39 protein-coding genes, 3 rRNA genes, 3 pseudogenes and 1 other annotated feature (1 of these 46 running past the window's edge) are annotated in these 49708 nt (G+C 60.3%); of the genes and pseudogenes, 39 read left to right on the top strand and 6 right to left on the bottom strand.

Translation table 11 applies throughout. The features are described 5' to 3' along the window. From OMP40_RS17710 to rrf, 3 genes are all read left to right on the top strand, one after another. Positions 1 to 1215: ribosomal RNA gene (locus tag OMP40_RS17710) — 16S ribosomal RNA — on the top strand; the annotation flags it as partial. Between the two features lie 289 nt (positions 1216 to 1504). Further along, positions 1505 to 4443, top strand: a 23S ribosomal RNA gene (locus OMP40_RS17705). 182 nt (positions 4444 to 4625) lie between these two features. Further along, positions 4626 to 4742: ribosomal RNA gene (rrf, locus tag OMP40_RS17700) — 5S ribosomal RNA — on the top strand. 429 nt (positions 4743 to 5171) lie between these two features. Here rrf and OMP40_RS17695 read toward each other — a convergent pair. Together OMP40_RS17695 and OMP40_RS17690 are read right to left on the bottom strand one after the other, a co-directional pair. After that, the gene (locus tag OMP40_RS17695) at positions 5172 to 5645 is read right to left on the bottom strand and encodes a VOC family protein (RefSeq protein WP_277533409.1); all 474 of its coding nucleotides are present in this window, start codon (positions 5643 to 5645) and stop codon (positions 5172 to 5174) included. Positions 5646 to 5715: 70 nt separating this feature from the next. Next, entirely contained in the window at positions 5716 to 6033 is a 318-nt protein-coding gene (locus OMP40_RS17690; RefSeq protein ID WP_277533406.1) for an ArsR/SmtB family transcription factor, read from the bottom strand. A gap of 122 nt (positions 6034 to 6155) precedes the next feature. Between OMP40_RS17690 and OMP40_RS17685 the strand changes: the two genes are divergently transcribed. The 3 genes from OMP40_RS17685 to OMP40_RS17675 are packed head-to-tail and all read left to right on the top strand — an operon-like array spanning position 6156 to position 8776. Further along, the gene (locus OMP40_RS17685) at positions 6156 to 7433 is read left to right on the top strand and encodes an MFS transporter (protein ID WP_277533405.1); all 1278 of its coding nucleotides are present in this window, start codon (positions 6156 to 6158) and stop codon (positions 7431 to 7433) included. Further along, positions 7381 to 7569 (top strand): hypothetical protein, encoded by a 189-nt coding sequence (locus OMP40_RS17680; RefSeq protein ID WP_277533404.1) that lies wholly within the window; start codon positions 7381 to 7383, stop codon positions 7567 to 7569. Before OMP40_RS17685 ends, OMP40_RS17680 begins: the two co-directional genes overlap by 53 nt. A gap of 40 nt (positions 7570 to 7609) precedes the next feature. Next, on the top strand, positions 7610 to 8776 hold the full coding sequence (locus tag OMP40_RS17675; RefSeq protein ID WP_277533403.1) for a GNAT family N-acetyltransferase: 1167 nt from the start codon (positions 7610 to 7612) through the stop codon (positions 8774 to 8776). A 58-nt stretch (positions 8777 to 8834) separates the two neighbouring features. Here OMP40_RS17675 and OMP40_RS17670 read toward each other — a convergent pair whose 3' ends face one another. Continuing rightward, complete coding sequence (locus tag OMP40_RS17670) at positions 8835 to 8969, bottom strand: hypothetical protein (protein WP_277533402.1); 135 nt, start codon at positions 8967 to 8969, stop codon at positions 8835 to 8837. 258 nt (positions 8970 to 9227) lie between these two features. Here OMP40_RS17670 and OMP40_RS17665 point away from each other — a divergent pair. The 12 genes and pseudogenes from OMP40_RS17665 (at position 9228) to pssA (ending at position 23544) form a co-directional block, all read left to right on the top strand. Then, positions 9228 to 9687: pseudogene (locus OMP40_RS17665) on the top strand (CtsR family transcriptional regulator). Positions 9688 to 9740: 53 nt separating this feature from the next. After that, entirely contained in the window at positions 9741 to 10262 is a 522-nt protein-coding gene (locus OMP40_RS17660) for a UvrB/UvrC motif-containing protein (protein ID WP_277533401.1), read from the top strand. 13 nt (positions 10263 to 10275) lie between these two features. After that, on the top strand, positions 10276 to 11340 hold the full coding sequence (locus OMP40_RS17655; RefSeq protein WP_277533400.1) for a protein arginine kinase: 1065 nt from the start codon (positions 10276 to 10278) through the stop codon (positions 11338 to 11340). Between the two features lie 39 nt (positions 11341 to 11379). After that, complete coding sequence (clpC, locus tag OMP40_RS17650) at positions 11380 to 13848, top strand: ATP-dependent protease ATP-binding subunit ClpC (protein WP_277533399.1); 2469 nt, start codon at positions 11380 to 11382, stop codon at positions 13846 to 13848. Between the two features lie 1044 nt (positions 13849 to 14892). Beyond that, complete coding sequence (locus tag OMP40_RS17645; protein ID WP_420871992.1) at positions 14893 to 15534, top strand: response regulator; 642 nt, start codon at positions 14893 to 14895, stop codon at positions 15532 to 15534. Between the two features lie 8 nt (positions 15535 to 15542). Further along, complete coding sequence (locus tag OMP40_RS17640) at positions 15543 to 16664, top strand: sensor histidine kinase (protein ID WP_277533394.1); 1122 nt, start codon at positions 15543 to 15545, stop codon at positions 16662 to 16664. Positions 16665 to 16786: 122 nt separating this feature from the next. Then, entirely contained in the window at positions 16787 to 17722 is a 936-nt protein-coding gene (locus OMP40_RS17635) for an ABC transporter ATP-binding protein (protein WP_277533390.1), read from the top strand. A gap of 13 nt (positions 17723 to 17735) precedes the next feature. Beyond that, positions 17736 to 18851, top strand: a complete 1116-nt coding sequence (locus tag OMP40_RS17630; protein ID WP_277533389.1) for an ABC transporter permease — start codon at positions 17736 to 17738, stop codon at positions 18849 to 18851. Between the two features lie 2 nt (positions 18852 to 18853). Further along, positions 18854 to 19999, top strand: a complete 1146-nt coding sequence (locus OMP40_RS17625; RefSeq protein WP_277533388.1) for an ABC transporter permease — start codon at positions 18854 to 18856, stop codon at positions 19997 to 19999. A 177-nt stretch (positions 20000 to 20176) separates the two neighbouring features. Continuing rightward, the gene (gene radA, locus OMP40_RS17620) at positions 20177 to 21547 is read left to right on the top strand and encodes a DNA repair protein RadA (RefSeq protein ID WP_277533386.1); all 1371 of its coding nucleotides are present in this window, start codon (positions 20177 to 20179) and stop codon (positions 21545 to 21547) included. A 16-nt stretch (positions 21548 to 21563) separates the two neighbouring features. Continuing rightward, a complete protein-coding gene (disA, locus tag OMP40_RS17615; RefSeq protein WP_420871990.1) occupies positions 21564 to 22658 on the top strand; it encodes a DNA integrity scanning diadenylate cyclase DisA in 1095 nt (364 codons plus the stop codon). Positions 22659 to 22803: 145 nt separating this feature from the next. Then, positions 22804 to 23544 carry a CDP-diacylglycerol--serine O-phosphatidyltransferase gene (gene pssA / locus OMP40_RS17610; protein ID WP_277533384.1) on the top strand — a complete coding sequence of 247 codons (741 nt, stop codon included), beginning with the start codon at positions 22804 to 22806 and terminating at the stop codon, positions 23542 to 23544. Between the two features lie 269 nt (positions 23545 to 23813). On the opposite strand, the gene OMP40_RS17605 is transcribed toward pssA, so the two are convergent. Both OMP40_RS17605 and OMP40_RS17600 read right to left on the bottom strand, forming a co-directional pair. Continuing rightward, on the bottom strand, positions 23814 to 25217 hold the full coding sequence (locus OMP40_RS17605; RefSeq protein ID WP_420871864.1) for a transposase: 1404 nt from the start codon (positions 25215 to 25217) through the stop codon (positions 23814 to 23816). A gap of 498 nt (positions 25218 to 25715) precedes the next feature. Beyond that, positions 25716 to 26112: pseudogene (locus OMP40_RS17600) on the bottom strand (nucleoside triphosphate pyrophosphohydrolase family protein). Positions 26113 to 26367: 255 nt separating this feature from the next. On the opposite strand from OMP40_RS17600, the gene OMP40_RS17595 reads away from it, so the two are divergent. From OMP40_RS17595 to gltX, 4 genes are all read left to right on the top strand, one after another. Beyond that, positions 26368 to 27471, top strand: coding sequence for a PIN/TRAM domain-containing protein (locus OMP40_RS17595; protein WP_420871991.1), 1104 nt, complete (start codon positions 26368 to 26370; stop codon positions 27469 to 27471). A 191-nt stretch (positions 27472 to 27662) separates the two neighbouring features. Next, positions 27663 to 28394 carry a 2-C-methyl-D-erythritol 4-phosphate cytidylyltransferase gene (gene ispD / locus OMP40_RS17590; RefSeq protein WP_277533379.1) on the top strand — a complete coding sequence of 244 codons (732 nt, stop codon included), beginning with the start codon at positions 27663 to 27665 and terminating at the stop codon, positions 28392 to 28394. Beyond that, positions 28391 to 28870 carry a 2-C-methyl-D-erythritol 2,4-cyclodiphosphate synthase gene (gene ispF / locus OMP40_RS17585; protein WP_277533377.1) on the top strand — a complete coding sequence of 160 codons (480 nt, stop codon included), beginning with the start codon at positions 28391 to 28393 and terminating at the stop codon, positions 28868 to 28870. The genes ispD and ispF overlap by 4 nt, the downstream gene beginning before the upstream one ends. A 25-nt stretch (positions 28871 to 28895) precedes the next feature. Continuing rightward, entirely contained in the window at positions 28896 to 30380 is a 1485-nt protein-coding gene (gene gltX / locus OMP40_RS17580; RefSeq protein ID WP_277533376.1) for a glutamate--tRNA ligase, read from the top strand. A gap of 218 nt (positions 30381 to 30598) precedes the next feature. On the opposite strand, the gene OMP40_RS17575 is transcribed toward gltX, so the two are convergent. Next, positions 30599 to 31159 carry a hypothetical protein gene (locus tag OMP40_RS17575; protein ID WP_277533375.1) on the bottom strand — a complete coding sequence of 187 codons (561 nt, stop codon included), beginning with the start codon at positions 31157 to 31159 and terminating at the stop codon, positions 30599 to 30601. 520 nt (positions 31160 to 31679) lie between these two features. On the opposite strand from OMP40_RS17575, the pseudogene cysE reads away from it, so the two are divergent. The 17 genes and pseudogenes from cysE to OMP40_RS17490 form a co-directional block, all read left to right on the top strand. Beyond that, positions 31680 to 32496 (top strand): annotated as a pseudogene (cysE, locus tag OMP40_RS17570) (serine O-acetyltransferase). Positions 32497 to 32502: 6 nt separating this feature from the next. Continuing rightward, positions 32503 to 33906 carry a cysteine--tRNA ligase gene (gene cysS, locus OMP40_RS17565; protein WP_277533373.1) on the top strand — a complete coding sequence of 468 codons (1404 nt, stop codon included), beginning with the start codon at positions 32503 to 32505 and terminating at the stop codon, positions 33904 to 33906. Further along, positions 33903 to 34385, top strand: coding sequence for a Mini-ribonuclease 3 (locus OMP40_RS17560; protein ID WP_277533371.1), 483 nt, complete (start codon positions 33903 to 33905; stop codon positions 34383 to 34385). Before cysS ends, OMP40_RS17560 begins: the two co-directional genes overlap by 4 nt. Before the next feature lie 398 nt (positions 34386 to 34783). Then, positions 34784 to 35548 carry a 23S rRNA (guanosine(2251)-2'-O)-methyltransferase RlmB gene (gene rlmB / locus OMP40_RS17555; protein ID WP_277533417.1) on the top strand — a complete coding sequence of 255 codons (765 nt, stop codon included), beginning with the start codon at positions 34784 to 34786 and terminating at the stop codon, positions 35546 to 35548. After that, positions 35535 to 36083, top strand: coding sequence for an NYN domain-containing protein (locus OMP40_RS17550; protein ID WP_277533370.1), 549 nt, complete (start codon positions 35535 to 35537; stop codon positions 36081 to 36083). Before rlmB ends, OMP40_RS17550 begins: the two co-directional genes overlap by 14 nt. A 227-nt stretch (positions 36084 to 36310) precedes the next feature. Next, positions 36311 to 36961, top strand: a complete 651-nt coding sequence (sigH, locus tag OMP40_RS17545) for an RNA polymerase sporulation sigma factor SigH (RefSeq protein WP_217597501.1) — start codon at positions 36311 to 36313, stop codon at positions 36959 to 36961. A gap of 383 nt (positions 36962 to 37344) precedes the next feature. Then, the gene (rpmG, locus tag OMP40_RS17540; RefSeq protein WP_271754013.1) at positions 37345 to 37494 is read left to right on the top strand and encodes a 50S ribosomal protein L33; all 150 of its coding nucleotides are present in this window, start codon (positions 37345 to 37347) and stop codon (positions 37492 to 37494) included. Between the two features lie 20 nt (positions 37495 to 37514). Then, positions 37515 to 37724 carry a preprotein translocase subunit SecE gene (secE, locus tag OMP40_RS17535; RefSeq protein WP_217597500.1) on the top strand — a complete coding sequence of 70 codons (210 nt, stop codon included), beginning with the start codon at positions 37515 to 37517 and terminating at the stop codon, positions 37722 to 37724. A 26-nt stretch (positions 37725 to 37750) separates the two neighbouring features. Next, positions 37751 to 38284, top strand: a complete 534-nt coding sequence (gene nusG, locus OMP40_RS17530) for a transcription termination/antitermination protein NusG (protein ID WP_217597499.1) — start codon at positions 37751 to 37753, stop codon at positions 38282 to 38284. Between the two features lie 124 nt (positions 38285 to 38408). Next, a complete protein-coding gene (gene rplK, locus OMP40_RS17525) occupies positions 38409 to 38819 on the top strand; it encodes a 50S ribosomal protein L11 (protein WP_277533414.1) in 411 nt (136 codons plus the stop codon). Positions 38820 to 38927: 108 nt separating this feature from the next. Continuing rightward, positions 38928 to 39623 carry a 50S ribosomal protein L1 gene (gene rplA / locus OMP40_RS17520; RefSeq protein ID WP_277533364.1) on the top strand — a complete coding sequence of 232 codons (696 nt, stop codon included), beginning with the start codon at positions 38928 to 38930 and terminating at the stop codon, positions 39621 to 39623. A gap of 49 nt (positions 39624 to 39672) precedes the next feature. After that, positions 39673 to 39835, top strand: a sequence feature (ribosomal protein L10 leader region). A gap of 63 nt (positions 39836 to 39898) precedes the next feature. Beyond that, positions 39899 to 40402, top strand: coding sequence for a 50S ribosomal protein L10 (gene rplJ, locus OMP40_RS17515; protein ID WP_277533362.1), 504 nt, complete (start codon positions 39899 to 39901; stop codon positions 40400 to 40402). A 74-nt stretch (positions 40403 to 40476) separates the two neighbouring features. Beyond that, positions 40477 to 40836, top strand: a complete 360-nt coding sequence (gene rplL, locus OMP40_RS17510; RefSeq protein WP_090117931.1) for a 50S ribosomal protein L7/L12 — start codon at positions 40477 to 40479, stop codon at positions 40834 to 40836. Positions 40837 to 40918: 82 nt separating this feature from the next. Continuing rightward, positions 40919 to 41524: a class I SAM-dependent methyltransferase gene (locus OMP40_RS17505; protein ID WP_277533360.1), complete on the top strand. Its 606-nt coding sequence runs from the start codon at positions 40919 to 40921 to the stop codon at positions 41522 to 41524. 444 nt (positions 41525 to 41968) lie between these two features. Continuing rightward, positions 41969 to 45511: a DNA-directed RNA polymerase subunit beta gene (gene rpoB / locus OMP40_RS17500; RefSeq protein ID WP_277533358.1), complete on the top strand. Its 3543-nt coding sequence runs from the start codon at positions 41969 to 41971 to the stop codon at positions 45509 to 45511. Positions 45512 to 45648: 137 nt separating this feature from the next. Further along, on the top strand, positions 45649 to 49266 hold the full coding sequence (rpoC, locus tag OMP40_RS17495) for a DNA-directed RNA polymerase subunit beta' (RefSeq protein WP_277533356.1): 3618 nt from the start codon (positions 45649 to 45651) through the stop codon (positions 49264 to 49266). 246 nt (positions 49267 to 49512) lie between these two features. Then, on the top strand, positions 49513 to 49708 hold the 5' portion of the coding sequence (locus tag OMP40_RS17490) for a hypothetical protein (RefSeq protein WP_277533354.1). The gene runs 380 nt beyond the window's last position; only the first 196 of its 576 coding nucleotides appear in the window; it begins with the start codon at positions 49513 to 49515; its stop codon lies beyond the right edge, outside the window.

Here is a 49708-nt window from a genome sequence, read left to right as displayed (position 1 = left end):
GCCCAGACTCCTACGGGAGGCAGCCGTCGGGATTCTTACGCAATGGGCGCAAGCCTGATGGAGCAACGCCGCGTGGTGAGGAAGGCTTTCGGGTCGTAAGACTTCTCTTGCCAGGGGAGAATAAGGGCCCGTTAACTGCTGGTTCGATGACGGTACCTGAGAAGAAAGCCCCGGCTAACTTACGTGCCAGGCAGCCGCGGTAATACGTAGGGGGCAAGCGTTGTCCGGAATTGTTGGGCGTAAAGCGCGCGCGAGGCGGTCTTTTAAGTCTGGTGTCTAAGTGCGGGGCTCAACCCCGTGATGCACTGGAAACTGGGAGACTTGGGTGCAGAAGAGGAGAGCGGAATTCCACGTGTAGCGGTGAAATGTCGTAGAGATGTGGAGGAACACCAGTGGCGAAGGCGGCTCTCTGGACTGTAACTGACGCTGAGGCGCGAAAGCGTGGGGAGCGAACAGGATTCGATACCCTGGTAGTCCACGCCGTAAACGATGAGTGCTAGGTGTTGGGGGGGTCCACCCCTCGGTGCCGAAGTTAACACATTAAGCACTCCGCCTGGGGAGTACGGTCGCAAGACTGAAACTGAAAGGAATTGACGGGGACCCGCACAAGCAGTGGAGTATGTGGTTTAATTCGAAGCAACGCGAAGAACCTTACCAGGTCTTGACATCCCTCTGACCGGTCTAGGATAGGCCTTTCCTTCGGGACAGAGGAGACAGGTGGTGCATGGTTGTCGTCAGCTCGTGTCGTGAGATGTTGGGTTAAGTCCCGCAACGAGCGCAACCCTTGGATTTAGTTGCCAGCACTACGGGTGGGCACTCTAGATCGACTGCCGGTGACAAACCGGAGGAAGGCGGGGATGACGTCAAATCATCATGCCCCTTATGACCTGGGCTACACACGTACTACAATGGCCGGTACAACGGGCAGCGAAGTCGCGAGACGGAGCCAATCCTACCAAAGCCGGTCTCAGTTCGGATTGCAGGCTGCAACTCGCCTGCATGAAGTCGGAATTGCTAGTAATCGCGGATCAGCATGCCGCGGTGAATACGTTCCCGGGTCTTGTACACACCGCCCGTCACACCACGAGAGTTTACAACACCCGAAGCCGGTGGGGTAACCCGCAAGGGAGCCAGCCGTCGAAGGTGGGGTAGATGATTGGGGTGAAGTCGTAACAAGGTAGCCGTATCGGAAGGTGCGGCTGGATCACCTCCTTTCTAAGGAGCCCTTCGGGGCAATACGAAAGTCCGTGGCTTTAACGCTCGAGTTCAGTTTTGAAGGAGAAATCCTTCAGCAAGCTGATCTTACGATCACTTGCTTGCACCTTGAAAACCGGATAGCGAAACGAAAATGCGCAAATTAGAAATTCTCTACAATGCCTTGTGTAGACTTTGCTGAGAGCGAAGAGATGTCGAATGGAACAGCCTTTCGAGGATCGGCCGGACTGCGCAAGCAGGTTGGCGGGTTGATCGGAGAACGCAGTGACATCGACAACTCGGAGCGTTAGGTTAAGCTATTAAGGGCGCACGGAGGATGCCTAGGCGCCAGGAGCCTAAGAAGGACGCGGCGAACAGCGAAATTGCCTCGGGGAGCCGTAAGCAGGCTTTGATCCGGGGATGTCCGAATGGGGAAACCCGGCTGGGGTCATGCCCAGTCATCCATGAGTGAATACATAGCTCATGAGAAGGCACACCCAGGGAACTGAAACATCTAAGTACCTGGAGGAGAAGAAAACAAGAGTGATTCCGTCAGTAGCGGCGAGCGAAAGCGGATTAGCCCAAACCTGAGAGCTTGCTCTCAGGGGTTGTGGGACGTCTCACATGGAGTTACAAAGGAGCAGGTTAGGCGAAGAGATCTGGAAAGGTCCGGCATAGAGGGTAAAAGCCCCGTAGCCGAAAGTCTGCTCCCTCCGAGACGGATCCCGAGTACCGCGGGACACGAGAAACCCCGTGGGAATCCGGCAGGACCATCTGCCAAGGCTAAATACTCCCTGGCGACCGATAGTGAAGCAGTACCGTGAGGGAAAGGTGAAAAGCACCGCGGGAGCGGAGTGAAAAAGAACCTGAAACCGTGCGCTTACAAGAAGTCAGAGCCCGATCTAGGGGTGATGGCGTGCCTTTTGTAGAATGAACCGGCGAGTTACGTTTACGTGCGAGGTTAAGTCGGAGAGACGGAGCCGCAGCGAAAGCGAGTCTGAATAGGGCGCTTGAGTACGTAGTCGTAGACCCGAAACCGGGTGATCTACCCCTGTGCAGGGTGAAGGTGAGGTAACACTTACTGGAGGCCCGAACTCGTGAGCGTTGAAAAGCTCTGGGATGACGTGGGGGTAGGGGAGAAATTCCAATCGAACTCGGAGATAGCTGGTTCTCCCCCGAAATAGCTTTAGGGCTAGCCTCGAGATTTAGCATCATGGAGGTAGAGCACTGATTGGGTGCGGGGCCCGCCAAGGGTTACCAAGTCCAGTCAAACTCCGAATGCCATGGATGTATGCTCGGGAGTCAGACGGCGAGTGCTAAGATCCGTCGTCAAGAGGGAAAGAGCCCAGATCATCAGCTAAGGTCCCCAAGTGTGTGTTAAGTGGGAAAGGATGTGGAGTTGCGAAGACAACCAGGATGTTGGCTTAGAAGCAGCCACCATTTAAAGAGTGCGTAATAGCTCACTGGTCGAGTGACTCTGCGCCGAAAATGTAACGGGGCTAAACACACCACCGAAGCTATGGCTCGCGTTTCTTTTAGAAACGCTTGGGTAGGGGAGCGTTGAATGCGGGTAGAAGTCGGACCGAGAGGACCGGTGGACTGCATTCAAGTGAGAATGCCGGTATGAGTAACGAAAAGACAGGTGAGAATCCTGTCCGCCGAAAGCCTAAGGGTTCCTGAGGAAGGTTCGTCCGCTCAGGGTAAGTCGGGACCTAAGGCGAGGCCGAAAGGCGTAGTCGAAGGACAACAGGTTGAAATTCCTGTACCACCGTAATCCGTTACGAGCGATGGGGGGACGCAGGAGGGCAAGAACGCGAGCTGATGGAATAGCTCGTCCAAGCAGTGAGGGGTGCATGTAGGCAAATCCGCATGCTTTAACCTTGAGCTGTGATGGGGAGGGAAAATTACAGTACCGAAGGTTCCGTGCTCACGCTGCCGAGAAAAGCCTCTAGCCAGGAGAAGGTGCCCGTACCGCAAACCGACACAGGTAGGCGAGAAGAGAATTCTAAGGCGCGCGGAAGAACTCTCGTTAAGGAACTCGGCAAAATGACCCCGTAACTTCGGGAGAAGGGGTGCCTCGGTAGGGTGAATAGCCCGAGGGGGCCGCAGTGAATAGGCCCAAGCGACTGTTTAGCAAAAACACAGGTCTGTGCGAAGCCGTAAGGCGAAGTATACGGGCTGACGCCTGCCCGGTGCTGGAAGGTTAAGGGGAGCGGTTAGGGGCAACCCGAAGCTGTGAACCGAAGCCCCAGTAAACGGCGGCCGTAACTATAACGGTCCTAAGGTAGCGAAATTCCTTGTCAGGTAAATTCTGACCCGCACGAATGGCGTAACGACTTGGGCGCTGTCTCAACGAGAGATCCGGTGAAATTTTAGTACCTGTGAAGATGCAGGTTACCCGCGACGTGACGGAAAGACCCCATGGAGCTTTACTGTAGCTTGATATTGAACTTGGGTACGGTCTGTACAGGATAGGTGGGAGCCTGAGAAGTTGGAGCGCAAGCTTCAATGGAGGCGCCGTTGGGATACCACCCTGATCGTATCTAGGTTCTAACCTGTCACCGTGAATCCGGTGAAGGGACCGTGTCAGGCGGACAGTTTGACTGGGGCGGTCGCCTCCTAAAGCGTAACGGAGGCGCCCCAAGGTTCCCTCAGAATGGTTGGAAATCATTCGAAGAGTGCAAAGGCATAAGGGAGCTTGACTGCGAGACCTACAAGTCGAGCAGGGACGAAAGTCGGGCTTAGTGATCCGGTGGTACCGAATGGAAGGGCCATCGCTCAACGGATAAAAGCTACCCTGGGGATAACAGGCTTATCTCCCCCCAAGAGTCCACATCGACGGGGAGGTTTGGCACCTCGATGTCGGCTCATCGCATCCTGGGGCTGAAGTAGGTCCCAAGGGTTGGGCTGTTCGCCCATTAAAGCGGTACGCGAGCTGGGTTCAGAACGTCGTGAGACAGTTCGGTCCCTATCTGTCGCGGGCGTAGGAAATTTGAGAGGGGCTGTCCTTAGTACGAGAGGACCGGGATGGACGCACCGCTGGTGTACCAGTTGTTCCGCCAGGAGCATCGCTGGGTAGCCAAGTGCGGGAGGGATAAGCGCTGAAAGCATCTAAGCGCGAAGCCCGCCTCAAGATGAGATTTCCCAGTATGTAAGACCCCCTGGAAGAACACCAGGTTGATAGGCTCGGGGTGTAAGCATGGTAACATGTGTAGCTGACGAGTACTAATCGGTCGAGGGCTTATCCTACCGTTCCTTCCGAGGAACAAACGGCAAGCCGCACAGGTAAGAGCATTTCTAAGCGCAAATTCGTTTCGCATCCGGTTTTCAGGGCGCAAGCTCTGTGAAGCTGCCAAGCTGTTTGGCTTATGCCAAACAGGAGGTTACGCCTGAACAGGCTACACCGTTTGCGCGCTTCGCTGCACAACAGGTCTGGTGATTATGGCGGAGGGGTCCCACGCGTACCCATCTCGAACACGACCGTTAAGCCCTCCAGCGCCAATGGTACTTGGACCGCAGGGTCCTGGGAGAGTCGGACGTCGCCAGGCCAATGGACAGCAAAAGAAAACCACCTTCTTCGGAGGGTGGTTTTCTTTTGCGTTTTGCGAACAGTATGGGCGGGACGCGCGGCTTCGGATGGGTTAGCGGACTCAGTGACCGTTATTTTGCGGATATCCATCGTTTTGCGTAAGTTGCGGACCGGAAAGTCGTTATTGGCGCCGAAGTCGCTTGAAATTGCCCGCGACCGTGCGAATAGCGGCAACTGGATCCGCAGACTCGCCTAAATGGGCGGAATGAATGGAAATAACGTATGCTGGGTCCGCACATGGTTGCATGGTCGCGAACGGAAATGCGGAATAGACGAAGCCAGGAAGCCTAGAAGCCCGCAACAAGCCGGGAAACTCAGAAGCCCATAAGCCAAGAAACCCAGAAGTCCCGAGAATATGGGCCCCTCTTCTTCAGCCAACATTCGCAAGCTATTCGCGTCGTCTCGACGTAAAGCATTGAAACGTGACGCCGAACTTGTCTTTCACGACGCCGTAGGCGGGGCTAAAGTGAAAGGCGCCGAGCGGCGTGATCACTGTGCCATCTTCCCGAAGCGCATTGTACATGCGCGTTGCCTGGTCGGCATCCGGCGTCGTAATGCAGATCGTGAGCAGGTCGCCTTCCAGCGGGTTTTTACCCGGCTCGCAATCGGCGACCATGAGCTGGGCATCTCCGATTTTTAATTCGCTGTGGGCGATGCGATTTTTCATTGTTTCCGGCATGGCGTCCGATGCGCCGGGACCGGCGCCGAAGGTCTGACTGAACGTCACTTCTGCGCCAAGCGCATTTTCGTAAAATTGGATGGCCTCTCTGGCGCGTCCGTCCAACTGGATGAAGGGTACAAAACGAATGCTCAATGCGATCAGCTCCTTGGCTACGATTAAGCCGCCGTCCTGGCGTCTCAAGACCAGCTTATCCCTTAATGGTGACAAGTCTTGTCATCAACGCAAAAGAGCGCAAAAAAAAACCGACAGCTCATAGCTCGTCGGTTTCTTCATAGGAAGAGAGGATCGCATTTAACAGTCCCGGAAAACGCGTCTCCAGATCTTCCTCGCGTATGGACAATAATCGCTGCGTACCGTGCGTTCGCGTACGTATGACGCCTGCTTCGCGAAGCGTGCGACTGTGGTGCGAGACGGTGGACTTGGCGATCGGCAGTTCGATATCGCCGCAAGAGCGTTCGCCGTTCTGTCTCAGCTTGTGAACCATCATAAGCCGAACAGGGTCGCTAAGCGCATATAATACGGAAGAGAGCTGGATATCCGCCGTATCTGGATGGAAGAGCGGCTTCATGAGCGGAGCCCTCCTTTGGATGAGATTCGTAATTGCATTTTATCATAGACGATGTTATATTTCTATTGTTCGATTATCATAGAACTTTAAAACAATGAAATAAATGAATGGAGATGAACCGAATGAACGCAATAAATGCGGCTGGAGACGCGGCCGCGCGTAAGGAGCTTCCCTCCTTTAAATCGGAAAAGGTCGCGACGCTCATTCTTGGGCTGGCCATGGTGCTCGTTATCATGAATACGATGATGTTTAATCTGGCGCTGCCGGACGTCACGCATGACTTCGCGCTTACGCCGTCGAGCGCATCGTGGATCGTAACCGGTTATTCCATCGTATTCGCGATCGCCTCGATTACGTACAGCAGGCTGTCGGACTACGTGCCGATCAGGCGGCTGGTCGTGATTAGTTTGCTGCTCTTCGGCATAGCCGCGATCGTCGGTCTGTTCGCGAACAGCTTCCTGATGCTGCTGATCGTACGGATCGTGCAGGCCACCGGCGCAGGCGCCATTCCCTCGCTTTCGCTCGTGCTTATCAGCCGATACGTTCCGGTGGAACGCAGAGGCGCAGCCATGGCGATTATTATGTCCGCGGCGTCGCTTGGCCTTGGGCTGGGCCCGGTCGTTGGCGGAGCCGTCGTGCAGTACCTCGGCTGGCATTTCTTATTCGCCGTCAGCGCCTTGACGTTGATCCTTGTCCCCGTGCTGGCGATCTTGCTGCCCCGCGAGAGCAAGGGCGCCGGATCGCTGGACCTCCCCGGCGCGCTGCTGGCCGCCGTCAGTACGACGGGCGTCTTGTTATTTTTGACGAATCACCAATGGTACATGCTCGCCGGCGGCGCGCTGGCGCTCATTCTATTCGCCGTGCGCATTCGCACAGCCCGTTACCCGTTCGTGCTGCCCGCTTTGTTCGCGAACCGCAAGTACCTGCTGCTTAGCGCCGTAGGCGTCGCTGCATACCTGTCCAGCTTCGCGACGCTGTTCCTGCTTCCGCAGATTCTTGTGCACCTCCACGGGCTCAGCGCGATCGAGTCCGGCCTCGTGATCTTCCCGGGCTCGCTGCTCGCGCTTCTGATGTCCCGCAAGGTCGGCGGCATCATCGATCGCAGCGGCAACGCGGCGATTGTCCGTTACATGCCGAAGCTGATCCTGCTCTCCGTCGTCTTGTTCGCCTTATTGTCGGGGACGTCGTACGTATCGATCCTATTGATCTACATGCTGTTGAGCCTCGGCTTCACCTTCATGACCAGCAGCATCTCCAACGAGATGTCTCGGCTTGCTGCCCGTATCGCAGATCGGCTCGGGCATGGGGCTGTTCCAGCTCCTCCAGTTCGTGAGCGGCGCGTTCGGCGTGGCGCTGTCCGCGAGCGCGATCGACTGGCAGAAGAGCCTGCCGCTGCATGAAGCGTACAGCAACATCTACTGGGGATTGTCCGTCGTCGTGCTGCTCTCCATCGGCTGCGCCTATCTCTATCTCAGGAGCGCGGGCGCGAAGCCCGTACTCACTCATGCCCAGGCCGTGCAAGCGGATCGCTCTTAAGCTATAGTGGTAGGTAGCATAAGGGAGGCGGGCTATTCACATGGACATTCGTCATCTGACGCTCGACGATTTCGACGAGCGGATCGCATTATCCGAATTCGCGTTTCAATTCAAGCTGCCGCAGGAGCGCAGGGAGACGGAGCTTCAATATTTCAGGCCCGAGGAGCATCTAGGCGCCTTCGACGAACAAGGCAAGCTGCTGTCCGCGCTGATGCTGCTCCCGTTCCGCGTCTGGGTGAACGGCGTCAGCGTGAAAATGGGCGGCATCGCGAGCGTGGCGACTTGGCCGGAGGCGCGCCGTCATGGCTGCGTGTCGCGTCTTCTGAGCGTTTCGCTGAAAAAAATGCGCGAGCAGGGGCAGACGGTCAGCATGCTGCACCCCTTCTCCTTCGCCTTTTACCGCAAATTCGGCTGGGAGATGACCAGCGAGCTGAAAAAATACGAGCTTGAGCCGCGCCATTTCCCGTCGAAAAGGCATACGCCGGGCAGCGTCGAGCGGATCGCGCCGAATACGGCTGCGGTCGCCGAGCTGTATGCCAAGGCCGCATCGCGCTATACCGGGATGCTGGATAGAGACGAGGAGTGGTGGACGCGCAAGCGCTGGACGATGCCGGGTCTGCTTGCCCTATATCGCAACGAAGCGGGCGAACCCGAAGGCTATGTGCATTATCAGGTGGAAAACCGGGTCATGACGGTGCTTGAATGGGTATCCGTTACGGAAAAGGCGCGCAGCGGGCTGTGGGAATTTGTCGGGAACCACGATTCGATGATCGAAAGGCTCAAAATGACCGTGCCTATGGACGATCCGCTTCCGTTTCTGGTCGCCGATCCTCGCTTCAAGCAGGAGACGCACCCGTACTTTATGACGCGAATCGTCGATGCCGAAGCGTTCCTATCCCAATACCGGTTCGCGTCCGGCCCGGAAGAGACGCTGTCGCTGCGCCTGCAGGACGCGCATGCCCCTTGGAACGACGGCGCGTTCCTGCTGTCGATCGGGACGGACGGCAAGGCGGCTTTATCCCGTGCGGAAGCCGATCCCGCCGCTACAGTCACGATGGACATACAGTCGCTCGCCGCGCTGTTGTTGGGCGGACGCCGACCCGGGATGTTGGCCGAGGCGGGAAGGCTTGACGGCAAGCCGGATCTTGTCGCCTTGCTCGAACGCCGCGTGCCGGCATACGAGACGTTTTTGACGGACTTTTTCTAAGCGATCGACAAGGGCGCATTGCCATCTGCCGACAGGCATCTTGGCGCTGCGCCTTTCTTTACGATTTCGTTTTTTTGGCGGCTTCGTATCGGTCGACCGCTTCCTGGACGAGATCCTTGCCCGGCAGCTTTGCGTTAATGCGCAACAGGATAATGATGACGACGACGAGAAGGACGGTATTGAGCCATGCCATGCAGATCACCGCTTTCCGTACAATATGATCATGTAAATAATAACCAAATCACCGGAGAAGGGAAAGCGAAAGCCGGCGATTTTTAAACCGGCCCGAAACGGTGCATACTGAGAGGAGAGAGACGGATCGCCTCGGCTCCGGTCGCCGGGGCAAACGGGGTTGCATTTTATTATAAAGCGCGTATAATATGGTTATAGTCAAAGAAAGTCAAAGTCAAAAGTCAAAGCCGTTCTCCGGAAAGGGGGTTAGGCTCTTGTCATGCGCAACATATCCGATCTGATCGAGCACTATCTGAAGCAGATCTTGCAGAGCAGCGCAGGCTCGATCGAGATCCAGCGTGGAGATCTCGCGGAGAAGTTCTCATGCGTGCCTTCTCAGATCAACTACGTCATCAGCACGCGGTTTACGCTCGAAAAAGGGTACAGTGTAGAGAGTAAACGGGGAGGCGGGGGGTTACATCCGCATTCAGCGCGTGGATCTCCCGTCCCTTGAAGCCGTGCAGCGTCTGCTGCGCCAGAGCGCGGGCAGCCGGATCGACGAGAACAAGGCCAACGGTTTGATCTACCAGCTTGAAGAGGCCGGGATCGTCACCGCCCGGGAGGCGCACCTGATGCGTACCGCGTTATCGGAGGAGGCGCTTCCGCTCAAGCAGCCGCTGCAGGACGAGCTGAGGTCCAACCTGATGCGCGTCATGCTGCTGGCGCTGCTCGCGCGTTAGGATCGGGACGACCGACGTTCGCCAACCTTTATAGCCGTAGGGAGGAGATCGAGTTGTTATGTCAGGAGTGCGGCCAGCGGCCGGCTACGCTTCATTTTTCGAAGTACGTCAACGGAGAAAAGACGGAGCTGCACATATGCGAGGCATGCGCCAGGGAGAAGGGCGAGCTGATCCCGGGGACATCGTCCGGCTTTTCCATCCACAACCTGCTCTCCGGCCTCATGGACTTCGATCCCGCCGGACTGACGGGCGCCAAAGCCCAGGTTCAGCAGCAGCAGCGCTGCGAGGGCTGCGGGATGACCTACGGCCAGTTCAGCAAGCTGGGCCGGTTCGGCTGCGCCCGCTGCTACAAGCAGTTCGCGGAACGGCTCGATCCCTTGCTAAAGCGGGTGCACGGCAATACGGTCCACGTGGGCAAAGTGCCGAAGCGGGCCGGCGGGCTGGTCAGGCTGCGTCGCGAGATCGACGGTCTGAAGCGCGAGATGCAGAGCCGGATCGAAGGCGAGGATTTCGAATCCGCCGCAGATCTGCGCGACCGCATCCGCGAGCTCGAGCGCGAAGTCCAGAACGGTTAGGGGGGCACGGCACATGGGTAATCGGAAATATACCGCGGAGGCGCTGAGCCCCTGGATGAAGGAGGATGCGCCGGATCGCGACGTCGTGCTCAGCAGCCGGGTCCGCATCGCCCGGAATTTGCGGCATCTGCCGTTTCCGATGATGGCCAGCGCCGTCCAGGCGGCGGAAGCGATGGACCGGCTGCTGCTCGTGAACGAGAGCGGCAGGCTGAACGGCCTCGGCGAAGTCAGCAGCGTCAGATTGTCCGAGCTGAGCGAGCTGGAGAAGCAGGTGCTGGTGGAAAAGCATCTGATCAGCCCCGCGCTGGCGAACCAAGCCCAGCATGCCGCGCTGATGCTCGGCCCCGGCGAAGACGTCAGCCTGATGGTGAACGAAGAGGACCATTTGCGCATTCAATGTCTGCATGCGGGATTTCAATTGAAGGAGACCTGGGATACCGCGAGCAAGATCGACGATATTTTCGAGGAAGCCGTCGATTATGCCTTCGACGAGAAGTACGGCTTCCTGACCAGCTGTCCGACCAATGTCGGCACGGGCATTCGCGCATCGGTCATGATGCATCTGCCCGCGCTCGTCATGACGGGTCAGATCAACCGGATCCTGTCGGCGGTCACGCAGGTCGGCCTGGCGGTCAGGGGCATGTACGGCGAGGGCAGCGAAGCGACGGGCAATCTGTTCCAGGTGTCCAACCAGATCACGCTCGGTCAGTCCGAGACCGAGATCATCGACCATTTGCACGCGGTCGCCCGCCAGATTATCGAACACGAGAAGGCGGCGAGAGCGAAGCTGATGAACGAGTCGAGACTGAAGGTCGAGGATCGGATCAAAAGATCGTTCGGCGTTCTGAGCTATGCCGCCGTCATCGATGCGAAGGAGGCTTCGCAGCGTCTGTCGGATCTGCGGCTCGGCGTCCATCTGGGCCTGCTGCCCGGGGTGGACGAGGGCACGCTGAACGAGCTGCTTGTCTCGATCCAGCCCGGATTCCTGCAGCAGGCGTACGGCGAGGCGCTCAGTCCGGAGCAGCGGGACATGACCCGCGCCCAAATGATCTCGTCCAGACTGGCAACTCATGCCTAAATCAACTATTCTTATATTATACGGAGGAGGTGCTGTCTCATGATGTTCGGACGATTCACCGAACGCGCACAGAAGGTTCTTGCACTGGCACAGGAAGAAGCGGTGCGCTTGGGACACAACAATATCGGTACGGAGCACATTCTGCTCGGACTTATCCGGGAAGGCGAATCCATCGCCGCCAAGGCGTTGATCGCGCTGGGTCTCGGTCTCGAGAAAATCCAGGACGAGGTCGAATCCCTCATCGGACGCGGCCAGGAGCAGCCGACCAACATCGCCTACACCCCGCGCGCGAAAAAGGTCATCGAGCTGTCGATGGACGAAGCGCGCAAGCTCGGCCATACGTACGTCGGCACGGAGCACATCCTGCTCGGTCTGATCCGCGAAGGCGAAGGCGTGGCCGCGCGCGTGCTGAACAACCTCGGCATCAGCCTGAACAAGGCGCGCCAGCAGGTGCTGCAGCTGCTCGGCAGCAGCGAGAGCGTGTCGCAGAATCACGGGCCTTCCAACAACGTCAGCACGCCTACGCTTGACGGCCTGGCCCGCGACCTGACGGCCAGCGCCCGCGACAACAATATCGACCCGGTCATCGGCCGCGCCAAGGAGATCGAACGCGTCATCCAGGTGCTCTCCCGCCGGACGAAGAACAACCCGGTCCTCATCGGCGAGCCCGGCGTCGGCAAGACGGCGATCGCCGAAGGTCTGGCGCAGCGCATCGTGAACAACGAGATTCCCGAGACGCTCCGCGACAAGCGCGTCATGACGCTCGACATGGGCTCCGTCGTCGCCGGCACGAAGTACCGCGGCGAATTCGAAGACCGCCTGAAGAAGATCATGGACGAGATTCGCCAGGCGGGCAACGTCATCCTGTTCATCGACGAGCTGCACACGCTGATCGGCGCAGGCGGCGCCGAAGGCGCGATCGACGCATCGAACATCCTGAAGCCGGCTCTCGCGAGAGGCGAGCTGCAGTGCATCGGCGCGACGACGCTCGACGAGTATCGCAAGTACATCGAGAAGGATGCCGCGCTTGAGCGCCGCTTCCAGCCGATTACCGTCGACCAGCCGTCGCCGGAAGAAGCGATCCAGATCCTGAACGGTCTGCGCGACCGCTACGAGGCGCATCACCGGGTCAAGATTACGGACGAGGCGATCGAAGCCGCGGTCAAGCTGTCCGACCGCTACATCACCGACCGCTTCCTGCCGGACAAGGCGATCGACCTGATCGACGAAGCCAGCTCCAAGGTGAGACTGCGCTCGTACACGGTACCGCCGAATCTCAAGCAGCTTGAGGCGCGTCTCGAGGATATCCGCAAGGAGAAGGACGCCGCCGTGCAAAGCCAGGAGTTCGAGAAGGCCGCCGCGCTGCGCGACACCGAGCAGAAGATTCGCGAGGAGCTCGACTCCACCAAGAACCAGTGGAAAGAAAAGCAAGGCCGCACGGACTCCGAGGTGACGCCGGACGATATCGCCCAGGTCGTCGCGAGCTGGACCGGCATTCCGGTCGTCAAGCTGGCCGAGGAAGAGACCGAGCGTCTGCTGAAGCTCGAGAGCATCCTGCACGACCGCGTCATCGGCCAGGAAGAAGCCGTCAAGGCCGTCGCCCGCGCCGTCCGCCGCTCCCGCGCCGGCCTCAAGGATCCGAAGCGTCCGATCGGCTCGTTCATCTTCCTCGGCCCGACTGGCGTCGGCAAGACCGAGCTGGCCCGCGCGCTGGCCGAAGCGATGTTCGGCGACGAGAACGCGGTCATCCGCATCGACATGTCGGAGTACATGGAGAAGCACTCCACGTCCCGTCTCGTCGGCGCGCCTCCCGGATATGTCGGCTACGACGAGGGTGGCCAGCTGACCGAGAAGGTTCGCCGCAAGCCGTACTCGGTCGTCCTGCTCGACGAGATCGAGAAGGCGCATCCCGAAGTGTTCAACGTGCTGCTGCAGGTGCTCGAGGATGGCCGTCTGACCGACTCGAAGGGCCGCACGGTCGACTTCCGCAACACGCTGATCATCATGACGTCGAACGTCGGCGCCGATCAGATCAAGCGCAACTCCACGCTCGGCTTCACCGCCGTGCAGGATGCGGGCAAAGATTATAACAACATGAAGGATAAGGTGCTCGGCGAGCTGAAGAAGTCGTTCCGCCCCGAGTTCCTGAACCGGATCGACGAGATGATCGTGTTCCACCCGCTCGCGGAGGAGCACATCGCGCAGATCGTCACGCTCATGGCGGACGATCTCAAGAAGCGTCTCGTCGAGCACAACGTCAAGTTCGAGCTCACCGAGTCCGCCAAGAACTTCCTTGCCAAGGAAGGTTTCGACCCCGCTTACGGCGCGCGTCCGCTGCGCCGGGCGATCCAGAAGCACATCGAGGACCGCCTGTCCGAGGAGCTGCTGCTCGGCAAGATCCAAAAGGGCGACACGCTCGAGATCGACGAGAAGGACGGCGCGCTGGTCGTGAACAATACCAAGCCGTCGTCTCTCGAAGAGAGCGAAGCGGTCAAAAACAACGGTTAATCCGGCTGCGGCAATAACTGCGCCCGCGGAACACTCGAGAGAGTCGTTCCGCGGGCGTTTTGCGCGTTGGCGGGTGCTTGTGAGGCAGACGGCAATAGGCGGCAATAGGAGGCAATAGGCGGCAATAGGCGGCAATAGGAGGCAATAGGAGGCAATAGGAGGCAATAGGAGGCAATAGGAGGCAAATGGCGGAAGAGGGGGGCGGGCCAGGGCAGGACGGCGCTCGGCAGCGGCGGCAGCTTCGGCGCTAGGCGCGCCGCGACCGGCGCTAGGCGCGAGGGGCGCCGCGACCGTGCTGCCCGCCCGCCATGCACAATTCTTGTGCATGGATGAGGCGCGAGGGGCGCCGCTACCGCGCAGCCCGCCCGCCATGCACAATTCTTGTGCATGGATGAAGCGCGAGGGGCGCCGCGCCCGTGCGGCCCGCCCGCCATGCACAATTCATGTGCATGGATGAAGCGCGAGGGGCGCCGCGACCGTGCTGCCCGCCCGCCATGCACAATTCATGTGCATGGATGAAGCGCGAGGGGCGCCGCGACCGCGCAGCCCGCCCGCCATGCACAATTCTTGTGCATGGATGAAGCGCGAGGGGCGCCGCGCCTGCGCAGCCCGCCCGCCATGCACAATTCTTGTGCATGGATGAGGCGCGAGGGGCGCCGCGACCGCGAAGCCCGCCCGCCATGCACAATTCATGTGCATGTATGAAGCGCGAGGGGCGCCGCGCCCGTGCAGCCCGCCCGCCATGCACAATTCTTGTGCATGTATGAGGCGCGAGGGGCGCCGCGCCCGTGCAGCCCGCCCGCCATGCACAATTCTTGTGCATGGATGAAGCGCGAGGGGCGCCGCACCCGTGCTACCCGCCCGCCATGCACAATTCTTGTGCATGGATGAAGCGCGTAGCGCACCGAGCCAAGCGAAGTTCGGCTTAGGCGATTGCGCCTCGCCCCCCGCAGCGCTTATGATCGACATAGACATAAAGCGAGGTGGAAGGCTTTGCCGATCAAAGTGCTGATCGCCGACGACAATTCATTTATCCGCGAAGGCATGAAAATCATCCTGACCAGCTTCGAGGAATTCGAGGTGGTGGGAACGGTCGAGGACGGCGCCCAGGCCGCCGCCTTCTGCGAGGCGTACGCGCCGGACGTGGCGCTGCTGGACGTTCGCATGCCGAACATGAACGGCGTGGAGGCGGCCCGGCTCATCGCGGCGAACACGAAGACCAAGCCGCTGATTCTGACGACCTTCGACGACGAGGAATACATTCTCGAAGCGATCAAGGCGGGAGCCAGAGGCTACCTGCTGAAAAATAACGACCCGGAGCGGATCCGCGACGCCATCAAAAGCGTGCACAACAAGCACGACGTGCTCCAGGACGTCGTGCTTGACAAGATCAAGGCGCAGCTCGCGCAAGGCGCCGCTCCAAGTCAGCAGGCGCCGGCCGCTGCGCCGTCCGTCAAGCCGGGCGAAGCGATCGACCGCAGCCTGTTCACCGAGCGCGAGCTCGACATCATGGCGCAGATCGCCCGCGGGCTGTCGAACAAGGAGATCTCGCGCAAGCTGTTCATCTCCGAGGGCACGACCGCCAACTACATTACTTCGATCTTGAACAAGACCGGCCTCGAGCACCGCACGCAGATCGCGATCTACTACCTCACGGGCGAAGCCCGCGTGCCGGAAGAGGAGTAAACAAGCCGATGGAGCTTTGGCTGCTCGGGAGCAAATCCGTTCTGTTGCTGTTTATTGGATACATGCTGTACGGGACGCCGCACGACGAATCGTTCCGTCCCGCCTATATGCTCGTCCTCCTGACGTACACCTGCCTCAGCTTCGGCATCCCGCCCTTGCGGCGCATCCGGCATGCGTCGCTCGCGCTGTCGGCGCTCTCCGCGGCGCTCGGGGTCTACGGCGCGCTGGAGCTGCATCCGCTGTTCCTGCTGCTCGCCGTCCCGAACCTGTACGAGGCGGCGTCCGGTCTCGGCGCCGCCAACTGGCAGTCCGCCGTCGCCATGGCCGCGGCCGCCTTGCTGCTGCCGGCCGGGGACAGGCCGCTCTATGCGCTGGCGGCGGCGCTGTGCTTCATGCTGTACGTCTCGACCTGCAGGCTGCACGCGCGGCTTGCCCTCCGAGAGGAGGAGCGGGACAAGCTGCAGGACGACGCGCGCAGGCTGACCCGCGCGCTCGCGGACAACGAGGAGTACGCCCGCCAATCCGAGTATACGATCAAGCTGGAGGAGCGGGGGCGGCTGTCGCAGCAAATCCACGACGAGATCGGCCACTCGATGGCCGGCGCGCTCATTCAGATGGAGGCGGCCAGACGGCTGCTCGACACGAACCGGGCGAAGGCGGAGGAGCTGCTGGGCAACGCGATCGTCATCTCCAAGGAAGGGCTGGAGCGCATCCGTCTGACGTTGAAGCAATCCAAGCCGCCCGCGGAGCAGCTCGGCATCGGGCGGCTGCAGCTGTTCGTGGACGAGCTGTCGGCGAAGCACGACATTCGCGCGACGCTGAACTACGCCGGCGATCTCGATACGATTACCCAGCTCCAGTGGCGCATCATTCAGGCCAACGTCACCGAGGCCGTCACCAATTCGCTCAAGTACGGCGGCGCCGAATCGATCGCGGTCGAAGTGCTCGTCCTGAACAAATTCGTCAAGGCGGTCGTGCGCGACGACGGGCGCGGAGCCGACAAGGTCGTCAAGGGACTCGGCATCGTCGGCATGGAGGAGCGGGCGGCTTCGGAGGGCGGCACGATCATCGTCGACGGCTCCCGCGGCTTCAGCGTGACGACGCTGCTGCCCGTGCGCGCGGGCTCATGAGATATTCATGAGCGGTTTCCATGAGATTTCTCATGCCAAAGGATGAACTTATGCACTGACATAAGGGCGTCCTTTTTTTTTATGATGAGATCAACAAATGAACGACAGGGAGCGAAAGCGCGATGAACATTATCGAGATCGGCGGACTGACCAAGAAGTTCGGGGACTTCGCTGCGGTGGACAATATGTCTCTCACCTTAAAGGAAGGAGAGATCTTCGGCTTCCTCGGCGCGAACGGGGCCGGCAAGAGCACGACGATCAGCATGATCGCCTCGCTGCTCCGCCCGACGAAGGGAGAGATCAAGTTTCTCGGCAAAAATATCGCCAAGCATGCGCACTTCGCGAAGATGAACATCGGCATCGTGCCGCAGGATCTGGCCATCTACGAGGATATGACCGCCTTTGAAAACGTGAAATTTTTCGCCGGGCTTTACGGCTTCCGCGGCAGCGAGCTGAAGGCGCGGGTGGAGGAGGCGCTCAGCTTCGTGGGACTCGGCGACAAGCAGAAGGAGCTTCCCAAAAACTTCTCCGGCGGCATGAAGCGCCGGCTTAACATCGCCTGCGCCATCGCGCACCGGCCGAAGCTGATCATCATGGACGAACCGACGGTCGGCATCGATCCGCACTCGCGCAACTACATTTTGCAATCGGTCAAGGAACTGAACCGCATGGGCTGCACGATTCTCTACACCAGCCACTACATGGAAGAGGTCGAGGAGATCTGCACGCGCATCGCGATCGTCGACCACGGCAAGATCATCGCGGACGGCACCAAGGAGCAGCTCAAGGCGATCATCACCGACTCGAAGGAGATCTGGATCGACGTGAAGAGCGTCGAGGGCCTGAATCAGGAGCGGCTCAAGGAGATCCGGGGCGTCCTTAGCGTCCGGATCGAGGAGCAGCGGCTCAAGATCCAGTCTCGCGCCGAGATCGCCAACCTGAACGACATCGTTCAGCAGCTCATCCGCGACGGCATGGAGATTCGCGCGGTCGAGGAGCAGGCGCCGAACCTCGAGACGGTGTTCCTGACGCTGACGGGCCGCAATCTGAGAGACTAAGGGGGACGAGTGCGTGAATACGCTGCATATCGCAAAAAAAGAAATCGTGTCGGCGCTTCGCAACAAGTCCACCTTTCTCTTCATGCTCGCCTTTCCGATCGCGCTCATGCTCATCCTGGGGCTGGCGCTGTCCAACGCGTTCTCCGGCAGCATCGAGATCGCCGACGTCAAGATGGCATACAAGATCGATCAGGCGAGCCCCGAGCTTGCTGCCGGCTGGGAGAGCTTCGCGAAGGCCGCCGAGGAGAGCGGGATCGAAATAATAGCGCTGCCTCCGGGACAGGACGGCAAGCAGGCCGTCATCGAAGCGCAATACGCGGCTTTCGCCGACGTCTCCGACAAGGGCATCGCCTACTACGACAACAGCCGGAGCACGATCGAGAGCAACATTTTGCAGGGCATGCTGACATCTTTCGCGGACCGCTATAATCTCCAGGCCGCCTTCGCGAGCGCAGGCCTGTCGTCGCAGACCGGCGACGGCCAAGCGCCCGCCCAGTTGGTGAAGGCGACTTCGCTCACGGCGGACAGCCAACCGAACTCCATGGATTATTACGCGGTCGCCATGACGACGATGATCGCGTTGTACGCGGCGCTTAATGCCGCTTCGCTCATCGAGAGCGAACGGACGCGCCACACGATCGTCCGGCTATCCGCCGCGCCGGTGTCCAAGGCCGAGATTTTCGCCGGCAAGGTGCTCGGCAGCACCTTTATCAACGCGATTTTCCTCGTCACCGTCATGCTGATCAGCCATTTCGCCTTCGGGGCAAACTGGGGCGATCATCCGGTGCAAGTCCTGCTCGTGCTGGTCACGGAGGTGCTGATGTCGATCGGCTTCGGCCTCGCGGCAGGCATGATCTTCCGCGGCAAAGCATCCCATTCGTTTCTGCTCATCTTCATCCAGATCGCCTCGTTCGTAGGCGGCGCGTACTTCCCGGTGACCGACTTCGGCGGCTTTATCGGAACCGTATCCTACTATTCCCCGCTGCGCTGGAACAACGCCGGCGTCATCGAGACGGTGTTCGGCGGAGACGCGGCTCCCGCCTTGCAGGCTGCCGGCTATAATCTTGCGGCAGCGATCTTCCTGCTCGCCGTATGCATGTTCCTGATCCGCAGAAGGGAGACGATCTGACCGTGAAAACGATTCTCTGGCTCATGGCCCATACTTTCCGCAACACCTTCCGCAAGCGTTCGAATATTATCCTGTTCCTGCTGCCCGTCGCCGGCGTCCTGCTCTCCGCCGGGCTGTACGGCAGCGCCGGAGGCGCCGGCCTTCGCATCGGCATCGTTCAGCAGGACGGCGCGGACGCCGTAGGCCGCGATATCGCCGCCTTCGTCGGCGCGCTGGACGGCGTCAAGATAACGGAGACGTCGGATGCCGACCTGAAGGACCAGATCGCGGCGGGCAAGCTGGACGCGGGCATCGCCATCCCGGCGGGATTCGGGGAGAAACTCAAGGCGGGATCGCCGGAGCCGCTCGAGCTGTTGTCCGTCAAGGGCGCGCAGGTGACGGCTTACGTTCAGGCGATGCTGGACGGCTACCTGAACAACGTCGCTTCGATCGCTTCGGAAACGCAAGGAGACAAGGCGCGCTTCGAGAGAATCTACGCCGCGTATACGCAGGGCGGCTTTAAGGTCGACCGCGAGCGTCTGAACGACGCGTCCAACGTCAAAGACACGACGTACCAATCGCTCGGCTTCCTGGTCGCATTCATTATGTTCTCGTCCGTCAACATGTCGGAGATGATCCTGCGCGAGAAAGAAAATCGCACGTTCCTGCGCCTGCTCTCTTCGCCGGTGACCGCGAGATCGTACGTCGCGGCGAACGTCGCGGTCAATGTCATCGCCATGATGTGCCAGATCGCCCTGACGCTGACCTTCATGCGAGCCGTGCTCCATATCGACTCCGGCGTTCCCGTCATGCAGTTGGCCCTGATCCTGGTACTGTTCGGCCTTGGCGCGATCGCGCTGTCGCTGATGATCGTCTCGCTCTCCAAGTCGAAAGGACAGTCCAGCGCGCTGCAAAACCTCATCATCACGCCGACATGCCTGCTGGCCGGCTGCTACTTCCCGATGGACATCATGCCGGACGCCATCCGCAAGGTCGGCGCGTTTCTGCCGCAGCACTGGCTGCTCGATACGGTCAACCGGCTGCAGCACGGCGACAGCTTCGGCAGCCTGTACATGAACTTGCTCGTGCTGGTCGCCTTCGCCGCCGCCTTCGCCGCGATCGCGATCTTCCGCTTCAGCCGCAACAACGATACGAGAAGCTTTGTCTGATCCCGTCTTGCGGACGTCTGCGCCGCGCGTGCTTTCCTCCGAATGCGTTCCTTCGGTCCGTCGCAAGGGTCTCCCTTCGCGGCGGATCTTTGCGTACGCCGGGGGGAGGCGGACTTTAACCGGGGAGAGCAAGTGTGATACACTTCTTGTAACTAGCGAACCAATGAAGGGAATCCCATGGCCAAGCTGAAAATCAAGTTCGTCTGCACCGAATGCGGCACCGAATCGCCCAAATGGATGGGCAAGTGCCCGGGGTGCGGGGCATGGAACACGATGGTGGAGGAAGCCGAGCCGGTCGTCAAGGCGAACGTCGGACGCAGCAGCGAGCTGACCCGGACGAAAGAAAAGGCCCAGTCCATCATACACATAGAAAGCGGCAAGGAACCCCGGATCCCGACGGGAAACGGGGAGCTCAACCGCGTGCTGGGCGGCGGGCTCGTGCCCGGCTCGCTGCTGCTCGTCGGCGGCGATCCGGGCATCGGCAAGTCGACGCTGCTGCTGCAGACGTCGAATACGCTCGCCGGCCAGGGCCTGACCGTGCTGTACGTGTCGGGGGAAGAGTCCGTCCGCCAGACCAAGCTTCGCGCCGACCGGCTGGGCGCGCTCAGCGAGCGTCTGTTCGTGCTGTGCGAGACGAATCTGGACCTCGTCGAGCAGTCCATCGAGGAAGTGAAGCCGGACTTCCTCGTCATCGATTCGATTCAGACCGTCTACCGTTCCGACGTGCCTTCCGCGCCGGGCAGCGTCGCGCAGGTGCGCGAGTGCACGGCCCAGTTCATGCGCATCGCCAAGCAGGGCGGCGTCGCGACCGTGCTCGTCGGCCACGTCACCAAGGAAGGCGCGATCGCCGGCCCGCGGCTGCTCGAGCATATGGTCGATTGCGTGCTCTACTTCGAGGGCGAACGCCACCATTCTTACCGGCTGCTGCGCGCGGTCAAGAATCGCTTCGGCTCCACCAACGAGATCGGCATCTTCGACATGTCGGAGGACGGCCTGCGCGAGGTGTCGAATCCGTCCGAGCTGTTCCTGACCGAGCGTCCGCTCGGCGTGTCCGGCTCCACGGTCGTCGCGAGCATGGAGGGAACGCGGCCCGTCATGGTCGAGCTGCAGGCGCTCGTCGCGCCGACGCATTTTCCGTCGCCGCGGCGCATGTCCTCGGGGCTCGACCATCATCGGATATCGCTCGTCATCGCCGTGCTCGAGAAGCGCATGGGCATGTTTTTTCAAAATCAGGATGCCTACGTGAACGTCGCCGGAGGCATCAAGCTGGATGAACCGGCGGCGGACCTGGCCGCCGCGGTGAGCCTGGCGTCGAGCTTTCGCGACCTGGCCACCAAGCCCGACGACGTCGTATTCGGCGAGGTGGGGCTGACCGGAGAGGTGCGGGCGGTCTCCCGCGCCGAGACGCGCGTCAAGGAAGCGCTCAAGCTCGGCTTCAAGCGGGTCATCCTGCCCGAAGCGAGCCTGAAGGGCTGGCAGCCGCCGGCCGGCATCCGGCTGGTGCCCGTCAAGTCCGTGGCCGAAGCGCTCAAGGCGGCATTGGAATAGGGGGGGAACGGATCGCGTGACGAAGGAGATCAAAGACAAAGAACGCGAGCAGCAGGACGTCATGAACCAGCTGCTGCGGATGGTCGCGCCGGGCACGCCGCTGCGCGACGGACTCGAAAACGTACTGCGCGCCAAGACCGGCGCGCTCATCGTCGTCGGCTACGGTCCGGAGGTGATGGAGGTCGTCGACGGCGGCTTTTCCATCAACTGCGACTTCAGCCCGAACTATCTGTACGAGCTCGCCAAGATGGACGGCGCGATCATTCTGAGCGAGGACGCCAAGCGGATCTTGTACGCCAATACGCAGCTTATCCCGGATCCGTCGATCTCCTCGATCGAGACGGGCATCCGGCACCGCACCGCGGAGCGGGTGGCGAAGCAGACCGGGCAGCTCGTCGTGTCCATCTCCCAGCGCCGCAATATCATCACCCTGTACCAGGGGCAGCTGCGCTACGCGCTCAAGGACATGGGCGTCATCCTGACGAAGGCGAACCAGGCGATCCAGACGCTGGAGCGGTACCGGGCGGTCTATACGCAGACGCTGACGGACCTGTCGGCGCTGGAATTCGAGAACCTGGTGACGATGCACGAGGTCGTCTACGCGCTCCAGCGCGCCGAGATGGTGCTGCGTATCCGGATGGAGATCAAGCGGTATGTGCTCGAGCTGGGCAACGAAGGCCGTCTGATCAATATGCAATTGGAAGAGCTGGTCGGCCATGCCGAGGAGGAGGCGCGCCTCCTCCTCAAAGACTATGCCAAGGACGCTTCCGAAGACCGGATTCGGGAGATTCAGCACGCGCTCAAGAAACTGAGCTCCGACGAGCTGCTGGATTCGGTGCTGATCATCCGGCTGCTCGGCTACGTGTCGCTGAGCGCCGTGGCCGAGGAGGGACTGCCGTCTCGCGGCTATCGGATTCTGGGCAAAATCTCGCGGCTGCCCGCCGTCATCGTCCACAATCTCGTCGATCGCTTCGGCGCGCTGACGCGTATCGCGCAGGCTTCGATCGAAGAGCTCGACGAGGTCGACGGCATCGGCGAAGTCCGCGCCCGCGCGATCCGCGACGGACTGAAGCGGATTCGGGAGCAGGTGTTCATTGACAGACAGATATAGGCATCATACAATGGGGAATGTTGCCTGCGGAGACGGTATCTGCATCCGCTTGCAGCCGGCTCTTAGACTAGCCTGCCCGGGCGACTGTCGTCCCAAGCGTTGGCGATCGGCCCGAACGGGTATAGTAAAGTAGAGGTGAAGTCCAATGTTTACAAAGTCGTTGCCGAACCTTTTTACCATAGGCAATTTATTTTTAGGCGTATTATCGATCATATTGGCGTTCAACGACCGCGCGGACGGCGCGGCCTTGCTGGTTATCATCGCCATGCTGCTCGACGGTCTCGACGGCCGGGTGGCCCGGGCGCTGAACGTCCAGAGCGAGTTCGGCAAGGAGCTGGATTCGCTGTCCGACGTCATCTCGTTCGGCGTCGCGCCGGCCTTCATTATGTATCAAGCCGCCTTCACCGACGTCAATCCGGCGCTCGCATGGATCATCACCGCGATCTTCCCGATCTGCGGCGCGTTGCGGCTCGCCCGCTTCAACGTGATCGAGGGCATTCCCGGCTACTTCATCGGACTGCCGATTCCGGCTGCCGGCGGCGTGCTGGCGACGCTGGCTCTTTTCCACAACGATCTGCATGTGTACCTGCTGCTCGTCGCCACGCTGGCGCTGTCCTTCCTTATGGTCAGCAGCCTGAAGTACCCGAACTTCAAGAAGCTCGGGCTGCCTAAGGCCGCGATCTGGGCCGTGCCGCTCGTCGTCGCCGCGGCGGTGATCCTGGCGTTCATGTTCCCGCGGGCGATCCCGAACTTCATCCTCGTGATGCTGCTGCTGTACGCGCTCTGGGGCCTAAAAAAAAACGTTGAGCGCATGTTCTCCGGCGCCTACAAGCGTCTTCGCCGCAAACGGCGCAAGAACGAGGAGCGACCGCGCCGCGGCGCATAATCGCCAAGCAGGCGCAAAAGCCATCCTTCGCCCTATCGGCGTTGGACGGCTTTTTTTAATTATGGCGGCGAGTCGTGACAGGTAAGCGCATTTTGGCATGGCGGGGTTTCCCACCTGTGTGGCGGGTCGGAAAACCTGCATATGCGCATGTATTTTCTGTCGGCCGACGACACTTGATAAAATACATGCAAATAAAGTCAATTTCAGAATTCATTTGGTGATGGAGCCAAGCATGAGGCCAATGTTGGGGAAGTCCTTTTTTTTTGAGGTTAAGCGGCTGGTTTTGCTTCGCGGATGCGCTTGTTTAATTTATCTATTGCAAGTTTGCATACATTGTATGTGAGACAACTTAAGTCCATATCTACGAATGCACGTCTTTTAAGCTTTCGCGTCGTGCCTAATTCCAGATAAAGTTTTAAATAGGCAAAGACACGCTCAACCGCGGTCCGCTGTTTAAATAATTGATGGAACTTTTCACTGCCTCGCCCAGGTGCAGTATATCTACGAACATCCTCTTTTACTTGTTTTTTTATCACCTTTTGGCAGCCGTCGGCTTGAAACGGACAGGCTGCGCATTCTTTGGGTGCTACAAATTTAACAGTATCCCGAGTCGCATCATAGCTATCGTAGCGGTACGAATGACCTTGTTTGCACGTTGGGCGCAAGTGCTTATCTACACCATCCGGCAGTTTGGTGCGATGAACAAGCGGAATAAGCGAACATGCACCTACATCTCTAACTTGCTGGTAAACGGGCTCGCTATCGTAACCTTTGTCGCCTAACACGTACTTAGGCTGGAGTGTTGGGAACCGCTCTTTTAATCGTTTAAGCAGCACGATCGCCGGACGTTGGTCGTTTACATGAGCCGAGCAGTTTACGCCAGTCACAATATACTGACTCTGGCAATCCACTAACAAATTGAGCTTGTAGCCGTACCAATATTTTACGCGTCCGCTTCCGCGGGGATCGCCTTTTGCTCCTACACTTGGATAGGTCGGCATGTCCGCGATGAGTTCCTCGTAGCTGCAAGACAACATCCCCGCAACTTCCTTTTCGAAGTGTGTTAACGAAGCTTCATAGGCCTCGACTTGCGCACGCCACGCGGCCTCCTCGGCTTTGGGGACGCGCCCGCGTTTGACACGCTTGGGTTTCTCGGGCTTGGGGGCTGGCTGCGGGACATGGCTGACGGCGTCCAGAAAAGCAGGCTCTTCGCTGTCTTCTACCTCCTTGGGGAGAATGGACGGGGCCGGTTTAGACGCGTCAATTTTGGGGTTTCGGTCAAAGGCTTCCACATGCGAAGAGTCCACCGCCATGCTTTCACCTTTCAGGAAGCCTTCTGTAATCGCTGCATCCACCGTAATATCGATGACCTCATGCAGGATACCGGACTGCTGAAGTTTGGTGAAAAGCCTGGAATAGGCGGCTTGGCTCGGTACCCGATCAGAGCCTGTAAAGTGACAGCGCAATCTGAATTCTGCACTGCTTTTCAGACGGTTGACCAGGTCCTTGATGAAGCGAATATGCTCGATTTTGCAAAGGATAAGCGAAAAGATCATCGCTCTGGTGTTCAAGCTTTCGGGCCGACCACGTCGTTTGAAGCTACTGATGGCGTACAAGATTTTCGCAATAGGAACTTCTTCCAAAATGAGGTCGTCTTTTGACGCCGGGGACATTTTTAGAAGGGTCTCAAAGGAAAAGAGCTCTTCCTGTCGAATTGGTATCGTAGGAGTACTTCCTTTCTTTCTCGTTTTGGGTGGCTAACCTTAATTTCGAGAATGTGGGGAGGTACTCCTCTTTGGTGCGCCAAAAAAAGTCAGTCGTAGCAAGGGGTTTGAATTATGAAATTGACTTAATATGCAGGTAAATTCGAAGCGCACGCCGGAAATGGGGCAGATGAAGTAAAATAACTGCGCATTTGCAGTTATTCTGTCCTGAAGGGGCGAGAACATCAAAATTAGATGTATAATTGCAGGCTTTTGCAGGCTTTGCGCCGAGAGCCGGCACGGGCGATCCGTCGGGTAATCCGACCGCCGTCGGCCGGCTAACGGGCGATTGTCGACTCGCGATCGATCGACGAATCGAGTTTGGGACATCCGTCAATTAAAAAAGAAGACCGTCAGGGCGATTTTCCCTGACGGATTCTCTTTGCGCCCGCGGAAGTCGCTCCCGATCTAAGTCAGGTTGAACCAGCCGAGCGTGCTGCATTTTTCCGATTCCTTGGTGACGACTTCATCCAGGTTGACGCCAAGCAGATTGCAATAAGCGGACAGATAGAACAGGTTCTTGCCCATCTCCGAACGAATGATGTCGGCGCATTGCTCGCAGAGCTCCCCCCGTCATGTGGGATTTGGTCTGGCGCCTGGCTTCGTCCAGCTCCAAATCGGGTGAGAAGCCTTGCTGCTTGGCGCTAAGCTCGATGCATCCGCATTCGGTGATGGACTTGGACACAGCCCGGTTGACCGAAGCGTTCGACTGGCTGTACTTGGTCATGACATCCAGCAGACTGCGGTGACGAAGCAGAAGCTCGGACACCTGCTGCTGAAATTCCTGCAGTGTTGGCGCGCTCATTCCATCCACCTCGGTTGCCCGTATTGGCGTTGCTTAGAACTCATTATAGAACAAGGGCATCGGTATTACAAAGCGTAAAGCGATTGAACGATGCGCGCCCTCGCGCCAAAGCGCCTGAAGCGGCTTGCCTTCGTCCGGCCGAATCGGCCGAACGCGATCGACAGACCCATTTTCCGCTCCCGAGACAGGATTAATCCGCCCGAATTTGGACCATACTGGTAGCAAATCAGGTTATTCTTGGGAGTGATACTTATGTTGATGAAACGATTGATACAAGCCTTCGGGCTGCTGGCAGGCCTTGCGATCGGACAAGGCTTCGCATCTTCCGCGAGCGTGTCCGGCGGCGCGCGGACGTCCTGGATGGGCGGCGCGCTCGGCACGGCGGCATACGGCGGCGGAATCGGCGCGTACGCGACCTGGATCGGCGCGGCGCTTGGCTTCGTTATCGCGACGGCGTGCGCGGGACCGCTCTCGGAGCTGCTGCGCAGGAGCGTCGACCGGCTCGCGGGCATGCCGGCCACGCAGCTGATCGCAGGGCTGGCCGGAGGCGGTACCGGGCTTGTCCTCGCCATGCTGCTTATGCCGTATCTCGGCGCGGTGCCGCGCGTGGGCGCGCTGCTCTCCGCGGGGACGGCGCTGGCGTTCGCGTACGCAGGAACGCATATCGGGCTTCGCAAGCAGGAGGAGGTCGCGGGCTGGGGCGCCGACCGGCGCAAGCCGGAGCCGGCGGCGGAGGATTCGCCCAGGTTCGAGGAGCATAAAATTTTGGATACAAGCGTCATTATCGACGGCCGCATCGCCGACATTTGCAAGACGGGCTTCATCGAGGGCACGCTGGTCATCCCCGAGTTCGTGCTGGAGGAACTGCAGCATATCGCGGATTCGTCCGACCTGCTCAAGCGGAATCGCGGCCGCCGCGGGCTCGACATCCTGAACAAGATCCAGAAGGAGCTGGACGTGAAGGTGCTCATCTACGAGGATCCGGGCGACGAGACCGGCGAGGTCGACAGCCGTCTCGTAAAGCTCGCGAAGGCGATGCGGGGGAAGGTCGTCACCAACGACTTCAACCTGAACAAGGTGTGCGAGCTGCAGGGCGTATCCGTGTTGAACATCAACGATCTGGCGAACGCAGTGAAGCCGGTCGTGCTGCCGGGCGAGGAGATCGTGGTGCAGGTCATCAAGGACGGCAAGGAGCATGGCCAGGGCGTCGCCTATCTCGACGACGGCACGATGATCGTGGTGGAGGGCGGGCGCGACTTCATCGGCACGACGATGGAGGTGCTCGTGACGAGCGTGCTGCAGACGTCGGCGGGCCGGATGATCTTCGCGAAGCCGAAGCTGCTGGAGCGGGCTTTGTAGAATCAGGCGGGCGCGGCGGGCCGCTGAAACGGGACGCCGCCAGCGCCGCTGCCGGCCGGCTTGCCGCCCTCTTGGAAAATGGACGCCGACCGGGTATGATGGAAAGGTATACGGGCGGGACCCGCTGGGGTCCCGTCCTTCTTCACGATTGCGGACGGCGGAAAGAGCCCTTGGGCGGTCGGTCCGCGATCATGCCGAGACGGAAAGAAGGCGTGGACATGGATTGGGGAGCGGTCATCGTCGCGGCGGGCAGCGGCAAGCGCATGGGCGCCGGCATGAACAAGGCGTATCTGCCGCTGGAGGGGCGTCCGGTGCTTGCGCATACGCTGGAGGCGTTCGAGGCTTGCGAAGCGGTGAGCGAGATCGTGATCGTGGCGGCGGCGGGCGAAGAAGCGAAGGCCGAGGCGCTCGCGCGCGAGTTCGGCATCCGCAAGCTGACGGCCGTCATCGCGGGCGGCGCGGAGCGGCAGGACAGCGTGTACGCGGGACTCGCGGCGCTGCGTGCCGAAGGCGCGCTCGTCCACGACGCCGCGCGGCCGCTCGTGACCCCGGCGCGGATCGCGGCGTGCTGCGTGGCGGCGGCGGCGCAGGGCGCTGCGGCGCTGGCGGTGCCGGTCAAGGACACGATCAAGCTGTCCGACGGCGCCGGGATGATCGTGTCCACGCCGGAGCGCAGCTTGCTGTGGGCGGTGCAGACGCCGCAGGCGTTTCGCCGGGCGGAGCTGATGGACGCGCACGAGCGGGCGAGGCGCGAGGGCGCCGCCGCCACCGACGACGCGATGCTGCTGGAGCGTCTCGGCCGCAAGGTGGCGATCGTGGAGAGCGATTATGCCAACTTGAAGATAACGACGCCGGAGGACCTGCCCATCGCGGAATTGCTGCTGGCACGGCGCCGGCGCGACGGATTGGAGCGAAACGGATGATTAGAATAGGACAAGGCTTTGACGTGCACCAGTTGACGGAAGGACGCGCATGCATCATCGGCGGCGTCCGCATTCCGTACGAGAAGGGACTGCTCGGCCATTCCGACGCCGACGTGCTGCTTCACGCGATCAGCGACGCCGTGCTCGGCGCGCTGGCGCTCGGGGATATCGGCAAGCATTTTCCCGATACGGACGAGGCGTTCAAGGATGCGGACAGCGTCATGCTGCTCGAGCGGGTATGGGCCCTCACGGCGGAGCGCGGCTACCGGCTCGGCAACGTCGACGCGACGATCATCGCCCAGGCGCCCAAGATGGCGCCGCACATCCCCGCGATGGTCGACGTGATCGCGCGCACGCTCGGCGCCGCGGCCGATCAGGTCAACGTGAAGGCGACGACCTCGGAGCGGCTCGGCTTCACGGGCCGCGGCGAAGGCATCGCCGCGCAGGCGGTCGTGCTGCTGGTCAAGCAAGACTAACGACGGGAACTGGAGGGACATGGACATGACCAATCAACCGGCCGGCAAAGTCCGGGTTCGCTACGCGCCGAGCCCGACGGGGCATCTTCATATCGGCAATGCGCGCACCGCTATTTTTAACTACTTATTCGCACGCCATCACGGCGGGGAGTTCATCATCCGCATCGAGGACACCGACGTCAAGCGCAACGTCGCGGGCGGCGAGGAGAGCCAACTGACGTACCTGAAGTGGCTCGGCGTCGACTGGGACGAGAGCGTCGATCGCCACGGCGACGTCGGACCGTACAGACAGACCGAGCGTCTCCACATTTACGACGAATTCACCAAAGTGCTGCTGGACCGAGGCCTGGCTTACCGCTGCTATGCGACCGAGGAAGAGCTTGAGGCGGAGCGCGAGGAGCAGCTCGCGCGGGGCGAGACGCCGGCCTATTCGGGCAAATACCGCGACATTACGCCGGAGCACGAGGCGCAGCTGGTGGCGGAAGGCCGCATTCCGGCGATTCGGTTTCGCGTCCCGGAAGGTCGTACGTATACGTTTAACGATATGGTCAAGGGCGAGATCACGTTCCGTTCGGAGGACTTCGGCGACTTCGTCATTGTCAAGCGAGACGGCATTCCTACGTACAATTACGCGGTCGCCGTCGACGATCACCATATGCGGATCAGCCATGTGCTGCGCGGCGAAGACCATATCACCAACACGCCCCGCCAGCTCATGATCTATGAAGCGCTCGGCTGGGAGCCGCCGGTGTTCGGCCATATGACGCTGATCGTGAACGAGAGCCGCAAGAAGCTGTCCAAGCGCGACGAGTCGATCGTACAGTTCATCGAGCAGTACGACGGTCTGGGCTATCTGCCGGAGGCGCTGTTCAACTTCATCGCGCTGCTGGGCTGGTCGCCGGAGGGCGAGGAGGAGATCTTCACCCGCGAGCAGCTGATCGAGATCTTCAAGGCGGAGCGGCTGTCCAAGAGCCCGGCCGTGTTCGATACGGCGAAGCTCAACTGGATCAATCAGCATTATCTGAAAAGCGTATCGCCGGAGCGTCTGCTCGAACTGTGCCTGCCGCATCTGAAAAAGGCGGGCCGCATCGCCGAGCAGCCGGACGAGCGGGAAATGGCCTGGGCGGCGGCGCTCGTGACGCTGCTGCGCGAGCATCTGCGCTACGGCGCGGAGATCGTGCCGCTGTCCGAGCTGTTCGTGCGCGAGCGGATCGAAGTCGACGACGAAGCGCGCGAGGTGCTGGCCGACCCGCAGGTGCCGACGGTGCTGGACGCGTTCGCGCGGCAGATCGAAGCCGCCGGCGAGGAGGGCTTCACGGTCGAGGGCATGAAGGCGCTCATCAAAGCCGTGCAGACGGAGACGGGCGCCAAGGGCAAAGGCCTGTTCATGCCGATCCGGGTGGCTTTGACCGGTCAGATGCACGGACCGGACCTGAACGGCACGATCTGGCTGCTCGGCCGCGACCGCGTGCTTGCGAGGCTGCGGGAGACGGCGGCTTCGCTCGGCTGACCGCAAGCCGCAGGGCCTACAGGCAACAGGGCCGACTGCACGCTACAGGGCCGACTGCAGGCACAAGGGCGCTGCGGGCGGAACGGTGCGAGCAGCGAGCGGACGAGCGGGAAACGGCTGCCGGGATTGAGCGGGCGCGTGCGAATAGGCGTTCTTTCTGGGGGGGAGCGAGCGGAGAGGGGATAGCGCACCTTTTTGTACCTTTTTCCCGCTATCGGCTAGGATGCGACGGAATAGCGATGTGCGACATCGTTATTCGGCTGCGGATGTGAGGATGCGACGGAATAGCGATGCGCGATATCGTTATTTAGGTGCGGATGTGAGGATGCGACGGAATAGCGATGTGCGACATCGTTATTCGGCTGCGGATGTGAGGATGCGACGAAATAGCGATGCGCGATATCGTTATTTAGGTGCGGATGTGAGGATGCGACGGAATAGCGATGTGCGACATCGTTATTCGGCTGCGGATGTGAGGATGCGACGGAATAGCGATGCTCGACATCGTTATTCGGCTGCGGATGTGAGGATGCGACGGAATAGCGATGCGCGATATCGTTATTTAGGTGCGGATGTGAGGATGCGACGGAATAGCGATGCGCGACATTGTTATTTAGCTGCGGATGTGAGGATGCGACAGAATAGCGATGTGCGACATCGTTATTCGGCTGCGGATGTGAGGATGCGACGGAATAGCGATGTGCGACATCGTTATTCGGCTGCGGATGTGAGGATGCGACGAAATAGCGATGCGCGACATCGTCATTCGGCCTGAGCACGTGCCTTTGCGCTGTAGAACGTTAAAGACGACAATTCCAACCCACGCTCCGCTCATGACCGCCCGAGCCACTTGTCACCCGCCGGACGTTGCACTATACTTGCTGTAATAGCGACGAACAGGAGAGTACGCCACGACGAGGAGCGACCAGAGAGGACTGCCTAGGGTGAGAGCAGTCTCGTATCCGACGTGGGGGAAATGCGCCTGGGAGCCGCAGCGCCGAGCGAAGCGCCGGACGCCGCCGATTCATTCCGTCGAATCGGCCGGCCCGAAGGCTTGCGTTAGGCGTTGCCGGGGGGCCCCGTTAACGGCCGAATGAGACGGGCGATTCGCCGCGCCTTGCTGGAAGAGCAAGAACGCCGATCGCGCCAAGCAGAGTGGGACCGCGTCAGAAGACGCCTCTGCAGCGAGAGCTGCCGGGGCGTCTTTTTTTGCGCAGTCATGCGTCGCCGCGCAGCTTTCGCGAAGGATTTCGCATTCTTCGGCAACTAAGGCAGCACACTTCAAGGGGGGGAGAACACATGGGCTTCTGGGAGACGGTGCGTTCCGACGTAGAAGCGGTGTTCGAAAACGATCCGGCGGCCAGGAGCCGATTCGAGGTCATCTTCACGTATTCGGGGCTGCACGCCATCTGGGCGCACAAAATCGCGCACGGCTTCTTCAAGCGAAGATGGTTCACCGCGGCGCGCGTCATCTCGCAGGTGAGCCGGTTCATGACCGGCATCGAGATCCATCCCGGCGCCAAGATCGGCCGCAAGCTGTTCATCGACCACGGGATGGGCGTCGTCATCGGGGAGACCTGCGAGATCGGGGACGAGGTCGTCATTTACCAAGGCGTGACGCTCGGGGGGGACCGGCAAGGAAAAAGGCAAGCGCCACCCGACGATCGGCAACCGGGTCGTCATCGCTTCGGGCGCCAAAGTATTGGGTTCGTTCAAAGTAGGCGACAATTCCAATATAGGCGCCAACTCCGTCGTGCTCCGCGAGGTGCCGCCGGACAGCACGGTCGTCGGCATTCCGGGCCGCGTCGTGAAGCGGGGCGGACAGCGGATCGGCGACCGGCTCGACCATACGAACCTGCCGGACCCGGTCATCGAGACGTTCCGCTTCATGCAGAAGGAGATCGACGACCTCAAAGGCGAGCTGGAGCATTTGAAACGGGAGCGCAGCGGATACTTCGATCCGCCGCCGCTCGAGCTCAAGGCCAAATGCGATTCCTCCGCCGACGCCGGAGACGGCAAGCCTGCCGAAGGCGATGCCGCGCGGGGGGACGACCGCGACCGCCGGGCAGAACCCGTTTATTCTTCCGCCTGTTCAAGAAACTCAAAGGAGCCATAATCGACCATGACCCTTCGCATTTACAATACGCTGACCCGCGAGGCCGAACCATTCGTGCCCCAGCAGCCCGGCCAAGTCACGATGTACGTATGCGGACCGACCGTATACGGGTATATTCATATCGGGAACGCGCGCCCCGTCATCTTCTTCGACGTCGTGCGCCGGTATATGGAGCATGCCGGCTACAAGGTCAACTACCTGACCAACTTCACCGACGTCGACGACAAGATGATCCGGCGCGCCGAGGAGATGGGCATCACCGTCCCCGAGCTGGGCGAGCGGTTCATTCAGGCGTTCATCGAGGATACGACCGCGCTCGGTGTCTTCCCGGCCACGAAAAACCCGCGGGTGACCGACACGATTCCGGAGATCATCTCGTTCATTCGTACGCTCGAGGAGAAGGGCTATGCTTACGAGAGCGGCGGAGACGTCTACTACCGAACCGCGCGATTCCCCGACTACGGCAAGCTGTCCCACAAAAATCTAGCGGATCTGCAGTACGGCATCCGGATCGAGGTGGACGAGCGCAAGGAATCGCCGCAGGACTTCGTTCTCTGGAAGGCGGCCAAGCCGGGCGAGATCAGCTGGAGCAGTCCTTGGGGCGAAGGCCGTCCGGGCTGGCACATCGAGTGCTCGGCCATGGTGCTCAAGTACGCGGGCGAGACGCTCGACATCCACGGCGGCGGCAACGACCTGCAGTTCCCGCACCACGAGTGCGAGATCGCGCAGTCTGAGGCGCTGACGGGCAAGCCGCTGGCGCGCTACTGGATGCACAACGGCTTCGTCAATATCGACAACGAGAAGATGTCCAAGTCCATCGGCAACGTCGTCAACCCGCGCGAGCTGCTGCAGAAGACGAGCGCGCAGGCAATCCGCTATATCATGCTGACCGGCCATTACCGTAGCCCGATCAACTTCAGCGAGGAGTCGGTCGCCCAGGCCGAGAACAGCGTGCAGCGCCTCGCCAACGCGCGCGACAACCTGAAGCACCGGCTGTCCTCCGTCTCCGAGCTGGTGCCCGCCGATCCTTCGGTCGCGCCGAGGCTCGCGCAGCTCCGGGCGGCGTTCGACGCCAAGATGGACGACGACTTCAACACGGCGGACGCGATCACGGTGTGGTTCCAGACGGTGTCCGACGCCAATGCGTATTTGAAGCGCGACGCGGCCTGCGCGGCGGACATTCATGCGTATCTGGAACTCATCGCGACGTTCGACCGGGTGCTCGGGCTGCTGCCGCCGGAGGCGGGCGCAGAGCTGCTGGACGCGGAGGTCGACAGTCTGATCGCCGAGCGCGCAGACGCGCGCAAGCGCCGCGACTTCGCGCGTGCGGACGAGATTCGCGACCTGCTGGCGGAGAAAGGGATCATCCTTGAAGATACGGCGCAAGGGATGCGGTGGCGCCGGAAATGACGGAGCTTCGCACGAACGCGCCGCTTCCGGTCATCGCGCCGGAGTTGCCGAAGGACCAGCCGGTCAACCTGCTTAATCCGATCGTGCTCGCTTACATCGGCGACGCGGTGTTCGAGGTGTATATTCGCCAGCGGCTGATCGCTACCGCGTCGCGCAAGCCGCACGAGCTGCACAAGGCCGCTACCCGTTACGTCTCCGCCGCCGCGCAGGCGCGGCTGCTGGCGCGTTGGGGGCCGCTGCTGACGGAAGAGGAGGCCGACGTCGCGCGGCGCGGCCGCAACGCGAAGTCGGGCTCGCCGCCGCGCAATGCGGATCCGGGCGATTACCGTCACGCGACCGGCCTGGAGTCGCTGGTGGGCTATTTATTTTACCGCGGGGAGCGGGACCGGCTCGAGACGTTGATCGGGCTGGCCTTCGAACCTGAAGATACGAAGCCGGAGGGGTCCGCGCGACCCGGGCGAAAGGAAGAGACGACATGAGCAGCAATCGCAGCAATCGCCCGGGAGGACCGGGGAAACCGGACCGTTCGGCGAAGGGAGCCGGCGGACCGTCCGCCTATGGCGGGACGGGCGCGGGAGCCCGCGAGGGCCGCCGACAGGCGGAAGGACGCGCGGGCTCCCGCGACGCAGTCCGGTCCGCGGATCGGCGCGCGGCGGACAAGCCGTCCGCCGGCGGCGCGCGCAAGCCCGCGGGCGGCTACAAGCCCGGCTTCGCCGCGGATCGCAGGAGCGGGGCCGGGCAGCGGGCGTACGGCCGCCGGCACGAGGCCGAGGCGGCCGAGCGCGAGACGCGCGTTCGCGTCGCCGCGTATGAGGACGAGGCAGCCGAAGCTTCGGCGGCGGACGACGGGGAAGACGCGGCCGAAGGCGAGCAATACCTGGCCGGCAAGCATCCGGTGCTCGAGGCGCTCAAGGCGGGGCGGACGCTCAACAAGATCTGGCTCTCGAACCAGGCCCAGAAGAGCCTCGTTCAGCCGATCTTGGAGGAGGCCAAGGGACGCGGCGTCGTCGTGCAGTATGCGGACAAGCGCAAGCTGGACAGCCTGGCTCCCGGCATTCAGCATCAAGGTGTCGTGGCGCAGGCGGCGGCGGTATCGTATGCCGAGCCGGAGGAGCTGCTCGCGCGGGCGGCCGAACGCGGCGAGGCGCCGCTGATCGTGCTCCTCGACGAGGTCGAGGATCCGCACAACCTCGGCTCCATCCTGCGGTCGGTCGACTGCACGGGCGCCCACGGCGTCATCGTGCCCAAGCGCCGCAGCGCGAGCCTGACGGCCGTCGTCGCCAAGACGAGCGCGGGCGCCGTCGAGTACGTGCCGGTCGCGCGGGTGTCCAACCTGGCCCAGACGATCGACCGGCTGAAGGAAGCGGGCGTCTGGATCGCCGGCGCGGCCGGCGAGGCGAAGGACGACGTCTATGCGACCGATCTCACCGGGCCGATCGCGATCGTCATCGGCAGCGAAGGCAAGGGCTTGTCCCGGCTTATTCGCGAGAAATGCGATTTTCTGATCTCTCTGCCGATGTTCGGCAAGCTCAACTCGCTCAACGCCTCGGTCGCCGCGGGCATCATCCTCTACGAAGCCGTGCGCCAGCGGCTGGCGAAGCGCGGCGGCGGTCCGGGCAAGGGCGGCCATGCTTCGCCGTGAGGACATCCTCATCGTCGACGGCTACAACATGATCGGCGCGTGGCCCGAGCTGGACCGCCTGAAGGCGACCCGGCTGGAGGACGCGCGCGATCGGCTGCTCGACATGCTGGCGGATTACCAGGGCTACCTGGGACTGAAGGTCATCGTCGTATTCGACGCGTTTCGCGTGCCCGGCGTCGGCGCCAAGTTCAAGCAGCATCGGCTCGGCGTCGTGTACACCCGCGAGAAAGAAACGGCCGACGAATGCATCGAGCGGCTCGTCGGCGAGGTGAAGTCGGTGCGGCGGGACGTGTACGTCGCCACTTCGGACCAGACCGAGCAGCACGTGGCGTTCGGGCGCGGCGCGCTGCGTCTGTCCGCGCGCGAGCTGCTGCTCGCGGTGGAGGAGAGCCGGCGCGAGATCGGCAAGACGATCCGCAAGGCGCCGCCGCCGAAGCGCAATCCGCTGGGCGGCGTCATCAGCGACGACGTGGCGCGGGTTCTGGAGCGGTGGCGCCGGGGCGAGCGAGCGCCGGGCGATTCGGACAAGTCCTAGCGACCCACCGGACCGGGACCCGTATCCCTCCGTGCGGGAGCGGACCTGTATCCATTTTAGGCTGCAAGTCCGTTCGCCAAAACGCAAACAAATGTCCGCATTGCCCGGAAGCCTTGAATTATAAGGGTTTTCTTCATTGACGCTATGGGTTTCATCAAGTATATTGGTAATAGTTTGGTAGAGGGATCCAGTTTGTATCTGAATGTCTTGAAGCCGGAGGGATGACCGTGAGCGTCGACGTGAACGACCTTGTCACATATGAATACGACTTCAAGACCGACGAGGATATCGTCGAGTCGGTCCGCGCGGGCGATTCAGAGGCACTGGAGTATCTGATCAATAAATATCGCAATTTCGTCCGGGCGAAGGCCCGTTCTTATTTTTTGATCGGCGCGGAGCGCGAGGACATCGTGCAGGAGGGCATGATCGGCCTGTACAAGTCGATCCGCGACTTCAAAGGGGACAAGCTGGCCTCCTTCAAGGCGTTCGCGGAGCTGTGCATCACGCGCCAGATCATTACCGCGATCAAGACCGCGACCCGGCAGAAGCATATTCCGCTCAACTCCTACGTTTCCCTGGACAAGCCGATCTACGACGAGGACTCCGACCGTACGCTGCTGGACGTCATCTGCGGCTCCCGCGTCTGCGATCCCGAGGAGATGATCATCAACCAGGAGGAGTTCTACGGCCTGGAGGACAAGATGTCCGAGATCCTGAGCGATCTCGAGCGCAAGGTGCTCATGCTCTATTTGGACGGGCGTTCCTATCAGGAGATCGCCGTCGACCTCGATCGCCACGTCAAGTCCATCGACAATGCGCTTCAGCGCGTGAAGCGCAAGCTCGAGCGATATCTGGAGGTCAGGGATATCGGTCTTTAGGTTGGCCGAAGCCGTCAGCTACATAGCAGTGCTCGCAGAGGCAGCGCCGGACGGCAGGCTGCTTTTTTTTATTTTCGCAGGGTGCCGGGAACTTCGGGTTTAAAGGATATCCCCGCTTGGCAAGAATGATAGAGAGCTCTGCGGCCGGGAGCCAAAGACACGTCCCACGATCTGCGCGCGTTGACCATAGTCAAGCTTCTCGTTGACATTGCCTATGGGCTATGATAAATTACTTTAGTAACCTTAAGGTGGAGTTTTATGCGCAGCCCTGAATATGGTGTGATACGCCAGGTGTCGTTGTCGTACGTAACGGCTTAGGCGTATTAACCCGGATTCAATGTCTTTTTTTTTTGTGATCTGGCACAGCCCGGGAGGTGGAACAGATGCGGGTAATCATCACTCTCGCTTGCACGACCTGCAAGCAGCGGAATTATGCGACGACCAAGAACAAGCGCACGCACTCCGATCGCATCGAACTGAAGAAGTTCTGCAAGTTCTGCAATGAGCATACGGCTCATCGCGAGACGCGCTAAGCTCTAGGAGGTTTTGGGACGTGACTTTCCTGGCCAAAATGAAACAGAGCTTTGGGTCCTTTACTTCGTTCTTTGCCGATAGTTGGAGTGAATTGAAGAAGGTCCGTTGGCCCAAACGTAAAGAGTTGGTCAGCTACACGCTGGTCGTTATCGTGACGGTCGCGATCGTTACGCTTTACTTTTGGGTGCTGGACGTCATCATTTCGCGGTTGATCGACCTCGTCATTTAACGCGGAACCCAAAGGTGGCTTTTCCGATGGAAAAAAGATGGTATGTAGTTCACACGTACTCCGGTTACGAGAACAAAGTCAAGACGAACCTGGAGAAACGCGTGGAATCGATGGGCATGCAGGACAAGATTTTTCGCGTGCTCGTGCCCATGGAGGAAGAACTCGTCAACAAGGACGGCAAGAAAAAGACCGTGATGCGCAAGGTGTATCCGGGCTACGTCCTCGTCGAGATGATCCAGACGGACGATTCCTGGTACGTGGTCCGCAACACGCCCGGCGTCACCGGGTTTGTCGGATCGACCGGATCGGGATCGAAGCCTACGGCCCTGCTGCCCGAAGAAGTGGATCAGATTCTGAAACACATGGGTATGGAGGAGCCGAAGCCGGTCATCGACTTCGAATTGAAGGAGAATGTCCGCGTCAAGGTCGGCCCTTTCGCGAACTTCGTCGGGTCGGTCGAAGAGATCCTTCACGACAAGAGCAAGCTGAAGGTGCACGTCAACATGTTCGGCAGAGAAACCCCGCTTGAGCTGGATTACACTCAGGTGGAGAAGATATAAGAGTCTGGCGGATGGGGGCGTTCGCGCCGCCGCTCGCAGGTTTCTGGATTTGAGCGGGAGGGACCAAGCATCCCGTTATACCGCATTTTGAGCTGGAGGTGCAACAACATGGCAAAAAAAGGTCATTAAAATGGTCAAGCTGCAGGTGCCGGCCGGCAAGGCTAACCCTGCGCCGCCTATCGGTCCCGCACTGGGTCAAGCAGGCGTTAATATCATGGCCTTCTGTAAGGAATTCAACGCGCGTACGGCTGACCAAGCCGGCCTGATCATTCCGGTCGTCATCACCGTATTCGAAGACCGTTCCTTCACGTTCGAGACGAAGACGCCGCCTGCGGCCGTATTGCTTCGCGTCGCTGCTGGCATCCCGAAGGGATCCGGCGAGCCGAACAAGAAGAAGGTCGCTACCGTTAAGCGCGCGAAAGTTCGCGAGATCGCCGAGCAGAAGATGCAGGATCTCAACGCGGCTTCCGTCGAAGCGGCTATGCGTATGGTCGAAGGCACGGCGCGCAGCATGGGCGTCGTCATCGAAGACTAATCGCAGCGGACCTGTTATAGGGATCGCGATCGCGCTTCGGACCGTACTTGGGACGAAGGGCGAAGTGGGAGGAGACTTCCGTTACTACCACACAAGGAGGAGAACTACATGGCTAAGCACGGCAAGAAGTACCAAGAAGCCGCCAAGCTGATCGACCGCGACGCAACTTATGAAGCCGCCGAAGCGATCGAGCTTGTGAAGCAAGCGGCCAAGGCGAAGTTCGACGAGTCCGTCGAAGTCGCCGTCCGTCTCGGCGTCGATCCGAGAAAGCAAGACCAGAACGTGCGCGGCGTCGTCGTCCTGCCTCACGGCACGGGCAAGACCCAGCGCGTGCTTGTATTCGCCAAGGGCGACAAGCTCAAAGAAGCCGAAGCCGCTGGCGCTGACTATGTCGGCGACACGGACCTCATCAACAAGATCCAGCAGGGCTGGTTCGAATTCGACGTCTGCGTAGCGACGCCGGACATGATGAGCGAAGTCGGCAAGCTCGGCCGTATCCTCGGCGGTAAGGGCCTCATGCCTAACCCGAAGGCCGGCACGGTTACGAACGACGTGACCAAGGCCGTCCAAGAGATCAAGGCCGGTAAGATCGAGTACCGTCTGGACAAGGCAGGTCAGATTCACGCTCCGATCGGCAAGGTATCCTTCGATTCGGCGAAGCTCGCCGACAACCTGAAGGCACTGGTCGACGCGCTGAACCGCGCCAAGCCATCCGCTGCGAAGGGCGTATACCTGAAGAACATCTCGATTTCCTCGACGATGGGCCCGGGCGCGCGTCTGAACGTTTCGGCATACCGTCTCTAATCGCCAGCTTCTGGCGATTGACAGACCGAGTATGGACGTGTTACTTTAATCAAGTTGAATATTGATACCGTAGACCGTAGGTGCCGAGAGGCTTAATTTCCTACCGAGGTGTGTGCATACATTCGTTACCTGTCCTTGCCTTTCAGGGATGCGTAAGATTAATGTAACGTCATGCCTCCGCGATGTCTGCGGGGGGCATTTTTAATGCCTTCGTGAAGGCGATAGCCTTATAGACGATCGATACGGTGAAGTCCTACGACCAGGAGGTGTACCAAATGGCAAATGCAAAGATTATCGAAGCCAAGCAGCAGGAAGTCGAAGCGATCGCCGCCAAGCTGAAGTCCAGCGCGAGCACGGTCGTTGCCGATTACCGCGGCCTTAACGTCGCTCAAGTCACGGAACTTCGCAAGCGTCTGCGCGAAGCCGGCATCGAATTCCAAGTGTTGAAGAACTCGCTCGTCAGCCGCGCTGCGGCTAGCGTCGAGCTGAGCGACCTGGATGCCGTCCTGACGGGTCCTACCGCCGTAGCGTTCAGCGCTACGGACGTCGTTGCCGCAGCGAAGATCCTCAACGACTTCGCGAAGAAGAACGATGCGCTCAAGCTGAAAGGCGGCGTCATCGAAGGTCGCTTTATCGATGCTGCTCAAGTCAAGGCACTGGCTGACCTGCCTTCCCGCGAAGGTTTGCTCTCCATGCTCCTCAGCGTCCTGCAAGCGCCGATCCGCAACTTCGCGCTCGCCGTCAAGGCGGTCGCCGAGAAGAACGAAGCAAGCGCATAAGTCGTACGCCTTCAATATGGGGGCGCGCGGATTCAAAACACCAACAAATTATCTAATTTAACGGAGGTACTACCATGAGCAAAGAGTCCATCTTGGAAGCCATCAAAGGCATGAGCGTCCTGGAACTGAACGACCTGGTCAAGGCAATCGAAGAAGAATTCGGCGTAACTGCCGCTGCACCGGTTGCCGCTGGCGCAGTTGCAGTCGCAGAAGTTGAAGAGCAAACCGAATTCGACGTTATCCTGCTCGAAGCTGGCGCTTCCAAGATCAACGTTATCAAGGTTGTTCGCGAAATCACGGGTCTTGGCCTGAAGGAAGCGAAGGACGTTGTCGACAACGCTCCTAAAGCTGTTAAAGAAAAAGTGGCTAAGGACGAAGCTGACGCTGTTAAGGCTAAGCTCGAAGAAGCCGGCGCTAAGGTCGAAGTTAAGTAATTTAGCTTAACAATCGAATCGCGAACCCCTTGAAGCTTGCCTTCGAGGGGTTTGTGCATGTTTGAGCAGAGGGGACGAGGAGATGGCTGACCATTATTATACGCAGCAGCCCAGCGCGCGCAGCGACCGCAAAAAAATCGAGGCCGTGCTGCGGGGGCAAAAGCTTCAGTTCGTCTCCGACTCCGGCGTGTTCTCGCGGGACGGGGTGGACTTCGGCAGCCGGGTGCTGATCGCGCATATGGAGCTGGGACAGCAGGACCGCGTGCTGGACGTCGGCTGCGGCTACGGCCCGATCGGACTGACGGCGGCCCGCCTGGTGCCGCGAGGACATGTGACGATGCTGGACGTGAACGAACGGGCCGTCGCGCTGAGCCGGGAAAACGCCGCGCTGAACGGCATCGGCAACGTGGACGTTCAGGTTAGCGACCTGTACGAAGCGGTGGGCGGCAGAGCGTTCGACGTCATTCTGTCCAATCCGCCGATCCGGGCGGGCAAGGCTGTCGTGCATCGGATTCTCGAAGAAGCGCACGCGCATTTGAATCCGGGCGGCGCGCTATGGATCGTCATTCAGAACAAGCAGGGCGCGCCCAGCGCGAAGGCCAAGCTTGAAGCATGCTTCGGCGAGGATCATGTGAGCGAAGTCGGCAAAGACAAAGGGTACCGCGTATACAAAGCGGTTAAGGCTTAAGGTTTTTAAGAGGCAAGCGGCGCGGTCGCGGCGACGGCGTTCAGAATTTCAGCGTCTGAAATCCGCGTTTGACCTCCCCGGGCGCTTGTGGTACTATTAAAAGATGTCAGATTTAAGATGGGCTAGTTGTCTGTATGTGAGGAAGTTATTCGATTAACGCCATTCAGAGGAATAAAAATACGCCGTTTGGCGTATATTGGGTGAATGGGCTGGATACGAGTGCCATTGTGCCTCCGCATGGGGCATAGGGGCTTTTATTTGTTTGCCGCTGTGATTTTGCGCGCACATTGCGCTTCTTGCGTCCTCCCGCTGTTATTTTACCCAATTTCCGCGTTTTATCATACCGTAGGGTTCCCCGCGGGACGGCTGCCTCTGCTAGTGCTGGAGAGAGGATCTCGCTCCGCTACCATATGCTTCACAGTAGACTGAAGGGGTGAGGATAAGTTGGCAGGACATCTTGTTCAGTATGGTCGCCGCACCAGGCGCAGTTATGCCCGCATTCATGAGGTGCTGGACATTCCGAACCTGATCGAGATCCAGCAGCAATCGTACCAGAAGTTTCTGGACGACGGGCTGCGCGAGATCTTCCAGGACATCTCTCCGATCTCGGACTTCACGGGCAACCTCGTGCTCGAGTTCGTCGATTACAGCCTTGGAGAGCCGAAGTATTCGGTCGACGAGTCCAAGGAGCGCGACGTGACTTATGCGGCTCCGCTGCGCGTCAAGGTTCGCCTTCTTAACAAGGAGACGGGCGAAGTCAAGGAGCAGGAAGTGTTCATGGGCGACTTCCCGCTTATGACGGAGACCGGCACGTTCATCATCAACGGCGCCGAGCGCGTCATCGTCAGCCAATTGGTGCGTTCGCCCAGCGTCTACTACAGCACCAAGATCGACAAGAACGGCAAGAAGACCTATACCGCGACCGTCATTCCGAACCGCGGCGCATGGCTGGAGCTCGAGACGGACGCCAAGGACATCATCTACGTCCGCATCGACCGCACGCGCAAGATCCCGGTCACCGTGCTGCTTCGCGCGCTCGGATTCGGCATGGACGCCGAGATTCTGGACTTGCTCGGCCAGGACGAGTTCATCCGCAATACGCTGGAGAAGGACAACACCGACTCCACCGAAAAGGCGCTGATCGAGATCTACGAGCGCCTGCGTCCGGGCGAACCGCCGACGCTGGAGAACGCGCGCAGCCTGCTCATCGCCCGCTTCTTCGATCCGAAGCGCTACGATCTGGCTAACGTCGGCCGTTACAAGATCAACAAGAAGCTTCATATTAAGAACCGTCTGTTCAACCAGCGTCTCGCGGAGACACTCGTCGATCCGTCGACCGGCGAGATCATCGCCGAATCGGGACAGGTCATCGACCGTCGTCTGCTCGACCAGATCCTCCCGATGCTGGAGAAGAACGTCGGCTTCAAGAACTACCGCGTCACCGGCGTCAACGAGGCGGAGGACATCCCGCTGCAAAGCATTCTCGTGCACTCGCCGGTCGAGGAAGGCAAGGTCGTCAAGATCATCTCCAACGGCATCATCGACAAGTCGGTGAAGCATATTACGCCGGCGGACATCATTTCGTCCATCAACTACTTCATCGATCTGCTGCACGGCATCGGCAGCACCGATGATATCGACCACCTGGGCAACCGTCGTCTTCGTTCGGTCGGCGAGCTGCTGCAGAACCAGTTCCGCATCGGGCTCTCCCGGATGGAGCGCGTCGTGCGCGAACGGATGTCGATCCAGGATCAGAACGCGATCACGCCGCAGGCGCTGATCAACATTCGTCCGGTCATCGCGGCGATCAAGGAATTTTTCGGTTCGTCCCAGCTGTCGCAGTTCATGGACCAGACCAATCCGCTCGCGGAGCTGACGCACAAGCGCCGTCTGTCCGCGCTCGGTCCGGGCGGTCTGACGCGGGAACGCGCGGGCTTCGAAGTGCGCGACGTACATCCGTCCCACTACGGCCGCATGTGTCCGATCGAGACGCCTGAAGGTCCGAACATCGGTCTGATCAACTCGCTGTCCACGTTCGCGCGGATCAACGAGTACGGCTTTATCGAAGCGCCGTACCGCAAGGTCGATCACAGCACGGGCATCGTCACCGAAGAGATCGACTATATGACGGCAGACGAAGAGGACAACTACATCATCGCGCAGGCGAACGCCCAGCTCACCGAAGAGGGCAAGTTCGCAGACGATATGGTTATCGTTCGTTACAACAAGCAGGCGGACAACATTCTGACGATGCCGAGCGATCGCGTCGACTACATGGACGTATCGCCTAAGCAGGTCGTGTCCGTCGCGACCGCGATGATCCCGTTCCTCGAGAACGACGACTCCAACCGCGCGCTGATGGGTTCGAACATGCAGCGTCAAGCGGTGCCGCTGCTCGTCCCGGATTCGCCGTACGTCGGTACGGGCATGGAGCACAAGGCCGCCAAGGACTCGGGGGTCTGCGTCGTCTCCAAGTACGACGGCGTCATCGAGCGCGTTACGGCCAACGAGATCTGGCTGCGCCGCATCGAGCTGCTCGACGGCAAGGAAGTCAAGGGCGACGTCATCAAGTACAAGCTGCAAAAGTTCATGCGTTCGAACCAAGGCACTTGCATCAACCAGCGCCCGATCTGCCGCAAGGGCGACATCGTCAAGAAGGGCGACATCCTCGCCGACGGTCCGTCCACGGATACCGGCGAACTGGCGCTCGGACGCAACGTCGTCGTCGCGTTCATGACGTGGGAAGGCTACAACTACGAGGATGCGATCCTGCTCTCCGAGAAGCTCGTGAGAGAAGACGTCTACACCTCGATTCATATTGAGGAATACGAGTCCGAAGCGCGCGACACGAAGCTCGGACCGGAAGAAATCACGCGCGACATCCCGAACGTCGGCGAAGACGCGCTGCGCAACCTCGACGAGCGCGGCATCATCCGCGTCGGCGCCGAGATCAGCGCGGGCGACATCCTCGTCGGCAAGGTCACGCCGAAGGGCGTAACCGAGCTGACGGCGGAGGAGCGCCTCCTGCACGCGATCTTCGGCGAGAAGGCCCGCGAAGTGCGCGACACCTCGCTGCGCGTACCGCACGGCACCGACGGCATCGTCGTCGACGTCAAAGTGTTCACGCGGGAAAACGGCGACGAGCTGCCGCCGGGCGTCAATCAGCTGGTGCGCGCTTATATCGCGCAAAAACGGAAAATCTCCGAAGGCGACAAGATGGCCGGACGCCACGGCAACAAGGGCGTTATCGCGCGCATCCTGCCTGAGGAAGACATGCCGTTCCTGCCGGACGGCACGCCGGTCCAGGTCGTTCTGAACCCGCTGGGCGTACCTTCGCGGATGAATATCGGTCAGGTGCTCGAGGTTCACCTCGGCATGGCCTGCCGCTACCTGGGCATTCGGGCCGCCACGCCGGTATTCGACGGCGCGCGCGAGCACGACGTGTTCGACACGATGGAAGAAGCCGGCATGCAGCGCAACGGCAAGACGAGGCTGTACGACGGGCGCACGGGCGAGCCGTTCGAGCGCGAAGTCACCGTCGGCGTTCTGTATATGATCAAGCTCGCGCACATGGTCGACGACAAGATCCATGCGCGCTCTACGGGCCCGTACTCGCTCGTTACGCAGCAGCCGCTGGGCGGTAAAGCCCAATTCGGCGGCCAGCGCTTCGGGGAGATGGAAGTGTGGGCGCTCGAAGCCTACGGCGCGGCCTATACGCTGCAAGAAATTCTGACCGTGAAGTCCGACGACGTCGTCGGCCGCGTGAAGACGTACGAATCGATCGTCAAGGGCGAGAACGTCCCTGAACCTGGCGTGCCGGAATCGTTCAAGGTCTTGATCAAGGAGCTTCAAAGCCTTGGCATGGACGTGAAGATTTTGTCGGGCGACGAGCAGGAGATCGAGATGAAAGAGATCGACGACGAAGACGATACGACCGGCGACAAGCTGAACTTGAACCTGGAAGGCTCCGAAGTCGGCGCCGAGTAAGATCGTCATGCGACGGACCGGACCGCGCGCTTGGCGCGCGGCCGGCTGCCGCATCGCCGACGCGGATACCTGAACATCGTCACGACCGTTCGTCCATCGCAACGTAATCCGAGCCACGATGAAGGAGGGCTTGCTCCTTGTTAGACGTTAACAATTTTGAGTTTATGAAGATCGGGCTGGCTTCCCCGGACAAGATCCGTTCTTGGTCCAGAGGCGAAGTCAAGAAGCCCGAGACGATTAACTACCGTACCCTGAAGCCGGAAAAGGAAGGCCTGTTCTGCGAAAAGATTTTCGGGCCGACCAAAGACTGGGAATGCCACTGCGGCAAGTACAAGCGCGTCCGTTACAAGGGCGTCGTGTGCGACCGCTGCGGCGTCGAAGTCACCCGCGCCAAGGTTCGCCGCGAGCGCATGGGCCATATCGAGCTTGCGGCTCCGGTTTCGCATATCTGGTACTTCAAAGGCATTCCGAGCCGCATGGGCCTCGCCCTCGACATGTCGCCGCGTTCGCTCGAAGAGATCATCTACTTCGCGTCTTACGTCGTGACGGATCCGGGCGATACGCCGCTTGAAAAGAAGCAGCTCCTGTCGGAGAAGGAATACCGCAGCTACCGCGAGAAGTACGGCTACGCGTTCAGCGCCGGCATGGGCGCCGAAGCGGTGAAGAAGCTGCTGCAGGACATCGATCTCGACCGCGAGCTCGATATGCTGAAGGAAGAGCTTCGCACGGCCCAGGGCCAGCGCCGCAACCGCGCGATCAAGCGCCTTGAAGTCATCGAGTCGTTCCGCAACTCCGGCAACCTGCCGGACTGGATGATCCTCGACGTGCTGCCGGTCATCCCGCCGGAGCTTCGTCCGATGGTACAGCTCGACGGCGGCCGCTTCGCGACTTCCGACCTGAACGACCTGTACCGCCGCGTCATCAACCGGAACAACCGTCTGAAGCGTCTGCTCGACCTGGGCGCGCCGGACATCATCGTGCAGAACGAAAAGCGGATGCTCCAGGAAGCCGTCGACGCCCTGATCGACAACGGCCGCCGCGGCCGTCCGGTCACGGGTCCCGGCAACCGTCCGCTCAAGTCCCTCAGCCATATGCTGAAGGGCAAGCAAGGCCGCTTCCGTCAGAACCTGCTCGGCAAGCGCGTCGACTATTCCGGCCGTTCCGTTATCGTCGTCGGACCGGACCTGAAGATGTACCAGTGCGGTCTGCCGAAGGAAATGGCGCTCGAGCTGTTCAAGCCGTTCGTCATGAAGGAGCTCGTGCTCAAGGGTCAGGCGCATAACATCAAGAGCGCGAAGCGCAAAGTCGAACGCGTCAGCCCGGAAGTTTGGGACGTGCTCGAAGAAGTCATCAAGGAGCACCCGGTTCTGCTGAACCGCGCGCCTACGCTTCACCGTCTCGGCATCCAGGCGTTCGAACCGATTCTGGTCGAAGGCCGCGCGATCAAGCTGCACCCGCTCGTCTGTACGGCGTACAACGCCGACTTCGACGGCGACCAGATGGCCGTGCACGTGCCGCTGTCGGCCGAAGCCCAAGCCGAAGCTCGCTTGCTCATGCTGGCCTCCGGCAACATCCTGAACCCGAAGGACGGCAAGCCTGTCGTCACGCCTTCGCAGGATATGGTTCTCGGCTGCTACTACCTGACCATGGACAACAAGGACGCGCACGGCGCCGGCATGCGCCTCGCCGAAGTGAACGAAGCCGTGTCCGCGTATCAACGCGGCGCAGCCGACCTTCATGCGCGCGTCGTCATTCCGGTCAAGGCATTGAACAAGAAGACGTTTAACGAGAAGCAGCAGGACGCTTTGCTCGTGACGACGATCGGCAAGATCATCTTCAACGAGATTTTCCCTGACACGTTCCCGTACATCAACGAGGCGACCAAGGACAATCTGCTGAAGGGTACGCCCGAGAAATACTTCATCTACGACAAAGGCGCGAACCTCGACCAGATCATGCAGGATATCCCGACGCCCGGCGCTGTGGGCAAGGAATATCTCGGCCATATCATCGGCGAGTGCTTCCGCATTTACCATACGATGAAGACGTCGATCATCCTCGACGACATCAAGCAGCTCGGCTTCACGTACTCGACCCGCGCGGGCATCACGGTCGCCGTGGCCGACGTTACGGTACCGCAAGAGAAGGTCGAGATCCTGAAGAAGTCCGACGAAGCCGTCAAGACGATCACGACGCAGTATCGCCGCGGTCTGATCACGGACAGCGAGCGCTACGACCGCGTCATCGACATCTGGTCGAAGACGAAGGACGAGATCACGGAAGTGCTCATGAAGTCGATGGACCGCTACAACTCCATCATGCTCATGGTCGACTCCAAGGCGCGGGGCAACAAGTCGCAGATCACCCAGCTGGGCGGCATGCGCGGTCTGATGGCGACGCCGTCGGGCCGAATCTTCGAGCTTCCGATCAAGTCGAACTTCCGCGAAGGCCTGACGGTCCTCGAGTACTTCATCTCGACGCACGGCGCGCGTAAAGGTCTGGCCGATACGGCGCTTCGTACCGCCGACTCGGGCTACCTGACCCGCCGTCTCGTCGACGTCGCGCAGGACGTCATCGTCCGCGAAGAAGATTGCGGCACGGACAAAGGCATCATCGTCAGCCGCATCGAGGACGGCAAGGAAGTCATCGAGGAGCTGTTCGACCGGATCGAAGGACGTTATGCGTTCGAGACGATCCGTCATCCGGAGACCGGCGAGATCATCGTCGGCCGCAACGATCTGATCGATACGCCGAAGGCGGAAGAGCTGATCCGCGCCGGCGTGCAGAAGCTGCAGATCCGCTCCGTGCTGAGCTGCCGCGCCCGTCATGGCGTGTGCAAGATGTGCTACGGCCGCAACCTGGCGACGGGCAAGAAGGTCGAGATCGGCGAAGCGGTCGGCATCATCGCCGCTCAATCGATCGGCGAGCCGGGCACCCAGCTGACGATGCGTACGTTCCACACCGGCGGCGTCGCCGGAGACGACATCACCCAAGGTCTGCCGCGTATCCAGGAGCTTTTCGAAGCCCGGAATCCGAAGGGCCAGGCGGTCATCTCCGAGATCGACGGCGTCGTCAAGGAAATTCGCGAGACGAAGGATCGCCGCGAGATCGAAGTGCAGGGGGATGCCGAGACAAAGGTATACCCTGTGACCTACGGCTCCCGTATTCGCGTCTACGAAGGCCTGCACATCGAAGCCGGCGACGAACTCACCGACGGTTCGATCGATCCGAAGGAAATGCTCCGGATCAAGGGCGTACGCGGCGTGCAGAACTACATTCTGCAAGAAGTACAGCGCGTATACCGGAACCAGGGCGTTGAAATCAACGACAAGCACGTCGAAGTCATGATCAAGCAAATGCTTCGCAAGATCCGGATCGTCGATCCGGGCGACACGACGCTGCTGCCAGGTTCCTTCGTCGACGTGCACGAGTACGAAGCGGCGAACCGCGAAGCGATCTTCGCAGGCAACGAGCCTGCGGTCGCGCGTCCGGTCCTGCTCGGCATCACGAAGGCGTCGCTCGAGACCGACTCGTTCCTCTCGGCCGCTTCCTTCCAGGAGACGACCCGCGTCCTCACCGACGCAGCCATCAAAGGCAAGGTCGACCGCTTGCTCGGCCTGAAGGAGAATGTCATCATCGGCAAGCTCATTCCGGCGGGTACGGGGATGGCGCGCTACCGCAACATCCGCGTCGTCGATCCGACCGAAGAGGGCTACGAGGACGAAGCGGAGCTGGAGCCGGTATCGGCGGAATAATGCGCCGCTGCATCGCCTAAAGCTTTGTTTTAAGCCATGCATCGCCAACTGCCGGGCAAGCTGCCCGGCAGTTTTTTTGTTCATGGACGTAAGCGTTTAAAAAGGGTGGGGCGTGGCGACTGTTTACGAAACCCTTCAAAAACGGGTAAACTCTAGAAAACGCCCTAAATCGGGTGAAGGGTAGGCGGCTATGCCTATGTATTCATCTTGCGGAAAAGAGCCGGAGGGCAAGGAGGCCGAACGACCGTGAAAAATGCGAAAGCAGCCGCTGCATTGCTGATTAGCCAGCTCATCTTTGTCCTTCTCATCGTTCCTTGGGTCGTCATTGCCTTAACTTCTTTTATTGCTCTGGATTCTCCGGACTCCGTCATTGACACATGGCCGTTCGCAGTCGTCGTTTTTTTACTGGGCTTATCCGGTCGCGCTGCTGGTCAGCATGGTC

Origin of the sequence: Cohnella rhizosphaerae, from assembly GCF_029525575.1 — a bacterium.
Classification (GTDB): Bacteria; Bacillota; Bacilli; order Paenibacillales; family Paenibacillaceae; genus Cohnella; species Cohnella rhizosphaerae.
This window is presented reverse-complemented; position numbering and strand designations above follow the sequence as displayed.

Coding starts and splice junctions, on each gene's coding strand:
- OMP40_RS17690 (WP_277533406.1), bottom strand. CDS start 6,033: ATGAAGCCGCTCTTCCATCCAGATACGGCGGATATCCAGCTCTCTTCC.
- OMP40_RS17685 (WP_277533405.1), top strand. CDS start 6,156: ATGAACGCAATAAATGCGGCTGGAGACGCGGCCGCGCGTAAGGAGCTT.
- OMP40_RS17675 (WP_277533403.1), top strand. CDS start 7,610: ATGGACATTCGTCATCTGACGCTCGACGATTTCGACGAGCGGATCGCA.
- OMP40_RS17670 (WP_277533402.1), bottom strand. CDS start 8,969: ATGGCATGGCTCAATACCGTCCTTCTCGTCGTCGTCATCATTATCCTG.
- OMP40_RS17655 (WP_277533400.1), top strand. CDS start 10,276: ATGGGTAATCGGAAATATACCGCGGAGGCGCTGAGCCCCTGGATGAAG.
- clpC (WP_277533399.1), top strand. CDS start 11,380: ATGATGTTCGGACGATTCACCGAACGCGCACAGAAGGTTCTTGCACTG.
- OMP40_RS17645 (WP_420871992.1), top strand. CDS start 14,893: ATGAAAATCATCCTGACCAGCTTCGAGGAATTCGAGGTGGTGGGAACG.
- OMP40_RS17640 (WP_277533394.1), top strand. CDS start 15,543: ATGGAGCTTTGGCTGCTCGGGAGCAAATCCGTTCTGTTGCTGTTTATT.
- OMP40_RS17635 (WP_277533390.1), top strand. CDS start 16,787: ATGAACATTATCGAGATCGGCGGACTGACCAAGAAGTTCGGGGACTTC.
- radA (WP_277533386.1), top strand. CDS start 20,177: ATGGCCAAGCTGAAAATCAAGTTCGTCTGCACCGAATGCGGCACCGAA.
- pssA (WP_277533384.1), top strand. CDS start 22,804: ATGTTTACAAAGTCGTTGCCGAACCTTTTTACCATAGGCAATTTATTT.
- OMP40_RS17605 (WP_420871864.1), bottom strand. CDS start 25,217: ATGTCCCCGGCGTCAAAAGACGACCTCATTTTGGAAGAAGTTCCTATT.
- ispD (WP_277533379.1), top strand. CDS start 27,663: ATGCCGAGACGGAAAGAAGGCGTGGACATGGATTGGGGAGCGGTCATC.
- ispF (WP_277533377.1), top strand. CDS start 28,391: ATGATTAGAATAGGACAAGGCTTTGACGTGCACCAGTTGACGGAAGGA.
- gltX (WP_277533376.1), top strand. CDS start 28,896: ATGACCAATCAACCGGCCGGCAAAGTCCGGGTTCGCTACGCGCCGAGC.
- cysS (WP_277533373.1), top strand. CDS start 32,503: ATGACCCTTCGCATTTACAATACGCTGACCCGCGAGGCCGAACCATTC.
- OMP40_RS17560 (WP_277533371.1), top strand. CDS start 33,903: ATGACGGAGCTTCGCACGAACGCGCCGCTTCCGGTCATCGCGCCGGAG.
- OMP40_RS17550 (WP_277533370.1), top strand. CDS start 35,535: ATGCTTCGCCGTGAGGACATCCTCATCGTCGACGGCTACAACATGATC.
- rpmG (WP_271754013.1), top strand. CDS start 37,345: ATGCGGGTAATCATCACTCTCGCTTGCACGACCTGCAAGCAGCGGAAT.
- nusG (WP_217597499.1), top strand. CDS start 37,751: ATGGAAAAAAGATGGTATGTAGTTCACACGTACTCCGGTTACGAGAAC.
- rplA (WP_277533364.1), top strand. CDS start 38,928: ATGGCTAAGCACGGCAAGAAGTACCAAGAAGCCGCCAAGCTGATCGAC.
- rplJ (WP_277533362.1), top strand. CDS start 39,899: ATGGCAAATGCAAAGATTATCGAAGCCAAGCAGCAGGAAGTCGAAGCG.
- rplL (WP_090117931.1), top strand. CDS start 40,477: ATGAGCAAAGAGTCCATCTTGGAAGCCATCAAAGGCATGAGCGTCCTG.
- OMP40_RS17505 (WP_277533360.1), top strand. CDS start 40,919: ATGGCTGACCATTATTATACGCAGCAGCCCAGCGCGCGCAGCGACCGC.